52 protein-coding genes and 1 riboswitch (1 of these 53 only partly in view) are annotated in these 57,186 nt (G+C 69.0%); of the genes, 26 read left to right on the plus strand and 26 right to left on the minus strand.

Features of this window, described 5'->3' with window-relative positions; translation table 11 throughout:
- From OG588_RS48315 to OG588_RS48335, 5 genes are all read right to left on the minus strand, one after another.
- Positions 1-333 carry the start of an ABC transporter permease gene (locus OG588_RS48315; RefSeq protein ID WP_405952873.1) on the minus strand. Its footprint begins 684 nt before the window's first position, so only the first 333 of its 1,017 coding nucleotides appear in the window; the start codon lies at positions 331-333; its stop codon lies beyond the left edge, outside the window.
- Positions 334-336: 3 nt separating this feature from the next.
- The gene (locus OG588_RS48320) at positions 337-1,347 is read right to left on the minus strand and encodes a substrate-binding domain-containing protein (protein WP_405952874.1); all 1,011 of its coding nucleotides are present in this window, start codon (positions 1,345-1,347) and stop codon (positions 337-339) included.
- 298 nt (positions 1,348-1,645) lie between these two features.
- A complete protein-coding gene (locus OG588_RS48325) occupies positions 1,646-2,062 on the minus strand; it encodes a hypothetical protein (protein ID WP_405952875.1) in 417 nt (138 codons plus the stop codon).
- A 42-nt stretch (positions 2,063-2,104) separates the two neighbouring features.
- A complete protein-coding gene (locus OG588_RS48330) occupies positions 2,105-3,121 on the minus strand; it encodes a hypothetical protein (protein ID WP_405952876.1) in 1,017 nt (338 codons plus the stop codon).
- 100 nt (positions 3,122-3,221) lie between these two features.
- Positions 3,222-3,935, minus strand: coding sequence for a hypothetical protein (locus OG588_RS48335; RefSeq protein WP_405952877.1), 714 nt, complete (start codon positions 3,933-3,935; stop codon positions 3,222-3,224).
- A 360-nt stretch (positions 3,936-4,295) separates the two neighbouring features.
- Between OG588_RS48335 and OG588_RS48340 the strand changes: the two genes are divergently transcribed.
- On the plus strand, positions 4,296-7,184 hold the full coding sequence (locus OG588_RS48340) for an AAA family ATPase (protein ID WP_405952878.1): 2,889 nt from the start codon (positions 4,296-4,298) through the stop codon (positions 7,182-7,184).
- Positions 7,185-7,281: 97 nt separating this feature from the next.
- Here OG588_RS48340 and OG588_RS48345 read toward each other — a convergent pair whose 3' ends face one another.
- Positions 7,282-8,739, minus strand: a complete 1,458-nt coding sequence (locus OG588_RS48345) for an MDR family MFS transporter (protein WP_405952879.1) — start codon at positions 8,737-8,739, stop codon at positions 7,282-7,284.
- A gap of 69 nt (positions 8,740-8,808) precedes the next feature.
- Here OG588_RS48345 and OG588_RS48350 point away from each other — a divergent pair, with 69 nt between their 5' ends.
- Complete coding sequence (locus OG588_RS48350) at positions 8,809-9,459, plus strand: TetR/AcrR family transcriptional regulator (RefSeq protein WP_405952880.1); 651 nt, start codon at positions 8,809-8,811, stop codon at positions 9,457-9,459.
- A 56-nt stretch (positions 9,460-9,515) separates the two neighbouring features.
- On the opposite strand, the gene OG588_RS48355 is transcribed toward OG588_RS48350, so the two are convergent.
- Positions 9,516-10,106 carry a TetR family transcriptional regulator gene (locus OG588_RS48355; RefSeq protein ID WP_405952881.1) on the minus strand — a complete coding sequence of 197 codons (591 nt, stop codon included), beginning with the start codon at positions 10,104-10,106 and terminating at the stop codon, positions 9,516-9,518.
- A gap of 107 nt (positions 10,107-10,213) precedes the next feature.
- Here OG588_RS48355 and OG588_RS48360 point away from each other — a divergent pair, with 107 nt between their 5' ends.
- Positions 10,214-11,701 carry an aldehyde dehydrogenase gene (locus tag OG588_RS48360; protein ID WP_405952882.1) on the plus strand — a complete coding sequence of 496 codons (1,488 nt, stop codon included), beginning with the start codon at positions 10,214-10,216 and terminating at the stop codon, positions 11,699-11,701.
- 227 nt (positions 11,702-11,928) lie between these two features.
- Here OG588_RS48360 and OG588_RS48365 read toward each other — a convergent pair whose 3' ends face one another.
- The 7 genes from OG588_RS48365 to OG588_RS48395 all read right to left on the minus strand — a co-directional run bounded on the left by OG588_RS48365 (position 11,929) and on the right by OG588_RS48395 (position 18,928).
- Positions 11,929-12,753, minus strand: coding sequence for a CoA-transferase subunit beta (locus OG588_RS48365; protein WP_405952883.1), 825 nt, complete (start codon positions 12,751-12,753; stop codon positions 11,929-11,931).
- Positions 12,750-13,721, minus strand: coding sequence for a CoA transferase subunit A (locus OG588_RS48370; RefSeq protein ID WP_405952884.1), 972 nt, complete (start codon positions 13,719-13,721; stop codon positions 12,750-12,752). Before OG588_RS48370 ends, OG588_RS48365 begins: the two co-directional genes overlap by 4 nt.
- 26 nt (positions 13,722-13,747) lie before the next feature.
- Positions 13,748-14,839, minus strand: a complete 1,092-nt coding sequence (locus OG588_RS48375) for an amidohydrolase family protein (RefSeq protein WP_405952885.1) — start codon at positions 14,837-14,839, stop codon at positions 13,748-13,750.
- 105 nt (positions 14,840-14,944) lie between these two features.
- On the minus strand, positions 14,945-16,024 hold the full coding sequence (locus OG588_RS48380; protein WP_405952886.1) for a maleylacetate reductase: 1,080 nt from the start codon (positions 16,022-16,024) through the stop codon (positions 14,945-14,947).
- Positions 16,021-16,920: an intradiol ring-cleavage dioxygenase gene (locus tag OG588_RS48385; RefSeq protein ID WP_405952887.1), complete on the minus strand. Its 900-nt coding sequence runs from the start codon at positions 16,918-16,920 to the stop codon at positions 16,021-16,023. Before OG588_RS48385 ends, OG588_RS48380 begins: the two co-directional genes overlap by 4 nt.
- A 25-nt stretch (positions 16,921-16,945) precedes the next feature.
- Positions 16,946-17,716, minus strand: a complete 771-nt coding sequence (locus OG588_RS48390) for an alpha/beta fold hydrolase (RefSeq protein ID WP_405952888.1) — start codon at positions 17,714-17,716, stop codon at positions 16,946-16,948.
- Between the two features lie 141 nt (positions 17,717-17,857).
- Complete coding sequence (locus OG588_RS48395) at positions 17,858-18,928, minus strand: LLM class flavin-dependent oxidoreductase (protein WP_405952889.1); 1,071 nt, start codon at positions 18,926-18,928, stop codon at positions 17,858-17,860.
- 206 nt (positions 18,929-19,134) lie between these two features.
- Between OG588_RS48395 and OG588_RS48400 the strand changes: the two genes are divergently transcribed.
- Positions 19,135-20,124 (plus strand): PaaX family transcriptional regulator C-terminal domain-containing protein, encoded by a 990-nt coding sequence (locus OG588_RS48400; protein WP_405952890.1) that lies wholly within the window; start codon positions 19,135-19,137, stop codon positions 20,122-20,124.
- 189 nt (positions 20,125-20,313) lie between these two features.
- On the opposite strand, the gene OG588_RS48405 is transcribed toward OG588_RS48400, so the two are convergent.
- Positions 20,314-21,078 carry an SDR family NAD(P)-dependent oxidoreductase gene (locus OG588_RS48405; protein ID WP_405952891.1) on the minus strand — a complete coding sequence of 255 codons (765 nt, stop codon included), beginning with the start codon at positions 21,076-21,078 and terminating at the stop codon, positions 20,314-20,316.
- Positions 21,075-22,685 carry an FAD-binding oxidoreductase gene (locus tag OG588_RS48410; RefSeq protein WP_405952892.1) on the minus strand — a complete coding sequence of 537 codons (1,611 nt, stop codon included), beginning with the start codon at positions 22,683-22,685 and terminating at the stop codon, positions 21,075-21,077. Before OG588_RS48410 ends, OG588_RS48405 begins: the two co-directional genes overlap by 4 nt.
- Positions 22,686-22,878: 193 nt before the next feature.
- On the opposite strand from OG588_RS48410, the gene OG588_RS48415 reads away from it, so the two are divergent.
- From OG588_RS48415 to OG588_RS48445, 7 genes are all read left to right on the plus strand, one after another.
- Positions 22,879-23,355 carry a MaoC family dehydratase gene (locus OG588_RS48415; protein ID WP_405952893.1) on the plus strand — a complete coding sequence of 159 codons (477 nt, stop codon included), beginning with the start codon at positions 22,879-22,881 and terminating at the stop codon, positions 23,353-23,355.
- 2 nt (positions 23,356-23,357) lie between these two features.
- Positions 23,358-24,221, plus strand: coding sequence for an amidohydrolase family protein (locus OG588_RS48420; protein WP_405953403.1), 864 nt, complete (start codon positions 23,358-23,360; stop codon positions 24,219-24,221).
- Between the two features lie 111 nt (positions 24,222-24,332).
- Positions 24,333-24,836 (plus strand): flavin reductase family protein, encoded by a 504-nt coding sequence (locus OG588_RS48425; RefSeq protein ID WP_405952894.1) that lies wholly within the window; start codon positions 24,333-24,335, stop codon positions 24,834-24,836.
- A gap of 69 nt (positions 24,837-24,905) precedes the next feature.
- A complete protein-coding gene (locus OG588_RS48430) occupies positions 24,906-26,123 on the plus strand; it encodes an acetyl-CoA C-acetyltransferase (protein ID WP_405952895.1) in 1,218 nt (405 codons plus the stop codon).
- 65 nt (positions 26,124-26,188) lie between these two features.
- Positions 26,189-26,953, plus strand: a complete 765-nt coding sequence (fabG, locus tag OG588_RS48435) for a 3-oxoacyl-ACP reductase FabG (protein ID WP_405952896.1) — start codon at positions 26,189-26,191, stop codon at positions 26,951-26,953.
- 164 nt (positions 26,954-27,117) lie between these two features.
- Positions 27,118-27,438 (plus strand): hypothetical protein, encoded by a 321-nt coding sequence (locus tag OG588_RS48440; protein ID WP_405952897.1) that lies wholly within the window; start codon positions 27,118-27,120, stop codon positions 27,436-27,438.
- A 100-nt stretch (positions 27,439-27,538) separates the two neighbouring features.
- Complete coding sequence (locus OG588_RS48445) at positions 27,539-29,446, plus strand: acyl-CoA synthetase (protein WP_405952898.1); 1,908 nt, start codon at positions 27,539-27,541, stop codon at positions 29,444-29,446.
- Between the two features lie 206 nt (positions 29,447-29,652).
- Here the strand turns inward: OG588_RS48445 and OG588_RS48450 are convergent, their stop codons facing one another.
- Entirely contained in the window at positions 29,653-30,798 is a 1,146-nt protein-coding gene (locus OG588_RS48450; protein ID WP_405952899.1) for an acyl-CoA dehydrogenase family protein, read from the minus strand.
- Between the two features lie 7 nt (positions 30,799-30,805).
- Positions 30,806-31,978 (minus strand): acyl-CoA dehydrogenase family protein, encoded by a 1,173-nt coding sequence (locus OG588_RS48455; protein WP_405952900.1) that lies wholly within the window; start codon positions 31,976-31,978, stop codon positions 30,806-30,808.
- A gap of 706 nt (positions 31,979-32,684) precedes the next feature.
- On the opposite strand from OG588_RS48455, the gene OG588_RS48460 reads away from it, so the two are divergent.
- From OG588_RS48460 to OG588_RS48475, 4 genes are all read left to right on the plus strand, one after another.
- The gene (locus OG588_RS48460; RefSeq protein WP_405952901.1) at positions 32,685-33,692 is read left to right on the plus strand and encodes an MBL fold metallo-hydrolase; all 1,008 of its coding nucleotides are present in this window, start codon (positions 32,685-32,687) and stop codon (positions 33,690-33,692) included.
- Between the two features lie 969 nt (positions 33,693-34,661).
- Positions 34,662-35,840 (plus strand): ABC transporter substrate-binding protein, encoded by a 1,179-nt coding sequence (locus OG588_RS48465; RefSeq protein ID WP_405952902.1) that lies wholly within the window; start codon positions 34,662-34,664, stop codon positions 35,838-35,840.
- Between the two features lie 38 nt (positions 35,841-35,878).
- On the plus strand, positions 35,879-38,584 hold the full coding sequence (locus OG588_RS48470) for an ABC transporter permease subunit (RefSeq protein WP_405952903.1): 2,706 nt from the start codon (positions 35,879-35,881) through the stop codon (positions 38,582-38,584).
- A gap of 14 nt (positions 38,585-38,598) precedes the next feature.
- Entirely contained in the window at positions 38,599-39,282 is a 684-nt protein-coding gene (locus OG588_RS48475; protein ID WP_405952904.1) for an ABC transporter ATP-binding protein, read from the plus strand.
- 15 nt (positions 39,283-39,297) lie between these two features.
- Here the strand turns inward: OG588_RS48475 and OG588_RS48480 are convergent, their stop codons facing one another.
- Positions 39,298-40,203 (minus strand): M20/M25/M40 family metallo-hydrolase, encoded by a 906-nt coding sequence (locus tag OG588_RS48480; protein ID WP_405952905.1) that lies wholly within the window; start codon positions 40,201-40,203, stop codon positions 39,298-39,300.
- A 120-nt stretch (positions 40,204-40,323) separates the two neighbouring features.
- Positions 40,324-40,537, plus strand: a riboswitch (cobalamin riboswitch).
- Positions 40,538-40,590: 53 nt separating this feature from the next.
- On the opposite strand from OG588_RS48480, the gene OG588_RS48485 reads away from it, so the two are divergent.
- From OG588_RS48485 to OG588_RS48495, 3 genes are read left to right on the plus strand one after another with little or no spacing between them, the layout of a single operon-like run.
- Positions 40,591-41,652, plus strand: a complete 1,062-nt coding sequence (locus tag OG588_RS48485; RefSeq protein WP_405952906.1) for an ABC transporter substrate-binding protein — start codon at positions 40,591-40,593, stop codon at positions 41,650-41,652.
- Entirely contained in the window at positions 41,649-42,662 is a 1,014-nt protein-coding gene (locus OG588_RS48490) for a FecCD family ABC transporter permease (protein WP_405952907.1), read from the plus strand. Before OG588_RS48485 ends, OG588_RS48490 begins: the two co-directional genes overlap by 4 nt.
- Complete coding sequence (locus tag OG588_RS48495) at positions 42,659-43,477, plus strand: ABC transporter ATP-binding protein (RefSeq protein WP_405952908.1); 819 nt, start codon at positions 42,659-42,661, stop codon at positions 43,475-43,477. Before OG588_RS48490 ends, OG588_RS48495 begins: the two co-directional genes overlap by 4 nt.
- Before the next feature lie 39 nt (positions 43,478-43,516).
- Here OG588_RS48495 and OG588_RS48500 read toward each other — a convergent pair whose 3' ends face one another.
- Complete coding sequence (locus OG588_RS48500) at positions 43,517-44,296, minus strand: SDR family NAD(P)-dependent oxidoreductase (protein WP_405952909.1); 780 nt, start codon at positions 44,294-44,296, stop codon at positions 43,517-43,519.
- A 225-nt stretch (positions 44,297-44,521) separates the two neighbouring features.
- On the opposite strand from OG588_RS48500, the gene OG588_RS48505 reads away from it, so the two are divergent.
- The 7 genes from OG588_RS48505 (at position 44,522) to gap (ending at position 51,039) form a co-directional block, all read left to right on the plus strand.
- Complete coding sequence (locus OG588_RS48505; protein ID WP_405952910.1) at positions 44,522-45,451, plus strand: LysR family transcriptional regulator; 930 nt, start codon at positions 44,522-44,524, stop codon at positions 45,449-45,451.
- 156 nt (positions 45,452-45,607) lie between these two features.
- Positions 45,608-46,903: a nucleotide disphospho-sugar-binding domain-containing protein gene (locus tag OG588_RS48510; protein WP_405952911.1), complete on the plus strand. Its 1,296-nt coding sequence runs from the start codon at positions 45,608-45,610 to the stop codon at positions 46,901-46,903.
- A gap of 155 nt (positions 46,904-47,058) precedes the next feature.
- A complete protein-coding gene (locus OG588_RS48515) occupies positions 47,059-48,129 on the plus strand; it encodes an alkene reductase (protein ID WP_405952912.1) in 1,071 nt (356 codons plus the stop codon).
- Between the two features lie 150 nt (positions 48,130-48,279).
- Entirely contained in the window at positions 48,280-48,516 is a 237-nt protein-coding gene (locus tag OG588_RS48520) for a hypothetical protein (protein WP_393048559.1), read from the plus strand.
- The gene (locus OG588_RS48525) at positions 48,516-48,893 is read left to right on the plus strand and encodes a hypothetical protein (protein WP_019056308.1); all 378 of its coding nucleotides are present in this window, start codon (positions 48,516-48,518) and stop codon (positions 48,891-48,893) included. The genes OG588_RS48520 and OG588_RS48525 overlap by 1 nt, the downstream gene beginning before the upstream one ends.
- 61 nt (positions 48,894-48,954) lie before the next feature.
- Complete coding sequence (locus tag OG588_RS48530) at positions 48,955-49,911, plus strand: GlxA family transcriptional regulator (protein WP_405952913.1); 957 nt, start codon at positions 48,955-48,957, stop codon at positions 49,909-49,911.
- Positions 49,912-50,040: 129 nt separating this feature from the next.
- Positions 50,041-51,039: a type I glyceraldehyde-3-phosphate dehydrogenase gene (gene gap, locus OG588_RS48535; RefSeq protein WP_405952914.1), complete on the plus strand. Its 999-nt coding sequence runs from the start codon at positions 50,041-50,043 to the stop codon at positions 51,037-51,039.
- 72 nt (positions 51,040-51,111) lie between these two features.
- Here gap and OG588_RS48540 read toward each other — a convergent pair whose 3' ends face one another.
- The 4 genes from OG588_RS48540 to OG588_RS48555 all read right to left on the minus strand — a co-directional run bounded on the left by OG588_RS48540 (position 51,112) and on the right by OG588_RS48555 (position 54,229).
- Positions 51,112-51,606: a GNAT family N-acetyltransferase gene (locus OG588_RS48540; protein ID WP_405952915.1), complete on the minus strand. Its 495-nt coding sequence runs from the start codon at positions 51,604-51,606 to the stop codon at positions 51,112-51,114.
- 25 nt (positions 51,607-51,631) lie between these two features.
- A complete protein-coding gene (locus OG588_RS48545; RefSeq protein WP_405952916.1) occupies positions 51,632-51,895 on the minus strand; it encodes a hypothetical protein in 264 nt (87 codons plus the stop codon).
- 115 nt (positions 51,896-52,010) lie between these two features.
- Positions 52,011-53,633 (minus strand): CocE/NonD family hydrolase, encoded by a 1,623-nt coding sequence (locus tag OG588_RS48550; RefSeq protein WP_405952917.1) that lies wholly within the window; start codon positions 53,631-53,633, stop codon positions 52,011-52,013.
- Positions 53,630-54,229 (minus strand): TetR/AcrR family transcriptional regulator, encoded by a 600-nt coding sequence (locus tag OG588_RS48555; protein WP_405952918.1) that lies wholly within the window; start codon positions 54,227-54,229, stop codon positions 53,630-53,632. Before OG588_RS48555 ends, OG588_RS48550 begins: the two co-directional genes overlap by 4 nt.
- Positions 54,230-54,319: 90 nt before the next feature.
- Between OG588_RS48555 and OG588_RS48560 the strand changes: the two genes are divergently transcribed.
- Entirely contained in the window at positions 54,320-54,589 is a 270-nt protein-coding gene (locus OG588_RS48560) for an ester cyclase (protein WP_405952919.1), read from the plus strand.
- A 15-nt stretch (positions 54,590-54,604) separates the two neighbouring features.
- Here the strand turns inward: OG588_RS48560 and OG588_RS48565 are convergent, their stop codons facing one another.
- Together OG588_RS48565 and OG588_RS48570 are read right to left on the minus strand one after the other, a co-directional pair.
- Entirely contained in the window at positions 54,605-55,261 is a 657-nt protein-coding gene (locus OG588_RS48565; RefSeq protein WP_019056316.1) for a response regulator transcription factor, read from the minus strand.
- A 129-nt stretch (positions 55,262-55,390) separates the two neighbouring features.
- Entirely contained in the window at positions 55,391-57,136 is a 1,746-nt protein-coding gene (locus OG588_RS48570) for a sensor histidine kinase (protein WP_405953404.1), read from the minus strand.
- Positions 57,137-57,186: the final 50 nt, after the last annotated feature.

Below are 57,186 nucleotides of genomic sequence, written 5' to 3' on the forward strand. Positions count from 1 at the left end.
GCCACCGGGGAGGGCGTGCTCGCCGAGCCTGGCGATGACGAGGGTGCCCAGAACCATGATGGCCGCGTTGGCCAGGTCGATGCCCGCGGTCAGGATGATCAGGGTCTGGCCGAGGGCGAGCGTGCCGACGACCAGGAACTGCTCCACGATCAGCGACGCGTTGTCGAGGTTGAAGAACGTGTCGGTGCTCAGCGCGAACACGATCACGGCGATGACCAGCGCGGCCAGCGGGCCCGCCGCCGTGTTGCCGAGGAGCCGCGCGAGAAGGGACTTGGCCGAGGGCCGGACGGGACCGGCCTCGGGCGTCGTGGGGGAGGTGTGCGTGGTGGTCACGGATCAGCCCCAGCAGTTCTTCAGACCCCAGGCGGTGTCCTTGGAGTCCAGTCCGGCCACGGGCTTGTCGGTGATCAGCTGGGATCCGGTGTCGATGAACCCGGTGGGCTTCTTGTTGGTCTTGGCGTAGTCCACGACGGCGTCGACGCCGTCCTGCGCCATCTTCTTCGGGAACTGCATGACGGTCGCGGCGAACTTGCCGCTCTTGACGTTGGCCACGCCCGTGCACGAGCCGTCGATCGAACCGATGACGACACCCGTCTTGCCGCTCAGCGCCTGCGCCGCACCGGCGGCGGCGGGCTCGTTGATCGTGTAGACGGCGTTGATCCCGTGATCGCGCTGGTACAGGTTCTCCATCGCGGTCTGCGCCTTGGTCTGGTCGCCGTTGGTGACGGCGGTGCCCTTGATCTCCGAAGAGCTGCCGGTGATCCCGAAGCCCTCCAGGAAGCCCTTGTGGCGCAGGTCGTCCACGCTGGATCCGGGCGTGCCGTCGAGCAGCACGACGGCGGGTGTCTTGCTCCCGAGCGCGCCCTTGACGTACTTGCCCTGCTTGACGCCCGCGGCCTCGTTGTCCGTGGCGAACGTGGCGTCCACGGCACTGGCCGGATCGGTCGCGGTGTCCAGCGCGATGACGAGGACGCCCTTGGCCCGGGCGGCCTTGATGGCGTTGAGTACGCCGGTCGAGCTGCTCGGCGTGATGAGGATGCCCTTGACGCCCTGGGTGACCAGGTTGTTGATCGCGTCGACCTGGCCCTGGTTGTCACCGTCGAACTTGCCCGCCAGGGCGATGAGCTTGGCCCCCTTCGCGTCCGCCTCGGCCTGCGCCGATTCGCGCAGCTTGACGAAGTAGGGGTTGCTGTTGGTCTTGGTCACCAGCCCGATGGAGACCTTGCCACCGGAAGAGGCGCTGGCGTCCGACCCACCGCTCTTGGTCGACGAGCAGCCGGCGACCAGCAGGGCCGCTCCCGTCACGGCGATGACAGGCACTGTGGAGGGGAAACGCAGATGTCCCATGATCTGCTCCTTTCGGCCGTGCAGGTCGCCGTCGACCTGCGGGCTGTCGCACAACCTAGCTGGCCGAAACGCGCCTGCATAGTCATTGCGCAAAGCTTTGCGGAGACGCTTTTTGGGTCTTTTGTGAATCTTGTCGTGATTCTACGGCCATCAGTCGGTGGGAGCAGGAGTTGTTCAGCCGGTGGGGCAGGAGTTGTCCGCGCGGCCGTCGGCGTGGGCGCCGGACCGAGGGGCAACGCGCGCGGGCCGTGAGCCTTTTCGCTCACGGCCCGCGCGGGCAAAGCAAGTTGACGGTCCGTCAGGAAACGTCGATCCAGACGTTGGTCAGGTCGCCCTCGGGTACGATCGCGGTCGTCTGCTTGATGTAACCCGTGTTGCAGTCGCCGCCGTTCCATTCCGTGACGGTGACGGTCTGGCCGATGCCCGCGTTCACGTTGGCGGTGTGCCAGCCGGGCGCGTAGCCGGTGTAGTAGCACTTCCAGTAGATGATCGGGTTGCCGATGCTTACGCCGAACGACTGGGCCGACGGTCCGACCTTCACCATCACGTTCTTGAACGGCTGGGCGGCGTTCGCCGTCCCGGTGCTGAGCGGGACGAAGGCCAGGGCGACCAGGGCGACCAGGGCGACCCCGATGGTGGTCAGCCGGGCACCGGACCGGCGCCGCGGAGACGGGTCGGCCTGTCGAGGGGAGAGGGCGGTGGAGACGGAGTCCACGGGGTGTCCTTTCGGGCGGCGTTCTGGTGGGGCGATCGGTCGTCAGGACCGGGTCGGGTAGGTGAGGGAGAGCAGGAGCCGGTCCAGGAACGCCCAGTCCCGCGGTGCCGGAGGAGTACCGGTGCGGGTCAGGCCGGAGCTGGCCGCGGTGATCGCGGTGCCGTCGGGCAGCACCGTGAACGCGACGCGTTCGGTACCCCCGACCGATGTCTTGTCTGCGGGGTCGGGCTTGGTCGTGCGTTCGGCGTGTACGACCGTCGTGCCGTTCACGCGGGTCAGGGAGCAGCGCAGGGTGGTGCCCGCAGGTGCGGGTGACGGCAGTGGCTGTGCGGTGGCGGTGGGGGCGAGCCCCTCCATGCCGAGGCTGTCGCCGGTGCCCGGCCAGGTGCCGCACCTGTCGTAGTCGGCGCCGAGGGCCGACACTCCGCCCCTGGTGGCCCGGGCGATGACGAACGAGCCGTGGACCACGGCCCCTCCGTCGAACTTCGCCGATCCGTCGATGACGGTCGCACCGTATGCGGCGACCTTGCCGTTACGGCCTTCCTCAAGGGCGACGTATTGCGGGATCGGTTCCGAGCCGGGAACCAGGCGGCGTAGAGCGGCGGCGAAGTCCTGGCCGCCCGGCGTGGTGTCCATCGACTCCGCCTGCGGATCGACCCAGGATCCGCCCGAGGCGGGGGCCGGCCAGGTGGCCACCGTGCCGTCGGGGTAGGTGACCCGCGTCCGGCCAGGTGCCGCCGCTTTCGGGTAGGTGCCCTCCGAGGGTTTCGCGTCGGACGGTGTGGTGTTGGCCGGGGCGGCGCTCAGCAGGGTCGGCAGTACGACGCTGGGGGTCGCGACCACCGCGCCGACCGGTCCGGTGGACCTGGCGGGAGACGGGGAGGACGGTGTTGTGGAGGTGTCCGTCGAACCGGGCACGGCGAACAGACCCGCGACGACCGCGGCGGAACCGGTGACCGCCAGAGCCGCGAGGACCGAACGACGGCGCCACCACGGCTTCCCTGCCGGGGCGTCCGCCGCCAGCTCGGGGGCGTGGGGTCTGGTACTGAGTATGGGCATGAGTGATTCCCCAACCGGGTGCGGTTGTGCCGAGGCAGTGGCGAGGCGGGGTGGGCCCGGCGTCCGTGGGGAGACTCCGGGCCCACCGCGCGTCACGTGCTCAGTACCAGAGGTAGTAGGAGTTGAACTCGTACTGGCGGACGTCGGCGTGCCAGTCGGCGGAGTACTTGTTCGGGTCCCAGTAGGCCGTGTAGCCGTAGTAGGCGATGAGGTCGCCGCCGATGCACTGCGTGCCGTTCTTCCCCGCGGAGACCCATGACCCCATCAGGTGGCCGGCCTCGGGCGTGTAGTGGGTGGCCTGGTACGGCTGCGCGTACTGGCCCGCGTACATGTGCACCGTGTACGTGAAGGTCGTGGTGTAGGAGGTGGTCCGGCCGTAGCTGGGAGTCAGGGCCAGCAGCCCGCCGTAGCCCTTCTGGGCGCCGTACGATCCCTGGATCCAGGCGCTGATGTTCCAGGAGCTCGTCGACGTCTTGCTCTGGCCCCAGGCGTAGTCACACCCGTTGCTTCCGACCGGGCAGCGGTAGACGGTGCCCTTCCAGAGTTCCTTGTCGTACGAAGTGCCGTACCAGGTGGGGCTGGTGGCGTAGGTGTCCCTGCCGTCCTGGCGGATGTCGGCGCCGTTGCTGGCCCAGTCGCTCCAGTAGCCGCGCTCGTCGGCCCAGCTCGTACCGACGACCCAGACGCACTGGTAGGTGACCGCCGAGGCCGGGGTCGCGAACATGAGGACGGACGCCACGAGGGTTCCGAGGACCGCCAGCAGACGGTTGTGCCATCTCTGGTGCCACCGCTGTGGGGGTGGGGTGAGCGGCATGGGGGTGCTCCTTCGGGTTTCCGGGGTGGGAGGCGCGCCTCGGTCGTGTTCGCCGCCAAGGGAGTTGACGGTCCGCCGACGGGCCGGGCGGCCGTTGGTGATGAGTGTGGGACCGCGATCAGGTCCATGAAAGATGAGAAAACAATCAAGATCTGATGAGGGGGAGACCGGGCCGCTCGCGCGAGTTGATGGCTTTCCCTCACCTCGGCATGGTCTTTTCGCGGGGCTTGATCGTGGCTATATTGCGTGCGAACACTGGTAGATCCACTTGGGTGCCTGGTGTGCAACGATTCTGTGAACGTTCACAGTTCAACTGTTCTGAATTCCCAGGACTCTTTGCCCAAGGAGGGCAGCGGTACCGTGAGCGCTCACAGAGCCGACGAGGACCAGAATCCCGGCGGCGAGCAGTTGGTCGGAGAGCCCTGGCACGGCGACGCGGTGGGCTCCCTCGTCGGCAGGTCGTGGGAGCTCCTGCTCGTGGACCACGCCCTGTCCGAACTCGCGGGCGGCCGGGGCGGGTTGCTTCTGATCACCGGACTGCCGGGGATGGGGAAGACTCGTCTGACAGCCGAGTTGGCCAACCGGGCGCGGGTGGTGGCCAGTTGCGTGAGTGTCGCGGCCGATGCGAGTGATGCAGGGGGCACGGCTCGTTCAGGCGGGCTGTGGCGGCGCGTGCTGGGCGAGCTGATGTCTGGACATCCGGATCCCGGCGGGCACGAGTCGTCCGAAGTCGAGGGTGACGTCGATCCGTTGACCTTTTGGCAAGGCGCGTTCTCCGCGACGGGGCGCGTCGGCCGGCCGCTGGTCGTCGTCGTGGAGGATGTCCACACGGTAGAACCAGGGCAACTGGCCTTGGTGGACGGGTTGTTGCCCGACCTTGCCGCCGTGCCTCTGCTCCTGGTCCTCACCGCCGCCGGGCAGGGTGACCCCGGGCGGCAACCATGGTTGCGCTGGTGCGAGCACGGCGGTACCACCCATGTGGATCTGCCGCCGTTGCCGGTGCCGAGCATGGTGGACCTGGTCGAGGCGTGGCTGCCGGGCGTGCTCCGGGAGACCGCCGTGTCGATCGGAACCGCATGTGGCGGAAACCCGGGCGTCGCACGGGAGTTCTGTCACTGGACCGGGAATCCCGTGGACGAGGTGAAGTCGTCGGCTCTGCCCTGGCTCAGCGCGGCCGTCGCGACCGGCGAAGCTGTGCTGGCAGCGCTGGACACTGTGGGGGAGCCGACCACCACCTGTCTTATCAGCGAGTCGCTGGGCATGCCCCGCGCGGCCGTCGTGGAGGCGCTCGACTCGTTCTGCGGTGAGGGCCTCGTCGTACGCGATCACGAGTTGGATCCCCGATACCGCCTTGCTCACCCTCTCGTCGGCCATGTCGCGAGGGCGCTCGCGGGGGCGGAACGGATCAACCGGATCAACCGACGCCTCGCAGCCACCTTGGCGGCCCGGCAGATCACCGCGCCGTCGGCGACGAGTGTCAGAATCGCCCGACACCTCCTGGCCGCATGTGCGGACGGAGCGGAGACCGTGCGGCACTGCCTCGACGCTGCGGAATGGCTCAGCGCGGAGGAGGAGTTCGAGGCCGCGGTCGTCTTCGCGACTCGGGGCCTGGCCGCGGAGCCGGACCCCGAGCGGGAATGCCGCCTTCTGCTGGTCGCCGGCCGGTGCGCGATCGAGTCCGGCGCTCACTCGGTCGGATTGACGCACCTGGAGAAAGCGCTGGTGCGCGTCCGGGACCTGGGGGACGGGGGGTTGTTCGCCCGCGTCGTTGCCGAACTCCTGGAAGCCGACCCGCCGCAACAGCGGCCCCACGAGCGTCGCGCCGCGCTGCTGGCCCAGGCGCTTCGGATCTGCCCGACGAGCGCGCTCGCGCTGCGGGCCCGTCTGGAGGCGCAACGGGCGGGCATGACCTGCCTCGACGATGCCCCCGCCTATCGGGCGGCTGCGGGACTCGCCCTGGAACTCGCCCGGCAGAGTGGAGATCCCGTCGCGATGAGTTCCGCACTCGGGGTGCGCATCGCGAACCCGATACCTCATGAGATCGAGTCGTACGCGCGTATCGGCGCCGAGGCGGGCCGACTGTCCGGCATGACATCGGTCGGTGCGTTGTCGGCGATGGTGTACGCGGCGACGGCGACCGGGCGGCGAGAAGCACTGGACGCCGCGGCGGACAGGCTCGCCGCGCTGCGGGACACAGCTGCCAACGGCCGTGACCGCGCCCGGCTCGCCGAACTCACCGTAGGACGGGCGATCCTGGACACCGATGCGCTGGAACTTGTCGAGGCGCTACGGCTCATATCCGTCGAGTCACCGTCGCGGGCTGCTTTCGTCGTTCCGGCCGCCGCCACGATCTGGCGGGCCCACACCGGCTCGGAGCTGCCGCACAATCTGCACCTGCCCGCCCTCCCACCCGAGACTCCACCCCATATCGTCTGCCTGGTGCCGGCGGCGGAGTGCGTGATCTCGGCCGAGTACGGCGATCCGGTCATGCACCGGCGGGTGAGCATTCTCGTCGGACGGCTGCCCGACGCGGCCCGTATGCCCCAGGACTTCACCTGGTCGACCTGGCACGCGATCACCGCCCGGGCCGGCGCTCTGATCAGCGACGCGGGGCGATGCCGGTCGGCCGTCGAGCAACTGGCCCCGTTCTGCGACCAGTTCGTCGTACTGGGGTCGTGTCTGCCCGTGGGGCCGGTGGGATGGTTCCTGGCCGAGCCGATGTGGCTGCTCGGACGTATCGAGGAGGCTCTCGACGCCAACACCCGTGCCGAGCACATCAGTCGGGCCCTCGGCAGCCAGGGCTGGATCGTGCACTGCCTGATCCAGCGGGGACGCCTGCTGCGCCGCGCCGACCCGGCCGCCGCGACGGCCGCGCTGACCGAGGCGCATGACGTCGCGGAGCGGATCGGCGCGACCGGACAGATGGAGCAGATTGTGGCCCTGTCGCGCTGGATCGACGCGCACACCGCCGATCCGGTCGGTGAACAGCGTTACGGGGGGCAGGAATTGACTTTCAGTCAGATCGGTGCGGATGCTGCCGCGCAGGACTTCCAGAGCGCCGGGCTCACGCCCGAAGAGATCGACATCATTCGGCACGCGGCAGCCGGGCGGACCAACGCGGAGATAGCGAAGATCATGCACCTGAGCGTGCCCACCACCGAACGACGGCTGACCAACGTGTACCGGCGCCTCGGCGTACGCAACCGTGCGCAGGCGGTGAGTCTGTTCACCCACGGGCTGCGAGGGTGAGCGAGATGCTCTGTCATGTCTCGTACCGCCGCTCCGGTAAGAATGATCGTGGCCCGTACGCCGTTGGACCTGGACGAGCTGGTCGAGCACCGGCTGCTCAGGGAGCGGGGCGGGCCTGACGCACGGTGGGCTCCACGGGCTCGGTGCGCTTCTCCGCCGGAACGAAGAAGGCGAGGAGAAGCGGGATGGCGCTGAGGCCGCAGATCCACCAGAACGTTCCGGAGAACGCCGAGAGTCCGTCCGTCGGCGTGGGCGCACCCGCAAGCCGCTTCTGAAGGATCATGGCGATGACCGCAACGCCGAAGGGCGCACCGACGCGCTGCACGACGCTGAACGCCGCACTGCCTCGGGGAGTCTCGTCGTGGCTCAGGTTCGAAAGGGCGAGTGTCATCACCGGGAAGGTGGTGGCGGCGAAGCCGGCTCCCTGGGCGAACTGGGCGGCCAGCAACAGGCTCGTGCCGCCGTGCGTGTCCGCGAGGGCGAACGGCACGGTGCCGAGCATGGTCAGTACCACACCGGCGGCGATGACGAAGCGGCTGTCGACGCGTGCCGCGAAGGGGCGCACGGCCACGACGAAGAACATCGTGCCGAGTCCTTGAGTGATGAGCAGTAGGCCCGTGTGGAGCACCGTCTCGCCGCGAACCTGCTGGTAGAAGAGGGGGATCAGGAAGGACAGGGCGTAGGTCGAGAACCCGCCCGCGAACGTGATGGCGCTGCCCAGACCGAAGCTGCGCCGCGTGAACATGCGCACGTCGATGAGAGCGGGACGACGGGCGCGCAGCGAGTGGACCGTGAACGCGGCGAGCAGCACGGCACCGATGACGAGTGGGAGCCAGGCGCCGACGGCGGCGAAGCCGTCCTTTCCGGATATCTCACCGATGCCGTAGGCGACGGCGACGACACCGGGCGTGAGCAGGAGGAAGCCGCGAATGTCGAGTCGGTGGCCGCGCTGTCCGGCGGTCGAGGGCAGCAGGGTCCGGCCGAGCGCGAGCGCGGCGACGCAGACCGGCACGTTGATGAAGAACAGCCAGTGCCAGCTCAGGGACTGCAGGATGGCGCCGCCGAGCACTGATCCGAGGATCGGACCGAGGAGACCGGGAAGCGCGACGGCGGCTGTGGCCTTGTGGATGCGTTCCGGTCCGGCTGCCCGCGTGATGATGGAGAGCGTGATCGGCATCACCATGCCGCCGCCGATTCCCTGGACCACCCGGAAGGCGACGAGTGCGGGCAGGGAACCCGCGAGGCCGCACAGGACTGAGCCGACGAGGAAGGTGCCCATGGCGAGCATCCACGCGTTGCGCGCGCCGAACCGTTCGGAGAGCCACCCGCTCACCGGGATCACCGATACGAACGCCAGCAGGTAGCCCGTGGCGACCCATTGGGTCTGAGCGACCGAGGCGTGGAACACCGTCTGCAGGTGGTTCAGGGCGATGTTGACGATCGTCGTGTCCAGGAGCGTCGTGAACACTCCGAGCGCCAGGACGAGGCTGATGAGGTTCAGCCGGCGATCACTCACCGGCGTTGCGGCCTGCGTGGCCGTCACTGTCGAAGTCATGGCGGGCACACTACACCGTGCAGTGTAGTAGCTGCACCGGCCGGTGTAGGGTGCCCTCTGGAGGTACGGATGAGCACGGTTGGCACGGCGAAGTCGGTGCGCGAAGGGTCCCTGGAGAAGCGGAAGGCGATCCTCGCCGCAGCTCAGGATCTGTTCGTACGCCAAGGAGTGGACCGCGTCAGCATGGACGCCGTCGCGGCCCGGGCCGAGGTGTCAAAGCGCACCGTGTACGACTACTTCGGCGACAAGCGGCGCCTTTTCCTGGCCATCCTCTCGGACGCCTCCCAGTCGCTGGTGGCCACTGCGCGCCGGGCGCTCGACGAGCACCTCCCGAAGGGCGCTCGGATCGCGACGGTGCCGCAGCTGGAACAGGCCCTCACCGCGTTGGCGATCGACCTCGGCACCTCGATCGTCGGCTCCGCCGACTACGCCGCCGGGTTCGCCCTCGTCGCCCAGGAGCGCCTGCGGACGCCGACGACTCGGGACGACATCGCGACAGGGGCAGTGGAGGAAGTGTTCGCGGAACGCATCGCCCACTTCGCCGACGCCGGCCTGCTGGACACGGACGATGCGCGCCTGGCCGCCGACCACTTCTTCGCCCTGACCGTCCTGTTGGCCTACAACCATCAACCGGTCCCCGCCAACCCCGACCCTGAAAAGGTCCGCCAGACCATGATCGACGGGGTCCACGCGTTCATCCGCGCGTACGCCACGCGTTAGGAGCGGCGTCGCGGCACATGGAGTAGCTGGGGTCACCCACTGAGGCGGCCGTGTCTCTACGTCGGGCCGACTGCTGCTGTCGGGTCGGGTGCGCAGAGGCGGCGGGCGGCTTCGACGACGACGGCGCGGTGTTCGGCGAGCCGTTGTGGCCGGTAGGGGTCGGTGCCGTCGGCGGCTGTGAGGAGGTCTCGTGGTGCGAGGACCCAGCTCTGGGTGAGTCCGGTGATGAGGACGAGCAGGTCGGTCGACGGAAGTTGCCCGGCGGTCGAGTCCGCGGTCATGCGGGCCATCTTGTCGCTGTACACGTCCGCTGCGTCGGGGCCCAGCTCGGGCCGTTCCAGCTGGCGCCACAGGTGCATGCGCAGTGCGGCGGGGTGCCGGGTCAGGTAGTCGAACATGCGGCCCGCGTATCCCGGCAGGTCGTCCTCGGTGAGCGGCACCGCGTCGTTCAGTTCGCTGATGACCTTGTGCAGGGCGGCGGCGAACAGGAGTTCCTTGTTCGTGTAGTACACGTAGATGGACCGCTTGTTGGCGCCCGAGACCTCGGCGATGCGGTCGATGCGGGCACCGGCGAAACCGGAGGCGCTGAACTCCTCGATCGCCGCCCGGAGGATCTTCGCGCGGGTTGCCGCGGAGTCGTAGGCCATGGGGTCAGCTTAAGGTAACCAACCAGTTACTGACAAACCTTGGACCCTGCGTGCTAGATGGTAACTATCCAGTTATTTTCATTACTGGCCGTAGCGAAGGGTCTGTCATGAGTACTTCCTCACCCACCTCGCCCGTGTTCGAGCGGGACCTGTTCATCAACAACACCTGGCGTCCCGGCTCCACCGGCGAGCGCATCCCGGTCGTCGACCCCGCGACCGAGAAGCAGATCGGCTCGGCTGCCGCGGCGGCCTTCGAGGACGTCGACGCGGCGGTCGACGCGGCCCGTGCCGCGTTCGACTCCGGCCCCTGGCCGCGACTGACCCTGCGCGAGCGGGCCGAGATTCTCACGAGGTTCGCCGAGGAACTGGAGAAGGACGCCGACCCGGTCACCGAAGTGCTCGTCGCCGAGACGGGCCTGACGGTCGGGCAGAGCCGCGGCGGTGCGCTGACCATGCCCGGCCTGCTGCGCTACTACGTCTCCCTGGCGGACACGACGGAACTCACCGAACTGCGCACCGGTCTGTCCGGGGTCAGCGCACGCATCGAGAAGCGGCCGGTGGGCGTCGTAGCGGCCATCGTCCCGTGGAACGCCCCGCTCGCACTCGCCGCGTTCAAGCTGCCGCAGGCCCTGCTGGCCGGCTGCACCGTCATCATGAAGCCATCCGAGGACACGCCCCTGAGCGCGGGCTACTTCGCCGACGCCGCGCTGCGGGCCGGGCTGCCCGCCGGTGTGCTGAACATCGTCAACGCCCTGCCCGCGGGCGGCGATCACCTGGTGCGCCACCCGGGCGTCGACAAGATCACCTTCACCGGCAGCACCGTGGTCGGCCGTCGCATCGCCGCCGCGGCCGCCGACACCCTCAAGCAGCTCACTCTCGAACTCGGCGGCAAGTCACCGGCCCTCGTGCTCGACGACGCCGACCTCGACCGCATTGTCGAGACCCTGGTGCCGGGCGTCACCGGGAACAACGGCGAGAGCTGCACCAACCCCAGCAGGCTCATCGTGCCCGAGCACCGGCACGACGAGATCGTCTCCGCCCTCGCCGAGGCGTTCGCCGCACTGACCGTCGGTGATCCCCGCGACCCGGCCACCGACGTCGGCGCGATGGTCACCCGCAAGCACTACGAGCGGGTCCTGGACTACCTCGCCTCCGCACAGAAGGAGGGCGGCATCTTCGCCGTCGGCGGCGGCCGGGCCCCCGGCCACGACGTCGGCTACTACGTCGCCCCCACGATCATCACCGGCGTGTCACCGGACGCCAAGGTCGCACAGGAGGAGATCTTCGGGCCGGTCCTGACCGTCCTGACCTACCGGGACGAGGAAGAGGCCGTCCGCATCGCCAACGGCACCGAGTTCGGCCTGTCCGGCGCCGTCTACAGCACCGACACCGAGCACGCCCTGCGCGTGGCCCAGCGGATCAACTCCGGCACGGTGAACCTGAACAACGGCATCACCGTCGACATCGGCGTGCCGTTCGGCGGCGTCAAGCAGTCCGGCTACGGCCGCGAACTCGGCCCCGAGGGACTGGACGCCTTCTTCAACACCCACGTCATCTTCATCGACGGCGAACCCCTCCGCGTGATCAACGGATAGCAGCGGCGCAGTCCGGTCCGGTCCGTCGCGGCGGACCGGACCAGGCCGTCCGCCTCTCTGCCTCGCCGTTCTTCTCGCTGTCGGGAAGGACGACGTCGGTGACACCGGTGGATAGGTGGACCGCAGTGAATTCGTCCAGCTCCACGATGCGGGTACGAACTGCGGTGGTATCAGCAGGGGCATCGCTGAACTCCGGCACGATGCGCTCGCCGACAGACAGGACCTGGTCAGATGGTTGGGGCCTTCTCCACCGGGCCGCGGTCCCGCTGCCGGATCGGCCGCAGGACTATGCCGTTCGGGTCGACGTCGTTGCGCAGGACCCGCAGCTCCTCCTCGGTCGGCGCTGCTGTGGTCGGGTAGGACCGGGCTGGGTCGACGACTGCCCAGGCGGTTTCCTCCGAGATTCGGGCGAGTGGAACACCGGCATGCGCCGAGGCCAACTGCATGACTCCGGCAGGGAACGCGTAGGTCGCCAGGTCGGTGATGACGTTGGCCGGGCCCGTGCCCGGCCGGAGACCGGCGGCGTCCCGCGCCGGCCGGCCGCCGTCGAGGTACCCCGGAGCGCTCAAGAACTCGACCCGTGCGGGGAAGCGCTGCCTCTTCTGGTTGACGGCCACGATGAAACGGCCGCACAGGCTTGCTATCTCGCACGCACCGCCCGCTCCCGGCCAGCGGAGCGTCGGCGCGTCGTACGGTCCCACCACGGTGCTGTTGACGTTGCCGAAGCGGTCGACCTGACCGGCCCCGATGATGCCGAGGTCGATGCGCCCGCGCTGCGCCAGCGCGTTGACATAACCAGCGCTGCTGAGCACATCGGCACCGGCCTGGGTGGTCAGGGTGTCCAGGAGAGCGGGGAGGGGGAACGCCGCCGTCCGGACGATCCCCGTCTCCAGCACGATGGTGCAGTCGGGGGCGTGCGTCCGCTTGGCGAGCAGCGCGGAGATCACCGGCATGCCCACACCCACGTAGACGACTTCGCCGTCCCGGATGAGACGGCTGGTCGCGCACACCATCTGTTCGGTCATGCTGTACGACGGCACGGCGGACGTCACGATGCTCCCCTTCCGGAGCTGTGCGGCGGCTCGGCCACGACAGGTTCGGGGTCGCGGTCGGCCTCCGCGCGAAGGCGGTTCAGGTGGTCGGCGCCGTGTCGACGGGCGACCAGCTCCATGAGCTCCCGCCGGTCGGTGACACCCCTCACGTCCTCGCGCAGATAGCGTTCGTAGGACTCGGGGTCCGCGACCTGGCGGAGGAACGTCGGGACGTCGTTGCCGTAACAGCCGGCGAGGTGCTGGGGGTAGGCCCCCCACGGCTCGTGGACGACGGCGTCGACGACGAGGCCGGGGATCACCGTGGCGTCGGGGGTGGCGCGGATCCGGTCGGAAGAGACCACCTCTTCCGTCACCACGATCACGCGCCGCGCGGCGTGGGCGCCGTTGATGTCCATTCCCAGACTGCCGGACTTCTGGGCGTTGCCCAGTGCGTCGGCGCGCTGTACGTGGACGATCGCCAGGTCGGGAACGATCGCGGAGACGAATTGGAGGGGTACTCCGGTGAACGGGCACGACCCCGTCGTGATGTTGTCCGGGTTCACTCGGGCGTAGTCGGTGCCGAGGCCGCTGAGTGAGGGCAGGCAGGGCAGCCCCTGCGCGCCGGCGGCCAGGGCGAGGTCGAGCAGTCCGTGGGAGTACTCCTCGACGCGCAGCGCCTTGTCGCGCGCGGCCACCAGCGCCGCGAGGTGACCGCGTCTGGGGTACAGCGCGCTGGTGTACGCGTGCTTGAGCACCGACACCCGGCCTTCGGTCAGGAGCAGTTGGGCCACCTCGGGGAGCTGGGCCACCAGCGTGAGGTCTCGTTGTTCTTGGCGGAGGATCTCGTGAACGGCCGCTGCGGGTTCTCCGTGTTGCATGCCCGACAGGAACAGGGTGTCGCCATCGCCCAGCAGTTCTGCGATGGCCTCGCGCATCGACTTGACCTTGCCGCGGTGGGGGAGAGCGCCGGTCACGTGTTCGCCGGGCATGGCAGTGCTCGCTGTTGTGTTCACCGTCAGTCCAGGTATGTGGGGCGGAAGAGGCGGGAGAAGGGGGTCGGCAGCTTGTACAGGCGTACCGCGTTGCCGCCGAGGATGAGGTTCATGTCGTCCTGTGCCATACGGACGTTGGTGAGCTCGCGCAGCCCCCATCCCCAGTAGTCCACCTGGTGGCGCACCGGTCCCGATCGCCGGTCCTGCACGGGGTAGCTGGCGGGACGGCGGCCCGGCTGGGAGTGACAGCCGATGCTGGCGCCCCAGTCCGTGCCGAAGATCAGCTTCTCGGGGCCGATGTTCGGGTCGGCCAGTGCCTTGTCGTACAGCTCGGACCACCACAGGCCGGTCTCCAGGTACACGTTGTCGTGCGCCGCGGCCACCTGGAGGCATTGGTCGTAGAAGATCTCCGACCAATGCCCTTGGACACCACCGTGGTTGATCACGATCGGGACCTCGGGATAGGCGGTCGCCAGATCGTGCACCAGGAGGATGTTGTAGTTGGCCGGTCCCAACTCCCCGAAGTGATAACCGACTTCGTAGCCCATGGGGCAGCCGGAGTGCGTGCGGAAGATGACGTCGTGTCTCTTGGCGATCTCGCACATGTCCATCATGTTGCGCACCGCCTGGTCGACGCTCACCATCGCCTCGCGCGGGTCCGTACCCGGGGGAACGACCGGCATATAGGGAGCGACCTCTCCGATGCCGCGGTAGCGGCCGGTGCTCAGCAGTTCGTCGAGGGCGTCGCACGCCCCGTTGATGGACCACTGGATCTCGCCGTCGATGCAGGCACGTGTGTAGGCGGTGGCGGCGCACTCGGCCACGAACCGGTCCGGGTGCCGCTCGACGAGCTGGGTGTTGATCTCGTCGGTCATGCCGAGCGCGGGCAACAGCACACACATGTCGATGTCGTAGTTCTCCATGTCCCACAGCAGACGTGGAGAGTTGTCGTAGGGGGTCAGGGTCCACATCGACTTGTTGAGCTGACGCCACGGATTGACCTTGACGCCGGAGTTGCCCTCGTTGGCCGCGGCCAGCGAATCGCGGACGGCCTTACCGGCCGCATGCCGCTGTGCGTGAACATGCGTGTCGACGATGAACCGGCCGGCTTTCATTCGGGTCTCCCTGGTGCGCCTGGGGCGAACGGGCCGGGTCGCACCGCCCATTCGCATAACACTATACGTGACGATCGTGGAATGTATTGAGTGTTTTCTGTTTGGTCAGCCTCCGAGTGGCGACGGAGGTGGTTCGCCCGCCCATGCCGCGCGGAGCAGCGCCTCAACGGCCACCGCGGTTACCGGCCGAGGATTGGCGTACGCATTGGTGATCGCCAGTTCGACGATGCGCGGGATGTCCTCCCGAGCCATGCCCAGTGCGCGCAACGACCGCGGCGCCCCCAGTCGGCCGGCGAGTTCCCACAAGGCCCTCGACGGATCGGGTGAGGCGTCGAGGGCGCGGAACAGGGCGGCGATCGCCCGAGGAGCGGATCCGGCGTTGTAGGCCAGTGAATGAGGAAGGATCACGGTGTGCGTCTGTGCGTGTGGCAGGTCCAGAGTCCCGCCGAGGGTGTGGCACAGCTTGTGGTGCAGCGACATGGTCGTGGCGCCGAGTACGGCACCGCACAGCCAGGCGCCGTACTGGGCCTCGGCGCGGGCATCGATGTGGCCGCCGTCGGCGGCGATCCGGGGGAGGGCGGCGGCGAGCGCGCGTACACCCTCCTCGGCCATCAGGGACACGACAGGCGTTGCGTCGGGAGCGTAGAGCCCTTCGACGGCGTGTGCCATGGCGTTCATCCCGCTGGTCGCCGACAACTCGGCCGGGAGGGTGAGCGTCAGTTCGGGGTCGTAGACGACGGTGCGGGGCAGTACCCGCTCATCGCGGCCGGTGCGTTTGACGCCGTTCTCGGTGAGTCCCCACACCGGGGTCATCTCCGAGCCGGCGTATGTCGTCGGGACTGCGACGAGCGGCAGTCCGTGTTTGAGCGCGATCGCCTTGCCGAGGCCGACCGCTGATCCACCGCCCACGGCCACGCAGCCGTCGGCCCGCAGCTCCGCGGCGAGGTCGCGAGCGCGGTCGGCCACCTCGACCGGCACGTGCATCCGGGCCTCGGCCAGTACCCCGGCCGTCTGGTCACCGAGTACGTCGGCGACCAGACGGCCGGTGTCCCGCTGCTCCGGGGAAGAGAGCACCAGGACGCGACGGAGGCCGAGCCGGTCGATCTCGGCGGGCAGTTTCGCCAGCACACCGGCGCCGAAGACCACCCGCATCGGAAGGGCCTGGTAGGTGAAGGCAGGCCTCATGGTGCGGACCGGGGTTCCCGCTGGAGCGTGACGTCGAAGTGGACCGTGTGAAAGGGGTTGGCCAGCCCTGCCCGGGCGGCCCGCTCGGGGTCGTCGACCAGCGGGAACTCCCGGATCAGGCTCTCCTTGACGCCGAACACGGCGTCGGAGTCGATGTACGGACTGCCCTCGACGAACAGGTGTGTGGTCACCGGCGCGTAGCCGGCCGCGGTGACGATGAAGTGCACATGGGCCGGGCGGTTGGGATGCCGGCCGGTGGCGGCCAGCAGTTCTCCGACCGGGCCGTCGTCCGGGATGGGGTAGTACCGGGGAACGATCGAGCGGAACCAGAACCGCCCGTCGTCGTCGGCCGTGAACAGGCCTCGCAGGTTGGTCTCGGGCTGGACACCGGGCTGCTGCACGTCGTAGAAGCCCTCCTCGTTGGCCTGCCAGACGTCGACCAGCGCGGCCGGGACCGGTTCGCCGTCCGGGCCGGTCACCCGGCCGGTGACCAGGCATGGCGGCCCCTTGGAGGCGAGGGCGATGTCGGCCCCCGGTGCCCGGGGCGGCGACTCGACCATGTGGAAGGGCCCCAGCACCGTCGACTCCGTCGAGACGCCGCCGGTACGGTGGTTGATCGTCTCCACCAGCATCGAGACCCCGAGGACGTCGGAGAGCAGGATGAATTCCTGGCGGACGTCGTCGCACATCTGCCCGGTCCGGGTCAGGAAGGCGACGGCCGTCTCCCATTCCTCCTCGGTGAGCTCCACGTCCTTGACGAACGCGTGCAGGTGGTGCGCCAGCGAGGTGAGAACCTGCTTCAACCGCGGGTCGGGGGTGTTCTCGAAGCTGGCGGCCACGACCTCGCCCGAGCGCTCCTCGCTGAACATCGGCCCGGCCGTCGTTGTGCCGCTCATACCCTCTGCTCCTCGGGGCGGCCGGTCACGCCCTGCTCGCTCGGACGAAATCCGTGATCGCGGCGATGGCCTCGGACCGCTCGTGGAAGAGCAGGTGACCCGTCGCGGGAAAGGTCTTCACCGACGAGTGCGGGAGGGCCTTGTGCCAGGCGTCGGCATGGCCGGCGGGGATCGTCTTGTCGTCCTCGCCCCAGAGCAGCAGCGTCGGCGCGCTGACCGACGACAGCAGGCCCGGCAGGTCCGGGTCGTGCGGGCCCGGATGGAAGCGCATGATCGACTGTCCCTCGCGCCCGCGGGCGGCCTCGAACTCCGGGTCCGGCCCGGTCGGCAGGCGTCCCTCCCAGATGCTCGGGTCGTTGGTCAACGCGGCGAGGCGTTCGGCCGGGCTCATCGCCATCATGTCGGGAAGCGGATGCTCCGGGACGTCCATCCCGAACGGCGCGGCCAGGACGAGCTCGGTCACACGCTCCGGGAACCGGGCCGCGAAGGCCGCCGCACGCCATCCGCCCAGCGAATGACCGACGAGCACCGTCTGCCGGATGCCGAGTTCGTCGAGTACGTCGCGGATGTTCTCGACCACCTGCTCGCGGCCGACGAGCGGAGGGTCGAGCTCCGTCGCGCCGTAGCCCGGCATGAGTGGAGCGGTCACCGTGAAACGCTCGGCCAGCGGCGCGAAGGGGTCGAACCCCTCGACGATGCCTCCGCCATGCAGGAATACCAGCGGCTCCTGCTGCCCGGCGGTCAGTGCTTCCGTCGACCGCCCCTTCACCTGGATCATGCGGCTCGACAAGGTCACAGGTCTCTCCTCCGGTCGATCCTCCTGGTCGGCGCTCCGCCGGGAGGTCTTCTGTGTCCCGCCTCCAGTGGAGACGACTGCTACCGGAACGCTGTCCCACGAACGTCTCCGGCATCGCGCAGGTAGTGCTTTGCCTCGGGCTCAGGCAGACGAGGCGGCGGCCTCGACCTCGCGAACCGCCGGGATCACCTCAGTGATGAACGCCTCCAGCGTGTACGTGGCCTCTTCGTGCGTCATGTCGCCGAACGGGATCATGAGCATGAAGTAGTTGGCAACCCCTCGACGGGCCTGCTCGACGTAGTAGTCGCGCACCCGCTCGGCGGTCCCGGTGACAACCAGTTGGTCGTCGATGGGATCGAGCGCCATCATCTTCTGGGCGAGCGGGTTGTCCAGCGCGGGCGTCCCCTGCTGCAGGTGGGGCGGGACGGTCCCGTGCGCCCCGGCCATCACCTCGCCGTACGCGCCCCAGGCCCGGCGGCCGATGGCCTCCGCCTTTGCGTCGGTCTCCGCGATGACGAGCGCCTGGCTTTGCGCGATCCAGGGATCCTTCACGTGCGGGTTCTGGTGCCCGGGTTCTGCCCGGCTCGCCGCGCGCAGTTCGTCGTAGCGGGCCCGTAGCTCGGCGGGGATCGGGACGGGGAAGATGAAGTTGTGTCCTCCGCGACCGGCCGTCTCCGCGTTCCCGGCCGTCCACAGCGGAGGGTACGGGTGCTGCACGGGCCTGAACGGGAGTCTCATCTCCGCGAAGTCGTAGAAGGACGAACCCTCGCTGGAGATGATGCCGGTCTCCCACGCCTTGAGCAGCATGCCGAGGATCTCCTTGGTGCGCGCCGCACCTTCCTCCGGGGGATGTCCGAACATCAAGTGCTCGAACGGCGTGATGCCCTTGCCGACACCGAGTTCGAGTCGGCCGTGCGACAGCACGTCCAGCATCGCCAGTTCCTCGAAGAGCCGGACCGGGTGGTGCAGTGGGAGGCAGACCACCGTCGGGATCAGTTTGAGGCGTGTGGTCTCGCGCGCGAGAGCACTCAGGAATACCGTCGCCGTGGGAGAGGCGGACAGCTCGTGTCCATGGTGCTCGGCGAGGTGGAACGCGTAGAAGCCGCCCTCTTCGGCGCGCTTCAGGAGCGCGATGCGCTCTTCGTAGACCTGCTCCGCCGATGCGTTCCGGTGGAGCTCGATGTGATCGAAGATACCGAACTGGATTGCCATGCCGGGAACCTAACAGCACATACCGCGCAATGCCAGACTGGCGTAAATAAATCTGCAGCCTTTTCCGCCCGTCTGGCGACGAGGCGATAGAGTGCATCCGTGACCTTTAGTGGAACGATCTCAACGATCCATACGACCGGCAAGCGGCCGAGCGGGCGCGATATGCGTCCGCGCGAGCGTCGGGCCGCGTTCGCACGGAGCGCCTCATGACGCGAGCGACGGGCATAGGTACCGCCGATTCCGGTGCCGCCGACCTGGTCGCGCAGCGCCAGGCGGGCGTGGTATCCAAGGGCGCCGATCCGCTGGAAGACCACCGGCTGCCGCGCTCCCAGGTGGGGACGACGCCTCAGCACCTTCTGATGACGCTGCTCAGTGACTACTGGTTCACTCGCACCGAGCACCTGCCGTCGGCCGCGCTCGTCGAGCTGCTCGCCGAGTTCGACATCAGTGAGCCGAGTGCGAGAGCGGCGCTGAACCGGCTCACCAAGCGCGGCTTGCTGGTGTCGTCGAAGCGCGGCAGGAACACTTACTACGGTCTGCATTCCCGTGCCATTCCGCTGCTGGAGGACGGACGGAAGCAGGTCGTCGCCTTCGGCGCGCAGGAGGCAGGGCCATGGGACGGCATGTGGACGGTCGTCGCCTTCTCGGTACCCGAGGCGGAGCGTCAGTTGCGTCACGGGATCCGGACGAACCTGCGGTGGCTCGGGTTCGCGGCGCTGTACGACGGGCTCTGGTGTTCTCCCTGGGACAAGCGGGACTCCGCGCTGGAGGTTCTGGCCGAACTCGGGGTGCGCTCGGCCACCATCATGCGAGCCGAGATCGACGCGCGGAGCACTGTCCAGGCGATGTCGGCCTGGGACCTCAAGGAGCTGGAGCAGGAGTACGTCGAGTTCGAGGCGGAGTTCTCCCCCGTGCTCGACAACGCGCGACGCGGTGCGCTGACCGCGTCTCAGGCTCTCGTGGCACGGACGAACGTGCTGGACAGCTGGCGGAACTTCCTGGGCGCCGAGCCGGACCTGCCGACGGAGCTGTTGCCGGCGGACTGGCCCCGCTCGCGGATGCGCCGGCTCTTCTTCGAACTGCATGACAGCCTGGCTCCAGTGGCCAAGGCGCGGTGTCAGCAGATCATCGCCCGGCACGCTCCGGAGCTCGCGGAACTCGTCACACAGCATGGCCCGGTCGAGTCGGCCGTCTGATCCGGCACAGCGCGTCCGCGAACACGGTTCCCGAGTGGTGACATGTGACGCGGGGTGCTCGCCGTGGACTGGCGGAGCGACAGGCGCCGTCGTACCAGTAGACCAGCGGGTCACCCCCTCCGCTGGTCTACTGGTACGACGGCGCCGTGCGCGTTTCGGTGGCGGTCGTGCTGGGGTGGGGTGTCGGGGTCAGAGTGCGGTGAGGCCGCCATCCATGAGGACGTCGACGCCGGTCATGAAGGAGGCTTCGTCGGAGGCGACGAAAGCGGCGAGTGCGGCGATGTCCTCGGGCAGGCCGACCCGGTTGGTGAGGAGTTGGCCGATGACGGCCTCCTCGGCGCCTGGGATGTGGAAGAACTCCTTGATGGAGCCCGGGGTCTTGATGGCGCCGGGGCTGATGCTGACAGCGCGGATGCCGTGGGCTCCGCCGTCCGCGGCGAAGACGCGGGTCAGCGCGAGGACGCCGCCCTTGGCGGCGCAGTGGGCCGCCATACCAACCCCGGCTGTGGCGACGTGCGCGGAGGTGGAGGCGGTGTTGATGATGACGCCGCCGCGCTGGGCCAGATAGGGCCAGGCGAACTTGGTGACGTAGAAGACCAGGTCGAGTTCGTTGTGGATGGTGTACTGCCAGTCCTCGACCGAGAGGTCGGGCATGGGGACGAACTTGGGCGAGGACGCGTTGTTGTAGAGCACGTCGATCCGCCCGTGGACGGCTGCGGCCTCCTCGACCCAGGCCTGCGCGACCTGAGGGTCGCTGAGGTTGACGGGCGCCATCCCGGTCATGACGCCGCCGGCTTCCTTCACCGCCTCGACCGTCTCCTGATTGCCCTCCTCGAACAGATCGCAGCCGACGACCAGCGCACCTTCCTGCGCGAACCGGATGGCGGCCGCCCTGCCCTGCCCACCCCCGGTGCCCGTGATCAGCGCGACCTTCCCGTCCAGACGCCTGCTCATCCTGTTGCCTCCTCTGTTTCGTTCTTCGTGGTCCTGTAGGACTGGGGCCAGATCGACTGCTTGCCGGGGGAGAGGATCCCCTGCGGATCCACCGCGTCCTTGAGCTTCTCCAGGAACCGCCGGTAGGCGTGATCGCCGAAGCTGTACGTGTCGCCTGCCAGATCCATGTAGTCCAGGTGGGCGCGGTACTCGCCGAAGCCGGCCTTCGCTGCCTCCGCCACGATGGCCTTGCAGCCGGCGTAGGCCCGCCGCGTGTCCTCTTCGCTGGAGATGTCCCAGATCGCACCGCAGGCGTGGATGAGGCTGCGGGCATTGATCACCATCGGTGAGGCGAAGTAGTCCAGCTCCATCTCCCGCTCGACGACGCCGCGGATCAGGGTGTGCAGCCGGAACGCCTCCTGGCCGTCGAGGGGTGCGACCAGCCCGTTCCCGAGGTGAGCGCCGGCGTCGGACCCGTACCAGCGCAGGATGTTGTTCCACTCCTGGGCCGGTGCGCCGCCGAGCACCCGGTCGCTGTGGTTCTCCAGCTGCGGGATCTCCTCGGGCGCGTACTTGTTGAAGCGGACCTTCACACCGGGGATCTGCTCGTACGCCGCGGTGATCTTTTCGATCTTGTAGTCGGCGATCACGTTGTCGTCCCACAGGGCCATGCTCATGGTCCATCGACCGAAGCCGAGATCACCCGCGACCTGGTCGATGATGTGGTCCGGGGTCGGACCGTCGCCGTTGTACCAGCGTGAGCGCTGGTCCATGAGCGAGGCGAAGACGAGGGTGTTGTACAGGCGCGGAACGCCCTCCAGTGTCCGGTCGAGACGCAGCCGGCGGGTCGTGTCGATGATCGGGATGAGATCCGTTTCCTTGGAGGCGTTCAGCCAGATGGGCACGAAGGTCTCCGGCCACGGCATGAGCCAGACGCCCATCTTCACCACGACCCCGAAGTTGGACTGCATGAACAGCGGGTCCAGCGTCGGTCCGAGGCCCCGCCGGTAGAGGTGCCAGGTCTTGCTGCCGGGCAGGGCGCCCATGCCGGTGCGGAGCAGTTCTCCGTCGGCGAGTACGACCTCCATTCCGCAGGGGGCCATGAAGTCGGCGCCGTACGGCATGTAGGTGATCCCGTGTTCGAGCGCGTTCCCGATGACGCTGCCCCACCCGAGGTCGGGGATGGTGAGCATCAGCCGGTGCCCGCCGGCCTGGATGGCGTCGTTGAGATCCGTCCACCGGACGCCGGGCTCCACGACCGCGTAGCCGAGCTCCGCGTTGATTTCGAGGATCCGGTTCATCCGGCGCAGGTTCATCACCACCGAACCCCGGACGCGGGGCGAACTTCCCCCGTAGCCGTTGTTGCGGCCCTGGGAGGTCGTCCAGATCGGCACGCCGTGCTCGCCCGCGAGCCGCACGATCGCCTGCACCTCCTCGGCCGAGGAGGGCTGGACGACGGCCGACGCGTCGTACTGCGCCCACTCGCTGTGCCAGAAGGGATCGCGGAATTCGAGCGTCTCGTCACCGGTGAGCACATGGTCCGCACCGACCACCCCGCGCATAGCCTCCAGCGCACGATCGAGCTGGGCCTCCGACAGGCCTTCGGGTACCGCTCTTGCTGTTGTCACGTTCTCTCCTCCCGAGGAGTTGCCCGCCGATGGGGGCAAGGGACGCGCCGACTCTGTAGTGACCAGGCTCACGGAGGCTGGGCGGAGGAAACATAACAGACATGTGGCTGTCCTGGCGACGATCGCAACATGCTGTGTTGCCTATTCCTTGTCGGTGTGGCAGCCTCGATTCACCCAACCGAGGGAGACATCCATGAGCGCGACCGAATCCGCACCAGCGGGACTGACCCTGGACCTGGAGGGACTCGCCGCGCACGTGGGTGAACACTTCGGCTACACGCAATGGCGGACTCTCACCCAGGAACAGGTCGGTCAGTTCGCCGATCTGACCGAGGACCACAACCCGATCCACGTCGACCCCGACCATGCCAGGACCACGCCGTTCGGTACGACGATCGTCCATGGTTACTTCACCGTCGCGATGCTGGCCCCGTTCCTTCAGGAGCTGGTGCCGGTGCGGGGAGCCGCGCTCTCGGTCAACTACGGGATCGACAAACTGCGGTTCCCCGCTCCGGTTCCGGTCGGAGCGCGCTTCCGGTGCGGCGCCGAACTCGCCGAGGTCACCGAGGTCAAGGGGGGCGTCCAGATGAAGGTCGTCGCGACCGTCGAGGTCGAGAACGCCCCGAAGCCCGCACTCGTCGCCGAGTGCCTGTTCCGGCACTACTCATGAGCATCGATCTCGCCGCGATCGAAGCGATCGACGTGCACACGCACGCCCAGGCTCCCTGTGACGGCCATATCGATCCCATCACCGCGATGAACCTCGACGCCGCGGCGAAGCATTTCCGTACGGACTTCCCGCGGCCCACCGTCGAGGACGTGGCCGCCTACTACCGTGAACGCAGGATGGCGGCCGTCGTCTTCAACGTCGACAGTGAGGTCAACACCGGCGAGGTCCCGATCTCCGGCGACGAGATCGTCGAGATCGCGCAGGCCAACAGCGATGTGCTCATCCCGTTCGTGTCCATCGACCCGCGCCGGGGCAAGCGTGCCGTGAGCGAGGCCAGGCGGCTCATCGAGAAGGGCGCCAGGGGCTTCAAGTTCCACCCCAACCTGCAGGCCTTCTTCCCCAACGATCGGATGGCCTACGAGCTCTACGCGGTGATCGAGGAGGCCGGGCTGCCGGCGCTCTTCCATACCGGGCACTCGGGTATCGGCTCCACCCTGCCGGGCGGTGGGGGTATCCGGCTCAAGTACTCCAACCCGATGTACGTCGACGATGTCGCCGCCGACTTCCCCGGCATGCCGATCATCCTCGCCCACCCGTCCTTCCCCTGGCAGGAGGAGGCGATCTCGGTGGCGATGCACAAGCAGCAGGTGTACATCGACCTGTCCGGGTGGTCGCCGAGACTCTTCCCGCCCGTGCTCGTGCAGTACGTGAACACGGTGCTCCGGGACAAGGTCCTGTTCGGATCGGACTTCCCCGTGATCACGCCGGAGCGGTGGCTGCGGGACCTGGAGAAGACCGAGATCAAACCGGAGCTCTATCCCCGGATCCTCAAGGACAACGCGGCGCGCCTGCTCGGTCTGGTCTGAGCGAGGCCGCTGGACTCATCCAGCTGCACATGTATCAATCGACGATAGAAGAAGTGTTGTGTAACTATGGGTCCGTTGCATACGCTGCGGGTGACCGCAAAGGGGCATGGAATGGCAGAACTCGAGGATGAGCTGCTGACGACCAGCTTCCGCAACGTCATGGCGGGTGTCGTGTCACCGGTAACGGTGATCACCACGTTCTGGGACGGACTGCCGCATGGCACCACGGTCAGCGCCTTCGTGTCGCTGTCGATGGACCCGCCGATGGTTCTCGTCTCGCTCGACAAGGGCTCGGAACTGCTGGGGCTGGTGCGGTCCTCACGCCGATTCGGTGTCAACGTGCTCGGCAGCGACCAAGCTGCGCTCGCGCTGGCCTTCGCGCGCAAGGGCGGTGCCGACAAGTTCGCCGGCGTGTCCTGGGACGCCGCCTCCGGCGTACCGCGACTGGCGGGAGCGACGGGCTGGCTGACCTGTGAGGTGGCCGATCTGGTCACGGGCGGAGACCACGTCATCGTCCTGGGCGATGTCGTGGCCGCCGAGAGGGCGGGCGGAGAGCCGCTCACTTACCACGCCCGTACGTTCGGCACCCACTCGATGCTGGTGGAGACGCCGTGAGCGCCACATCGGTCCCGGCCATGGCGGGATCTTCCCGGAAACGAGCGTCCAGACCTCGTGGGAGTCTCCATGCCTGAAGCCGTAATCGTCGCCACCGCCCGCTCGCCGATCGGCCGAGCCTTCAAAGGGTCTCTGCGGGGGATGCGCCCCGACGACCTGACTGTGCGGATGGTGCGGGCGGCGCTCGCGCAGGTGCCGCAGCTGGATACACGCGACATCAACGATCTGATGCTGGGATGCGGTCAGCAGTCCGGGGTCTCGGGGTTCAATCTGGCTCGGATCGTCGCGGTGCTGGCGGGTCTGGACAACGTTCCCGGCACCACGGTGAACCGTTTCTGCTCGTCGAGTCTGCAGACCACCAGGATGGCGCTGCACGCGATCAGGTCCGGGGAGGGTGACGTCTTCGTCTCCGCCGGGGTGGAGACGGTGAGTCAGTACGTCAGGGAGCACGACGATGTCCGGCCCGACACGGTGAATCCGGCCTTCGCCGCAGCTCAGGAGCGAACCGATGCGTTCGCTCAGGGCGGCCTGGTCTGGGCCGATCCGCGCGCGGCGGGTGTGCTGCCGGACATCTACATCACGATGGGGCAGACCGCCGAGAACGTTGCCCAACTCCACAGGATCGGTCGCGAGGAGCAGGACGCGTTCGCCGTCCGCAGCCAGAATCTGGCCGAGAAGGCGATCGCCGACGGCTTCTGGGCCGGGGACATCACCCCGGTCACCCTTCCCGACGGCACGGTGGTGACCCAGGACGACGGCCCCCGGGCCGGAGTCACCACGGAGGCGGTCGCCGCCCTGAAACCGGTCTTCCGGCCGGACGGCACGGTGACCGCGGGGAACTGCTGTTCCCTCAACGACGGCGCCGCCGCGCTGGTGATCATGTCCGACGTGAAGGCCCGGCAGTTGGGCATCACCCCGCTGGCCCGCATCGTCAGCACCGGACTGACCGGGCTGTCCCCCGAGATCATGGGGCTCGGCCCGGTCGAGGCCTCGCGCCAGGCGTTGGCCAACGCCGGGATGACCATGGACGACATCGACCTGCTGGAGATCAACGAGGCCTTCGCCGCCCAGGTCATCCCCTCCGCCCGCGAACTGGGCATCGACGAGGACCGGCTCAACGTCAACGGCGGCGCCATCGCGGTCGGCCACCCCTTCGGTATGACCGGTGCCCGGATCACCAGCACGCTGATCAACTCGCTGCGGCACCACGACAAGCAGGTGGGCCTGGAGACGATGTGCGTCGGCGGCGGCCAGGGGATGGCGATGATCATCGAGCGGCTCGGCTGACGGTCGGCGCCGGCCGACCGGGCCTGTATCGAACCCGTTTTTTCGACCTGATGAGGAGATCCCTGATGACCAGCAGTACTCACACGCGGACCGCCGTCGTGACCGGCGCGGCCCGTGGCATCGGCGCCGGCGTGGCCCGTCGGCTGGCGGACGACGGCTTCGCCGTCGCCGTGCTGGACCTGGACGAGGACGCCGGCAAACCGCTCGTCGCCGAGATCGAGCAGGCCGGCGGCCGGGCCCTCGCGGTCGGGGTCGACGTCTCCGACGAGCAGGCGGTACAGGCCGGTGTCCAACGGGTGGCCGAGCAGTTGGGCGCACCGACCGTGCTGGTGAACAACGCCGGCGTCACGCGGGACAACCTGCTGTTCAAGATGGGCGCCGACGACTGGGACGCGGTGCTCAACGTGCACCTGCGCGGAGCGTTCCTGATGAGCCGCGCGACCCAGCGGTACATGACGGAGGCGGGTTGGGGACGGATCGTCAACATCTCCAGTACCGCTGCGCTGGGCAACCGCGGCCAGGCGAACTACTCCACCGCCAAGGCCGGACTGCAGGGCTTCACCAAGACCCTCGCCATCGAACTCGGCAAGTTCGGCGTCACCGCCAATGCCATCGCGCCGGGTTTCATCCAGACCGACATGACCAGGGCGACCGCCGAACGCATGGGCATCACCTTCGAGGACTTCGTCAAGGGCGCGTCCAAGCAGATTCCGGTGGCCAGGGTCGGCCAGCCCGAGGACATCGCGCACCTGGTCTCGTTCCTCACCAGCGAGGGCGCGGGCTTCGTATCCGGCCAGGTCATCTACGCCGCCGGTGGCCCCGTCGACTGAACCGGGACCGGACACAGGAGCGGGGTCGGGCCTTCAACCGGTCGCCGGCCCGCTCATCCGTCCGGCACCGACCGGATCCGCCGGTGCCTGCCGGACTCCTTGGAGGCGAGCACGGATGCCGAAGCCGAGGTCGAGAGGAATCCGAGTGAAAGGGGCGCCGGCCCATGCTGATCCATGTCATTCCCGCGCGGCAGCACGTCGAGGTGCGGCAGGTCGACGACCTCAAGCGTTTCAGTGTCACGGTCGTCGGTGAGGCGTCCGAGGAGGAACTCGAACGCGCCCTGACACCGCTGGCACGGCTGGAGTCGCGGACCCACGCATGGGTGTACATCGACCGGCTGCGTGCCGCCTGTGGGCGCGGCGACGACGCGGCGTGGTCCCAGACGTTCGAAGCGATGGTCGGCTTCGCCGCCTCGAAGGGCTGGGTCGACGAGAGCGGAACGGCCCTGCGCGCACACCTCGTGTACGAATCTGCCGCCGACTGAGCGACACGCTCCGCGGAGCATGTCGCGTTTCGCGAACCGTTGTTCCGGGCGGTTCGGTAACCGTGACCCGCACACAGCCGACGTGACGAAGGAGTCAACCATGGGGCTGCCTGTGACATACACGCCGTCCGACGAGACGCTGCTGTGGCCCGAGTGTGTGAAGCCTCGCGATACCCAGGACATCGAGTCCCTGCCGCTTGAGCGGCGCGGACTGCCGACCAGCACATACGCGGCGGTGCGGCGGGCGGCGGCCAAGTGGCCCCACCGCCGGGCGATCACCGTGCTCCACGACGCCAGGGATCTCGCCGCTGCTCCGTCCTGGACGTTCGCCGAGATCTTCGAGCGCACGAACGGCATCGCCTCCGCGCTGGTGACGGCCGGTGTCGACCGCGGGTCTGCCGTAGGACTGCTGTCGCCCAACGTGGCCGAGCTGATCACGGCGATCCTGGCGGCCGAGGCGGTCGGCATCGCCGCGCCGGCCAACCCCGCACTGTCGGAAGCCCACCTCATCGACCTGTTCAGGCGGTCGGGTGTCCGCGTGCTCATCGCCGCGGGTCCGGAGATCGACCCGACGGTGTGGTCGACGGCACGATCACTCGCCGTCGGACTCGGTCTGTCCGCGTTGTACGCCCTACGTCCGACTGTCCCCGGCGGCGCGGCTCCTGATCTCGGTGTCGTGGACGGAGTCGACGTCCGCTATCTGGCCGATGCTGCCGCTGCCCACGCAGGCGGGGCGGTCGCGGTTCCAGAGCCCGAGGCGACCGATCTGGCCGCGATGTTCCACACCGGTGGAACGACGGGCACGCCGAAGCTGGCGGCGCACACACACGCCAACGAGGTGGCCAACGCCTGGATGGCAGCCGTCAACGGACCGCTCGACGAGGAGTCCGTACTGTTCGCCGCTCTGCCGCTGTTTCACGTCAACGCACTCGTCGTCACCTTGCTCGGCCCGCTGCTGCGGGGGCAGAGCGTCGTCTGGGCAGGACCCCTCGGGTACCGGGACCCGGTCATGCTCTGCCGCATATGGAAGATCATCGAGCGCTACCGGATCGCGACCCTGTCCGGGGTGCCGACGGTGTACTCCGTGCTGTCCGGGATCCCGGTCGACGCCGATATCAGCAGCCTCCGGTTCGGTGTCGTCGGGGCGTCGCCGCTGCCGCCCGCGATCGAGGCGGCCTTCACCGCGCACACTGGTGTGCCGTTGCTGGAGGGCTACGGGCTGAGCGAGGCGACGTGCGCGTCGGCTCGCAACTTCCTCGGATTCCCGCGGCCCGGAGCCGTCGGGCAGCGAGTGCCCTACCAACAGATCAAGACGGTCGAGATCGACGGGACGACAGGCGAGTGGCACGACCTGCCTCCTGGACGGCCGGGCGTGGTGGCCATGAACGGGCCGGCGGTCTTCGCGGGCTATGTCGTGGGGCGCGATCATCGCGGGCCGGTCCTCGACTACCTCGGCAAGGTCAAGGACGGGTGGCTCGACACCGGCGACCTCGGCCACGTGGACGAGGAGGGATACCTCTACCTGACCGGCAGGGCCAAGGACCTGATCATTCGTGGCGGGCACAACATCGACCCCGCCGTCATCGAGAACGCGCTGCTCGGCCATCCGGACGTCACCGGCGCCAACGCGGTCGGGCGACCGGACGCGCATGCCGGCGAGGTGCCCGCCGTCTATGTCACGGTGCGCGACGGGGCGAGCGTCTCGGCAGCGGATCTGCGCGCGTTCGCCGCCGAGGCGGTACCCGAGGCGGCGTCCGCACCGAAGTACGTGATGGTTCTTGACGCGCTGCCGGTGACCGCGGTCGGAAAGCCGTACAAGGTCGCGCTGCGGATGGACGCCATGGAGGACGCCGCTCGCGAGGCGCTGCGAGAGGCGGGCATCGCCGCCTCCGTCTGGTGCGAGGAGGCGGACGGACGACTGACCGTCTCTGTGGCCACCGCACATTCCGCCGCAGAGGTCGAAGCGGTGCTGAACCGGTTCACCTTCCCGTGGGTCATATCGCCCTGACACTTCGGCCGGGCTTCTGTGTCCCGTCGACTCAATGGGCGCGCGCGGGCCTGGCGGGGGCTGTCCCGCACTCCTGTTGTCGCCTCGGTTGATCAGCGGATGGAGCGGGCTTCGATAGCGGTGGCTGTCGGGCACGGATGCCCCCCGGCGCACGCGAGGTCCGTGCGGTCGGGCCGTGGCTCGCCATCGGCGACGGACCAGTCCCCTCACGCCGACGGAGCACCGAGCGGGTCGACGGTCTGGTAGGTGTCGACGCCGGTGGCGAGCCGGGCCAGTGCCCAGTCGCCGTCGCCGAGAATGTGTTCGATCGCGGTGAGCCGACTCGTGTAGTGGCCGAGCTTGTACTCGGCGGTCATGCCGATCCCGCCGTGCAGTTGGATGGCCTCCGTGCCGATGTGCCGACCGGCGCGGCTGGTCTGCAACAGGGCCCGGTCGGCCGCCTGGACGACGTCCCCGCCGGAGTCCTGGACCAGCACGGCCCACAGCGCGGTGCTGCGGGCCAGCTCCAGAGCCACGTACATGTCGGCCGCACGGAAGGTCAGCGACTGGAAGGTGCTCAGTGTGACCCCGAACTGCGTGCGGGTCTTGAGGTACTCGGTGGTCATCCGCAGTGCGGTGTCCATCGCGCCCACGGCCTCATGCGCGTACGCGATACGGGCCGCGGCCTGCGCCCGCTCGATGTCTCCGGCCCGGTCGGTGTTCCCATCACCGAGCAACTGCGCCGGGGCGTGGTCGAAGCCCACCTTTGCCGCGCGGCTGCCGTCATGGGTGCGATAGCCGGTGCGGCTGAGCCCCTCCGCGTCGCCGTCGACGAGGAACAGCCGGGTCGTCCCGTCGGCCACCGCGCTGACCACCAGACGATCGGCCCTGGCGCCGTGCGGGACGGGCTCCTTGACCCCGGTCAGCCGCCATGACGCGCCGTTCCGCACAGCCCGCACGGCCGAGGCCGCGGTGCTCCACCGGGAGCCGGGTTCGGCGTGCGCGAAGGCGAGCACACAACGGCCCTCGGACACGGCCGAGAGGATCTCGGCCCGTTGCCCGGCGGTGCCGACCGCGGCCACCAGGCCACCGGCCAGGACGACGGTCTCGACGAACGGTTCGGGCGCGAGGACCCGCCCCAGCTCCTCGGCGGCGATCGCTACCTCGACCGGGCCGGCGCCTGCGCCACCGTCCTCCTCGGGGAAGGGCAGACCCAGGATGCCCATTTCGCCGAGCCGCGCCCAGGTCCTCTCGTCGAAGGCGGGGTCGGCGGCGACCACGGTCCGGCGCTGGTCCGCACCGTAGGCTCGGGCCAGTAGGGCGTTCAACGCCTTGCGGAGTGCCTGCTGTTCACTGTCGTAGCTGAAGTCCACGGTCTTCTCACAGCCCCAGGATCGTGTCGGCGATGATGGCGCGCTGTACCTCGTTGGAACCTCCGTAGATCGAGGCCTTGCGGAAGTTCAGGTAGGACGGTGTGGCGACCCGAGCCCACTCGGGGACCTCGGAGTCCGTGTCGGCGAACGAGGCGAGCGAGAGCGGGCCGGCGATGTCGACCAGAAGCTCGGTGGCTGCCTGCTGCAACTCCGTGCCGCGGAGCTTGAGCACGGACGGCGCCGGGTGCGGCTTGCCACCCTCCGAGTGCGCCACCACGCGCAGCGCGGTCAGCTCCAGGGCCAGCAACTCGTTCTCCAACTCGGCGATCCGCGCGGCCAGATACGGGTCCTCGGTCAGCGGCCGGCCGCCGACGGAGATCTCCCGGGCGTGAGTCTTGGCGTCGGCGAGCAGTCGCTTGATCATGCCTACCGGCGCCACCCCTGACCGCTCGTTGCCGAGCAGGAACTTGGCGTACGTCCAGCCCTTGTTCTCTTCTCCCACGAGGTTCTCCGCAGGCACCCGTACGTCCTCGAAGAAGACTTCGTTGACCTCGTACCCGCCGTCGATCAGCTCGACCGGCCGCAGGGTCACCCCGGGGGAGTCCATGGGGAAGACCAGCATCGAGATGCCGCGCTGCTTCTTCGCGGACGGATCCGTGCGGGCCAGGCAGAAGATCCAGTCGGCGTGCTGGCCGAGGGTCGTCCACGCCTTCTGGCCGTTGACGATGTACTCGTTGCCCTCACGGACGGCGGTGGTGCGCAACGAGGCCAGGTCGGAGCCGGCGTCGGGCTCGGAGAAGCCCTGGCACCACCAGATGTCCAGATTCGCCGTGGGCGGCAGGAACCGCTCCTTCAGTTCGCGGGATCCGAACTCGGCGAGTACTGGACCGATCATGAACACGTTGAAGGCCAACGGCGGCTGCACGCAGGCCAGTTCCATCTCCGCGTGCCAGATGTGCCGCTGTAGGGGCGTCCATGCTCTGCCGCCCCACTCGACCGGCCAGTGCGGCACCGCCAGGCCCGCAGCGTTGAGGATGCGCTGGCTCTCGACGTACTGGTCGCGGGTCAGGTCGCGACGGGCCGCCACCGTGTCGCGGATCTCCTGCGGGATCTGGGTGGTGAAGAAGGCCCGCAACTCCTCCCGGAACCACTGAAGTTCCGAGGTCAGCTGCAACCGCATCGAACCTCCATTTGTGACCGTTTCTCTGTCGATCGTCTTGTCTATTGAGATTGCCGGATCGAGGTGTGGCGCGACTGTCATCCCCGGGGTCGCGGTACCAGTCGCGGATACGGCTCTCTGGTCGAGGTCTCTCGGTCATCGGCGCCACTCTCCCTTCGGGTGCCCCGGGCCCGGCGTTGTTCCGCTCGCGCCGACTCCCAGGTCCTTCGAATTTAGCGAGCATACTGCATGGCGACCGTAAGTTGTTATGGTTTGTATTGAATGAGGTTGAGTGATCGATCAAGGTCGCTCGCTACTGACTTTGCTGCGGCCGGCCGCGCGTGGTGTGTGACGGGTGTTGCCCCGAGTTGCATCGTGGCATGCTGCCGTCCCGCCCGATGTGCAACACAATCAGTCGCGACAGTGATGTGTATAGCCGTTTACGGTGCTACGCTCGCCGCGTTCGAACGAGCCGCAGGGAAGGTATGAGAGCAGCAGCTCTGAGCGCGTGATCGTCTGACGGTCACCGGGGCCCGCACTTGCGTGACGAGCCGTGTCGTGATGGGACGGGACCGTGAAGCCGGAGGGATCGGCTGCCTCGTCGTGCTCCTTGCGAACGAGGAGGGTCCGCTCGTTCGAGGCGCGCGAGGCCGGCGGTTGGACTGCCGGGGTACGCCGGAAACGCGTACAGAGCAGTCAGCCGAAGCGGGAGAAGAGGAAACCCACTATGCAGCAGGACGCTCAATCGACGATCCAGTCCAACCAGCCACCCTCTCCAGTGAGCGCCGCGTACGTCGAAGTTTCTGCAACAGATGCGCTTGCCCCTGGCGCGAAGATCGGTGACCTGTTCACCCTCAACGCGACGACTCCGTACTTCCTTCAGAGGCTGACCGAGCGCACCTACTTCTTCGGAGGAGGCTTCTACACCACCACGTTCTATGTGGGCGACGAAGGCGTGCTGGTGCTCGATCCGCCGGAGGGCCAGGGGGCGAACCTTCTGGCGGCCATCGCCGAGGTCACGGACAAGCTCGTGACAGCGATCGCCTACTCGCACAACCACGCCGACCACATCATCGAGGCCCCGGTGCTCATCGCGGCCACGAACGCCGCGGGCGGGGAAGACGTGCGTGTCATCGCGTCCACGGAGACGGATGCGAAGATGCGGCTCCTGAAGAGCAGCCTCCCGGCCCCCACCGAGACGGTGACGTGGCCGAACGGCGCTTTCGATTTCGAAGGTCTCACGGTTCGGCTCAACGGCTTCACGCGGGCGGCGCACTCCGACGACGCGGGGGCGTGGTTGCTGGTGCAGGAGAAGGTCGTACACCTGCCTGACCTCGTCAACGGCGACCAGCCGCCGTTCCGCAACTTCGGCAGTGCCGAGAACTACGTCTACTACCGCTCCAACGTGAACGAGCTCGGTGAGCTGGACTGGGTTCATCTGGTCGGCGGCCACGGCAACGTCGGCTCCAAGGACGACATTCGGTTCCACAACGTGTTCCTCGACGACCTGGAGGCAGCCGTCGGAGGGGCGATGGCTTCGACGCAGTTCGGAACCGTCGTGGACGACCTGACGAAGTTCAACAACCACGCCGCGCTCATGGACCTTTGGCTCAAGGCCGTCACCGCGAAGGCGACGGACCAGCTACGACCGAAGTACGGCAAGTACTACGGATTCGAGATCACGACCCCGGCGAACGCGGAGATGGTCACCCTGTCGATGGTCTCGTATCGCTGAGACGGGAGGGCGGGCAGCGCATCGGCCGCGATGCCCTGCCCGCACGTACGGCCCTGCGCGCTCGATGCGGGGGTGGACCGCCGGCGCTGGTGCTGCCGCGAAACGGAGCATCTCCACGCACCCGGTGGCGAAGCGTTCATCACGTGGTCCGACGGCTGGGCGACCTCTACCAGGCCGACTTTCACACCTAGGTGGACGCACAGAAGAGCGGCAGTCCGCCCTTCGCCCCCTTCGACCTGTCCTCCGGCCAGAACAACGAGTTCGGCACGGAGCCGCGCAGGCCCGGCAGTTGGTGCGGTATCCCCAGTAGCCCCGACCTCCGCCACCGGATCGGCCACTGTCACGCCTGCCATGCCTCAACCTTGCGGAATCCTCGCGAGCGAGGGTTGGCGGGCCTTCGTCGGTCAGGCGCGTGGACGGTGTCTACGGCTGCCACGGTCGCGTGTTCAGCGGTGACGCCCGGGTGTTCCGGCTGGGCGTCACCGCCTTCCAGTACGGATCCCATCCTGTCTGTCGTCGGCGGCCCATGTGGGCGACAACGGCCGCAGTCGCGCATCGATTCGCGGTCGAGTCGATATCATTTTATTGATCGATCGTTCTTCGTGGTGTTTCTTATGATGGTCGGCGTTCGCCGGTTCAATATCGCGTGACTCAGGCTCGGAGAAGTGGCTCGCCCATGCGTGAATCCGGGTACGGGTGCGGACGGAGCAGGGTGCTTGTCATTCGCATCGCGCAGGTGAATGTGTCGATGAGCTGCTGTGATGAGTGCCCTGTAGGAGGTTGGCGGCATCCCTGGTTCGGGTCGGATTTGCACACCTCTTGACGCTGGATTGCGCCGGGAGCTACCTTCCCTTCACCTGACGACCGTTAATGATAAGTGCGGCCTATTTTTTCCTGGAGTGCCCGCGCGAGGTCGATCTTCCACCGTGTTTCTCCAAAGGAGGAGGGGCTTTGAGGAATCGATTTGTCGTGCTCGCTGTCACCATCGCCGGCACCGTCGGTGTCGCCGGCTGCGGGAACAGCGGTAACGCTTCGTCGAGTACCAGCACCGCACCGATCAAGCTCATGACGATCGGGCCGGTGAGTACGCCGCAGTTCTCGCTCCCCAGCATCCCGGTCGGCGCCCAGGTCGCGGTCGACGAGATCAACGCCGCCGGCGGGATAGACGGCCGCAAGCTGAAGCTGATCACCTGCAACGACCAGAACAACCCGAACACCGCGGCGCAATGCGCCCGCCAGGCGATCGAAGAGAAGGTCGCGGGGTTGGTCGGCGGTCTGGAGACCTACGACCTGCAGATCATGCCGCTGCTGGAAAAGGCCGGCATCCCCTGGGTCGGCCTCACCACCCCCGACGACTACACCAGCAGCAACCTCTTCCTGCTCGGCGGCGAAGGAGCCCCGACCTACACCGGGATCGGCCTGGCGCTGGCGCAGCAGGGCTGCAAGAAGATCGCGGTCGTCGTCACCACCGCCGGAGGAGCCGAGAAGATCGGCGCCGCGCAGATCTCGGCCGGGGTCCGCGCGGGAGGCGCCCAGGTGGCGGGAACCTTCACCGTCCCGGCGTCCGCCGTGGACCTCGCTTCCACGGTCGCCGCCGCGCGGTCAGCCGGCGCGGACTGCATCGGCGCGGGGACCGGCCCGGCCCAGAGCGGACCGCTGATCACGGCGGTGAACGCGGGGGCGAAGCTGAAGCTCGCGTTCGCCTCGGGCGGACTGCCGAACGTGGTCCTCCAGCAGCTCGGAAAGGCCGCCGACGGCGTTCTCGCCCCCGCCGGCTACCTGCCGTTCACGTCCACGGACGGAGTCGTGCCGCAGCTGAAGCAGAAGATCCAGGCCAAGTACCCGAAGGTGCCGCTCGACCAGTTCGCCGAGACGGGCTACGCCTCGGTCAAGGCCGTCGCGCAGGCCGCGAAGGGTCTCAAGGACGTCACAGGGTCCTCCCTGAAAGGCGCTCTGACGAAGCTGACGGCATTCGACACCGGCCTCGGGCCCGTGGCGGACTTCTCCAAGGAGGGCTCGGTCCCCGGGTTCCCGCGGTTGTTCAACCCCAAGATCATCCTCTGGGTGGCCAAGGACGGCGACTACAACCTGGCGCAGCCGCAGCCCATTGACACGACCCCCGCTCTCAAGCTGTTGAGCGCGAAGTAGAGGGCCGGGACCGGCTATGAGAGGTTCGGCGGTGTCCTGTGGCTGAGTACGTCACGCTGCTGTTGCTGGGGCTGGGTGCGGGATCGATGACCGCGTTGTCGGCGCTCGGTCTGGTGCTCATGTACCGCAGCAGCGGCGTAGTGAATTTCGCGACGGGCGGCATCGGGATGGCCTGCTCGTACGTGTTCTGGGATCTGACCCGCAACGCGGGCTGGTCGGCGCTGCCCGCCGGCACGGCCGCCGTACTGGTGGGTGCGGCGCTGGGTGTGCTGACCTACGTACTGGTCATGGTGCTGCCGCGGGCCGGCTCCAACCTCACCCGCCTGATCGCGACGCTCGCCGTCCTGATCATCCTGGAGTCCGCCGCCCAACTGCGTTACGGGCCTAACCCGTTGTCGGTCCACCAGTTCCTGCCCAGCGGCTCGGTCGGCCTCGGCGGCGGCATCACGATCCCGGTGAGCCGTCCGATCCTGCTGGGTACCGCGGTGGTGCTGGCGCTCTCGCTCGCGGTGGTCTACGCCCGCACCACGTTCGGGATCGCGACGACCGCGTTGTCGGAGCGCCCGCGCAAGCTCGCGGCGCTCGGCTGGCGCATCGGCTGGATCGGGGCGATGAACTGGGGCGTGGGGGGTGCGCTGGCCGGGCTGGCCGGCGTCCTGCTGGCTCCGATCATCGGCGTGACGATCGGGAACGCGGCCGTGCTGATGGTGACGGTGCTGGCCGCCGCGCTGATCGGCGGGCTGCGTTCGTTCTCGCTGACGCTGGTCGGCGGGATGGTGATCGGCATGCTGCAGTCCCTGTTCGGCATCCACGACCTAGGGATCCAGGGTCTCGCCGACGCCGTTCCGTTCGTGGCGATCATCGCCGTGATCGTCCTGCGGGGCCGTCGGCTTCCGCTGCGGAGCTTCGTCGGCGAGCGGCTGCCTCGCGTCGGCTCCGGGGAGATCCGCCCCGGCCGGGTCGTGGCCGGCGTCGCGGTGCTCGTCCTTCTGGTCGGCTGGGTCCTGAACGACAACGGCATCTCGGCGCTGACAGCATCGCTTCTCGCCGTGATTCCGCTGCTGTCGCTCACCGTGCTGCTCGGCTACGCGGGCCAGATGTCACTGGCCCAGATCACCCTCTCGGGGGTGGGCGGACTGGTCGCCGCGCGGCTGGCGGCAGATGTCGGCCTGCCGTTCCCGGTCGTACTGGTGCTGGGCATGCTCGCCACGGTTCCGGTCGGCCTCATCGTGGGGCTGCCGTCCGCCCGGACCCGCGGAGTCAGCCTCGCGGTGGCGACCCTGGGCCTCGCGGTGGCGATCCAGGCACTGATCTTCAGCAACAGCTCGATCTCCGGCGGGGAAACCGGGATCGCGCTCCCCGACAGCGCGTCGTTCCGGATCTTCGGAGTGGACATCGACAGCTTCCTGTACCCCGATCGGTTCGCCTACCTGGTGCTGGGCTTCGTACTGGTGCTGACTCTGCTCGTGGCAAATCTGCGGCGCAGCGCCTCGGGACGGCGCATGATCGCGGTCCGGGGCAACGAGCGAGCCGCGACCGCCCTGGGCATCAACGTGGTGACGACCAAGCTGTGGGCATTCGGGATCGCCTCCGCGATCTCGGGGCTGGGCGGAGTCCTGCTCGTCTACAGCGCGCCGACGGCGCTCTTCTCGAACTTCTCGGTGCTGGACAACATCAGCGCCCTGGCGTACAGCGTCGTCGGCGGAGTGGGCAGCGTTCTGGGCCCGCTGTTCGGCAGCACACTGCAACCCTCGGGGATCGGGCAGTCGGTGCTCAACGCGATCTTCGGCGTGGAGCCGGTGACGATGACACTCATAGGAGGCGTCCTCCTGCTCATCACCATCGTCGCCTCACCCGACGGGATGGCTGCGGCGACCGCCGAGGCGATCGACTCCGTACGCCGTCGCCTGCCGGCGAGGCGCCCGCGCGCCGGGCGTCAGGCGCAGGCGTACCTCGGGCGCGGCAGCCAGGCGCCCCGGCGCGTGCGGCCCGCGCCGCTGACGGTCGGCTCGATCGAGGTGGCGTTCGGCGCCGTACGCGCGGTCGACGGCGTCGACCTGCACGTCGAACCGGGTGAGGTCGTCGGCGTCGTGGGCGCCAACGGCGCCGGGAAGACCACCTTGATCGACGCCATCACCGGGTTCGTACCCAGCAGGGGCACGGTCGCCCTCGGTGGGCAGGAGCTGGCCACCGTGTCGGCGCACGGGAGGGCGCGGGCCGGCCTCGCCCGTTCCTGGCAGAGCCTGGAGCTGATCGAGGACCTGTCGGTCCTGGACAACTTGCGTACCGCGTCCGACTCGGGCAGTTGGTGGTCCGGCCTGCTCGACCTCGTACGGCCCAGCAGGGACAAGCCGACCGCGGCCATGCTCCGCGCGATCCAGGCGCTCCGACTCGACGACGTGCTCGGCGCGAAGCCCGGGGAACTGAGCACCGGCCGCCGCAAACTCGTCGCGCTCGCTCGTGCGATCGCGGGCGAGCCGTCGGTCCTCCTCCTCGACGAACCATGCTCGGGCCTGGACCAGCACGAACGGGAAGAGGTGGGCGAGGTGGTCAGGATGCTGGCCGAGAACTGGGGGATGGGAGTGCTGTTGATAGAGCACGACGTCCATTTGGTGCGGCGCGTGTCCGACCGCATCGTGGCACTCGACTTCGGGAAAGTGATCGCCCAAGGCCGACCCGATGACGTGCTGTCGGACCCGAGCGTCATGGCGGCGTATCTCGGTGACGTCACCGAGACGGCGTGAAGGGCGGTGTCGACATGAGCCTTGTGCTGGAGACCCGGAACATCCATGCCGGCTACGGCGACGTGACAGTCGTTCGTGACCTCAATCTCAGCGTCGCCTCGGGCGAGATCGTCGCGCTGCTGGGCCGCAACGGCGCGGGCAAGACCACGGCCCTGCTGACCCTGGCCGGCGCGTTGCGCCCGCTCTCCGGGGACCTCGACTTCCTCGGTGCGCCGGACAGATCCTCGCTCGCGGCCCGCGCCCGGCGGGGCTTGGGCCTGATGACCGATGACCGTTCGATCTTCTTCGGCCTCACCGTCCGCGAGAACTTGCGGCTGGCACGCGGGAGCGACGACGTGATGTCACTGTTCCCCGAGCTGGAACGGCTGCTCGACCGGCCTGCGGGACTCCTGTCGGGCGGTGAGCAGCAGATGCTCGGCCTCGCCTCCGTGCTGGCGCGAGAACCGAAGCTGCTGCTCATCGACGAATTGTCGTTCGGGCTGGCCCCCCGGATCGTCCAGCGTCTCATGACGGCCGTACGCCAAGCGGCCGACCGGGGCACGGCGGTGATCCTGGTCGAGCAGTTCGCCCGGCTCGCACTCGACGTCGCCGACCGCGCCTATGTGCTGGTCAACGGTCGCGTGAGTGACGAAGGCACCACGGACGAACTGCGCGCGAACATCGCCGAGTTGGAGGGCAAGTACCTGGGTGTGGACTGATGAACCCGATACCGTTCAGAGGGCGCCGGACATGAGCCGGTGGACCACCTCGGTCAGTAGATCGGTGCCCGCGCTGATGTCGTGGTCGTCCGTCAACTCGCCCTCGTTGTGGGAGATTCCCTCGATGCTGGGCACGAACAGCATGATCGACGGCGCGATGTCCTTCATGTTGACCGAGTCGTGGCCGGCGATGGTCATCATGGTCTGGTGGCTGAGCCCCAGCTCGTCGGCGACGCGGGCGGCGAGTTCGACACCGGCCGCGGGGAACGGCGCCACGCCCCAACCGTGCGTCTGTACCTGCTCGATGGAGACCGACGCGCGCTCCTCGATGCCCGGGATCGACTCGGCCAGCTTCTTGGCCGCCGCGTCGAGCAGGGCTTCGTCGGGCGAGCGCAGGTCGACGTGCATACGCACCTCGCGGGCCACCACGACAGGGGAGTTGGGCTCGACGGTCATCTCGCTCACCGAGGTGTGCAGCGGCAAGTCCGTGCTCTGCTCGGCCAGTTCACGTACCGCCACGACGAGGAGCGAGGCACCGAACAGGGCGTCGCGCCGGTCCGCCATGATCGTGGATCCGGTGTGCGACTGCTCGCCGCGCACCACCACCTGGTACTTGCGTGCCGCCCAAGTGGCGTCCACCAGGCCGATGGTGAGCCCCTTGTTCTCCAGGTCGCGACCCTGCTCGATGTGGATCTCGGCGTATGCCGCCACGTCCGGTCCGGGGTAGTCGCCGATCGTGCCGATCTCGCGGAGGGCGGCCTCGACAGTGGTGCCCGCGGGATCGGTCGTCGCGAGGGCGGTGTCGGCCGGCAGCTTTCCGGTGAACACGGCGCTGCCCATCATGCTCGGCTTGAAGCGGGAGCCTTCCAACTCTGCGCCGCCGGTGTCTATGTCGCCCGCGCTGAATCCTGCGTCCGTCACTTCGGTTCACCCGTTGCCCAACGGCCTTTGTCGCGAGGTGAGTTCAGGCCCACGAGTGTAGCGGGCACAACAGCGCAGGCACCTCCGTGCCGCCCCGCAGCGGGAGCCGACCGTCGATCTTGATAGGTTGTGCGGGCCAGTCGTGCCACAACCGAGGCCAGGGAATCCGGTGGAAATCCGGAACTGACGCGCAGCGGTGAGGGGGACGGGCGGGGCAGCAGACGCCACTGGGGCGACACGGGCCGGCCGAAGGAGCCGGTGTGTGACGCGCCGGGAAGGCGCCCCGTCCGGACGAACCCGAGTCCGAAGACCTGCTGGCGCCTTCTCGCCCTCGGCGAGGGGGAGTTCGTAGGCCAGGCTCCGCGTTCGAGCCCCGACAGGCAAGGCATGCCCGTGCTCCGTACCGCCCCCGTCCCGCTGCGCCGCCGTACCGCGGCCCTCCTCATCGCGCCCGCCCTGCTGCTCACCGCGTGCGGCGGATCCGACGGCGACAGTGCCGACGGCGAGACGGAGAAGTCCGCCGCGGGCTTCCCGCTCACCCTCACCGACTGCGGGCAGAAGGTCACGCTGAAGTCGGCCCCGAAGCGGGTCGTCTCCCTCAACCAGGGCACCACCGAGATCCTGCTCTCCCTCGGCCTCGCCGACCGCATCGCCGGTACGGCGACCTGGACCGACCCCGTGCTCAAGGGGCTGGAGAAGGCGAACGCGACCGTGCCGCGCCTCGCCGACAACAACCCCTCCTTCGAGAAGGTCCTCGACGCCGAACCCGACTTCGTCACCGCCTCCTTCGTCTCGACGCTCGGCAAGGGCGGTGTCGCGACCCGCGAACAGTTCGAGAAGCTGGGCGTCCCGACATACGTCTCGCCGTCCGACTGCGCGGGCAAGGACAACGACAGCGGCGGCGACGGCTCGCGCAGCACACCGCTCACGCTCGACACCGTCTACGGCGAGATACGCGACCTGTCCCGGGCGATGGGCGTCAAGGAGCGCGGCGACAGGCTCGTGGCCCGGCTGAAGGCCCGGGTGACCAAGGCCACCACCGGGCTCGACGCCTCCGACACCTCCCTCATGTACTGGTTCGCCAACGCCCAATCGCCCTACCTGGCCGGCTGCTGCGGCGCCCCCGGCGCCATCACCCGTGCCGTCGGCGCGAAGAACGCCTTCTCCGACACCCACGACGAGTGGCCCCAGATCAACTGGGAGACCGTCGCCGACCGCGACCCCGACGTCATCGTCCTCGGCGACCTGACCCGCAAGTCGCAGACCGCCGAGACCGCCAAGGCGAAAATCCGCTTCCTGGAGACCAACGCGGCCACCCGCAACCTCACCGCCGTCAAGAAGAAGCGGTACATCCTGCTCAGCGGCCAGGCGATGAACCCCTCCATCCGCATCGTCGAAGGGATCGAGCAGGTCGCCGCCGGCCTGCGCGACTTCGGACTCGCCAAGTGACCGTCCGCACCCTGCTGTTGACGGGCGGCGGACTGGTCGCGTTGCTGGTTTCCGTGGCCGTCGCGGTGACCATCGGACCCGCCGACATCTCCACGGCCGACGTATGGGCGTCGGTCGCGTCCCACCTCGGCGGCGGGGACAGCACGCTCGCCCCGCTGCGGGACGGCATCGTCTGGGACCTGCGCATGCCCCGCACGCTGCTCGCCGCCGTCTGCGGCGCCGGGCTCGCGCTGTGCGGCGCGGTCATGCAGTCGCTGCTGCGCAATCCGCTGGCGGATCCGTTCGTGCTCGGCGTCTCCTCCGGGGCGTCCACGGGCGCGGTGGCGGTCGTGGTCCTCGGCGTGGGAGGCGGGGCCGTGTCGCTGTCGGCGGGTGCCTTCGTCGGCGCCCTGCTCTCCTTCGGGCTGGTGATGCTGCTCAGCCACAGCCTCGGCGCGAGCATGGACCGGGTGGTGCTGTCCGGAGTGGCCGCCATGCAACTCTTCTCCGCACTCACCTCGTTCACCGTGCTGACCTCGGCGGACGCCGAGACCACCAAGGGCGTGCTGTTCTGGCTGCTCGGCTCGCTCTCCGGCGCGGACTGGGGCCAAGTGCTGCTGTGCGCGGGCGCGTTGGCCCTCGTCCTGGTCGTCTGCCTCGGCCAAGCCACCACCCTGGACGCGTTCGCCTTCGGCGAGGAGGCGGCGGCCGGGCTCGGCGTGAACGTGGCCCGCGCCCGGCTGATCCTGCTGTGCGCCACGGCCCTGCTCACCGCCGTCCTGGTCAGCTGCGCCGGGGCGATCGGCTTCGTCGGCCTGGTACTGCCGCATGTCACCCGCGCGCTCACCGGTTCCGGGCATGTACGACTGCTGCCGATCACCGCGCTGACCGGAGCCGTCTTCCTGGTGTGGGTGGACACCCTCGCCCGTACCGTCGTCGATCCCCAGGAGGTACCGGTGGGGGTCGTGACGTCACTGATCGGCGTACCCGCGTTCGTGATCGTGCTGCACCGGGGCCGGAGGAAGACATGAGCACCCCCGCGGCCGAAGACATGAGCGATCCCGCACCGGACACCGGCCTGCACGCGGACCGGGTGGCCCGCCGCACCGACGGCCGACTCATCGTCGACGGCGTCACCCTCGTCCTGCGCCCCGGCGAGACCGTCGGCCTCCTCGGCCCCAACGGGTCCGGAAAATCAACCCTGTTGCGCCTGCTGGCCGGTGTCCTCCCCGCCTCCACCGGCGTGGTGACGCTGGACGGGCGGCCGTTGCCGGAAGTCGGGCGGCGCGCGACCGCCCGCCGTATCGCCACCGTCGAGCAACACACCCACACCCAGACCGAGTTGACCGTCCGCGAGGTCGTCGCCCTCGGGCGTATCCCGCACCGCCGTGCCTGGTCACCGGCGTCGGCCGCCGACGCCCGCGCCGTCACCGACGCTCTGGAACGCGCCGGACTGACCGACCGGGCCGCGCAGTCCTGGCACACCCTCTCCGGCGGTGAACGCCAACGCGCCCAGATCGCCCGGGCGTTGGCCCAGGAACCCCGCGAACTCCTCCTCGACGAGCCGACCAACCACCTCGACATCCAGCACCAGTTGGACCTGCTCGACCTGATCGCCGACCTGCCGGTCACCACCGTGATCGCCCTGCACGACCTCAACCTCGCCGCGATGTACTGCGACCGCCTGCTCGTCCTCGACACCGGCCGCACGGTCGCCGAGGGCACCCCGGCCGACGTCCTCACCCCGGCCCTCATCAAAGAGGTCTACGGCGTCGACGCCGAGGTCCACCATGACCCTGGGCATCCCGTGATCCGCTTTCTGCGGCGGGGGAGCGGGACGCCGTAGCGGCGGGCTCCAACGTGCCCAGGTGTAGCCGGTGTTGGGCTAGTGCACGGAGAAGCCGCCGTCCACGAACACCGACTGCCCGGTGACATAGGCCGCGCCGCGACTCGCCAGAAACACCACCGCTCCCGCGAAGTCCTCGGCAAGTCCATTGCGCCCGACCATCGTTCGCGCGGCCAGTGCCGCCACCTTCTCCGGGTCGGACGACAGTCGCTCGTTGAGCGGCGTCATCACGAAACCCGGCACCAGGGTGTTGCAGGTGACCCCGTACGGGGACCAGGCCTCGGCCTGCGAGCGGGCCAGGGACTCCAGCGCGCCCTTGGACACACCGTAGGCACCGCTCTGCACGAAAGCGCGGTGTGCCTGCTGGGAGGTGATGTGGATGATCCGGCCGTAGCCCCGCTCGGCCATGCCGGGGCCGAAGCGTCGGCCCAGGAGGTAGGGCGCCTCCAGGTTCAGGGCCATCGTGGTGTCCCACACCTCCTCGCTCAACTCATCCATCGGCGGGCGCAGGTTGATGCCGGCGCTGTTCACCAGGATGTCCGGCTCCCCGAACACCTCGGCCGCCGCTTCCGCCGCCGCCCGGACCCCGTCCCGGGTGCCCAGATCGCCGCTCACCCAGGCCGCCCGGCAGCCGTCCGCCGTCAACTCGTCGACTGTGGCGGCCAGTTCCTGCTCCTTGCGCGCCACTACGACCACTTCGGCTCCCGCCCGTGCGAGCGCCCCGGCGGCGGCCCGGCCGATGCCGGAGCTGCCGCCCGTCACGACGGCGACTCGGCCGTCCAGCGAGAACAGTTCGGAGAGGTAGTCGCGAGAGATCATCCCCGCAGCTTAGGCGCCGGGCGCGGGCTGACGAGCCGGGGCTCCGGGGCCGTCTCCGCCCATTGCAGGCCGTGGCCGGTGGCGGTACTGGACATGCGGACCGACGTATCGTTCTGGGACTTGCTGTGTTCGACGGGATCGACGCAATGGACGCCGAGTCGGTGACCGCCGCCTTTTGCACGGTGGGGAGCCACCGCGACATTCGGGTGGGGAGACGGTGACGGAGTGGCAGACGTTGATCTCAGGCTCTTGCGGTACTTCATCGCGGTCTGCGAGGAGGGCGGCTTCAGCCGGGCCGCGCGGCGTCTGGGGATGACGCAGCCGGCGCTGTCCCGGGCGGTGCGGACGCTGGAGGCGGCGGTCGGCGTCGAACTGGTCGTGCGCACGGCGCAGACCGTGGAAATCACCGAGGCCGGCATGTTGCTGCTCGAGGAGGCTCGCGAGCTCGACGAGCGCGCGCTCGCCGCTGTCGAGCGGGTGCGCACCGCCAGCCGGGCCGAGCCCTCGCTCCGGGTGACGGCACAGAGCTACGACGCCCCGCTCGCCGCCGAGTTGCTCGCCGCGCCCGGATCTTCGGGCCGTGCCGCTCCCGAGGTCCCGATCACCGTCGTGGCGCAGTGTCCCGGCCTGCAGATCGGCGCTCTGCGCGAAGGGCGCGTCGACGTGGCCTTCCTGCGGGGCCCCTACGCTCCGCGGTCGCTCGACCGGGAACTGCTCTGGAGGGAGCCGAGGGTCGCCCTGCTGAGCGCGGCGCACCCGCTCGCCGGGCGGGCACGCGTGCACGTGGACGAACTCGGCCGCGACCCGGTCGCGGTGTGGCCGCAGATGACGCCGCAGGAGCAGGAGCACTGGGCCGGGGCGGACCACGACGGGCACGCGTGGCTGCGGGGCCCGGAAGTCACCAGTGCCTCCGACGTTGTCGCTGTCGTCCAACTCGGGCAGGCCATCGCGTTCGTTCCCGTCTCCTCCCTCCCGCTCGCCGCGGGCCTGCCGGGCATCGAGATCCGCCCCGTCGACGGCATCTCGCCCAGTGAGCTCCACCTCGCCTGGCGGGCGGACAGCACCTCGATGCGGGTTGCCGCATTCGTCGGGCATGTCACCGACGCCGCGACCACGTGGGTGGCGGCGGACGGTTCCCGGGCAGCGGTTTCATAGGCGCGGTGCCTCCCGGGCATGGCTGCGATGCCGACGCGGCAGTCCACCGACGGGGGTGTCCGTGGTGTCGTGGGCTCCGTCCTCGGACCGCAGCGAAAACGGAGGCGGCGATGTCTGTCCTCCACTGCGGCGAATCGCCATCCCGGAGTTGCCCACATGACCAGAGTTGTTGTTGCCGCGTCGGCCGTGTACGGCCACTTCGCGCCCATGAGATCCATCGCCGCGGATCTGGTCGGGCGCGGCCATCAGGTCACCGTACTGACCGGATCGGTGTACCGGGACGAGGTTCGGGGGACCGGCGCGACGTTCGCGGCGGTGGACGGTGCCGCCGACTTCGTCTTCGAGGAGAAGGCCGCCGATCCGGAGCGGCTGGCCCTGCCGGTCGGGCCGGCCCAGCTCGACTGGGACGTGCGCAATATCTTCCTCCAGTCGGTGCCCGGCCAGCACAGCGCCTTGCAGCGGGTGCTCGCCGACGCCGCTGAGGAGCCTGTGGTGCTGCTGTCCGAGACCGGCTTCGCGGGCGCTCTGCCGGTCATGCTCGGCGCACCCGGACGCCGACCGGACGCCGTCGTGGGGATCGGAGTGTTGCCGCTGACGATCAGCAGCGTCGACACGGCACCGTTCGGAATGGGGTTGCCGCCGGACTACTCGAAGGAGGGCAGGGCCCGCAACCGTGAGCTCAACGCGGCGATGCAGACCCAGGTACTGGGCGGCGCACAGCGCTTGTTCGCAGGCATCCTGGCCGATCTCGGCTGCCCGGGCCGGCCGCCGTTCTTCATGGACGCCCCGCTGTCGGAGGCCGACGTGTTCCTCCAACTGTCGGTCGAGGAGCTGAGCTACCGGCGCACCGACCTGCCCGAACACGCGCACTTCATCGGCAGGCTCCCGGAGGACCCGGGTACCGGAGCGCGGCTGCCGCAGTGGTGGGCCGACGTGCTGGACGCGGAGCGGGTCGTGGTGGTCACCCAGGGCACGCTGGCCAACCTGGACCTGGGCCAGTTGATCGAGCCCGCGCTGGAGGCGCTGGCGGACGAGCAGGTCCTGGTGGTGGCGGCGACCGGTACGGACCGTGAGGTGCGCGGCGTGCCGGCGAACGCGCGCGTCGCCCGGTTCATCCCGTTCGAACTGCTGCTGCCGCACACGGATCTGCTGATCACCAATGGTGGGTTCGGTGGTGTGCAGCAAGCGCTGGCGCACGGCGTGCCGATGGTGCTGGCCGGGCAGAGCGAGGACAAGCTGGAGAGCAATGTCCGCGTGGCGGCGACCGGTGCGGCGGTCAACCTCGGCACCGACAACCCTTCCCCCATGGACATCCGCAAGGCGGTCGACTCCGTTCTGAGTGAATCCGGCTATCGGCGGAACGCGGCGCGCCTGCAGGCCGATTACGCGGCATCGGACGCCCTGGACGTCATTGACACGACGATCCGCAGGCTGATGTCGCGCACGGTGTAGTTCGGGAATGCCTGGTCCGGTCGGCCGTGGGAGGTGCGACGCGGGCCGTGTCGCACCGGCCGGGCAGCAACTTTCATGGCCGGCAGCCGAGTTGTGCTTGATACCAGGTTGCCGTCGATACCAGCAGTTGGCACATCCTTGAGATCGGAGCGTTGATGACTGACCTGTGGAAGCCCGTCGAACTGGGCGGGATCCGGCTGCGGCACCGCATCGCGATGGCACCCATGACGCGCAACCGCGCGGCGCCCTCCGGTGCGCCGACGGCGTCGAACGTCGAGTACTACGCGCAGCGCGCGTCGATGGCGCTGATCATCACCGAGGGCGCCCAGCCTTCGCCGGACGGGCAGGGCTACCTCCTGACACCGGGCATCCACACCGACGAGCACATCGCCGGGTGGCGCGCGGTCGTGGACGCCGTCCACGCGAAGGGCGGGCGGATCGTCATCCAACTCATGCACGTCGGCCGCATCGCGCATCCGTCCAACACCCCGCACGGCCGTCAGCCGGTAGCGCCCTCCGCCGTCCGGCCCGCGGGCAGTGTCTTCACCGCGAGCGGCATCCAGCCGATACCCGCACCGCGAGCACTGTCGACCCAGGAGATAGCGGAGACGGTCGCGGACTACCGCCGCGCGGCAGCCGCGGCGGTCGCAGCCGGCGCGGACGGTGTGGAGATCCACGGCGCCAACGGCTACCTGCCGCACCAGTTCCTTTCCAGCAACGCCAACCGGCGCACCGACCGGTACGGCGGCTCTGTCCGCAACCGTGTCCGCTTCCCGCTGGAAGTGGCGACGGCGGTCGCCGAGGAGATCGGGGCCCGGCGGACCGGCTTCCGCATCTCACCGGGAAACCCCTTCAACGACATCGTCGAGCACGACGTGGAAGACCTGTACGGCCACCTCGTCCCGGCTCTGGCGCCGCTGGGTCTGGCCTACCTGCACGTGGCCCACCGTGGCGACGAGGAACTGCTCAAGCGCATCCGCGACGACTGGCCCGGACGCCTGCTCCTCAACCGGGTCGGCGCCGACCTGAACACCCGGATCCGGGACCTGGAGGGCAGCCTCGCGGATGTCGTCACCGTCGGCATGATGGCTCTGGCCAATCCCGACCTGGTGGCCCGGATCAAAGCAGGCGCGCCCCTGAACGAACCCGACCTGACCACGTTCTACGGAGGAGACGAGCACGGATACACCGACTACCCGGCTCTTTCGCGACACCGGGGCGACTGACGGTGGATGTGGGGCGGCGGTGATGCTCGCCCGGCGCACGGGTGCCGATCCGTCGGATCGGACGTGGGCGGACAGCCCCGTACCCCCTGCCGCATCGGCTCTGATGGCACACCCCTCGCACCGGCGGCACCAACTAGGTACCATCGGTGCATGCCATCGTTGAATGTGTCCTTCACCGAAGAGGAACTCGCGGGAGTGCGCGCGGCGGCAGCCGCCGAGGGGAAGAGCCTCAAGCAGTACCTGCACGACCTCGGCGTCCGCGAGATGCAGCGGGGCCGGTTCGTCGCCGGCGCCTCCGCGTGGGCCGAGCGGCTGCGCGGCGAGTTCGACGACGCCTTCCCCGACGAGGTGCCGCCCGCCGAGCGTGACGGGGCCGCGGCCGCCTGATGCACCTGTACATCGACGTCTCCTGGCTGCTCGACGTCCAGGAGGCCGCCCTCGGCCGCGAGGACATGTCGGTCTCCGACTACTCCGCGCTCGTGGCCGCCGTATCCCGGCACAAGACCAAGCTGCCGACCCTCGCCGCGGCCGACCCGGACGCCGCCTGGCGGGCCGCCGCGCTCATGCACACCATCGTGCGGCTGGAGCCGCTGCCGCACCGCAACAGCCTCTACGCCGCGTTCGTCGCCGCCCAGTACATGGGGCAGTCCGGCGAAGGCATCGACCCGCCCTACGGCGCCCTCTCCGACCTCGTCCGCAAGATCCGGGACACGCGGGTCGGGGTCCTCGCCGTCGCCGATCAGTTGCGGACCTGGAAGGTCTGACCTGCGGCGACCTGGTACGGCTCCGTGACCGCGGGGCCGTAGCCCTGCGTAGGCTGTCTCCGTGTCCACCGCCCGTCTGCGTCGCGTCGCCGTCCTCGTCCTCGAAGGCGCCAAGCCGCTCGATGTCGGAATCCCCGCGCAGGTGTTCACGACGCGGGCGAGCATGCCGTACGAGGTGCGGCTGTGCGGTGCGGCGCCCGGGCTGGTGACCGGGGGCGACGGGCTGTCGTACCACGTGGCCGATGGTCTCGACGCGTTGGCCTGGGCCGACATCGTCTTTCTTCCCGGGTATCGGTTCCCGGACCGGGAGGATCCGCCGCAGGGTGTCCTCGACGCGCTGATCACCGCGCACGACCGGGGCGCGCGGCTCGCCGCGATCTCGACCGGTGCCTTCGCGCTCGCCGCCACCGGGCTGCTCGACGGCAAGCGCGCCACGACGCACTGGCACTACACGCGGGCGCTCGCGGCGAAGTACCCGCTCGTCAACGTTGACGAGAACGTCCTGTTCGTCGACGAGGGCAGCGTGCTGACCTCGGCGGGCGCCGCGTCCGGTATCGACCTGTGCCTGCACATCCTGCGCGGCGACCTCGGCGTGGCCGCGTCCAACCACGCCGCCCGGCGCCTGGTCGCGGCCCCCTACCGCAGCGGCGGTCAGGCGCAGTACGTGCCGCGCAGCGTGCCCGAGCCGCTCGGTGAACGGTTCGCCGCGACCCGAGAGTGGGCGCTGCACCGGCTCGGCGAACCCCTCACCCTGGAGACGCTGGCCCGGCAGGCCGCCGTGTCGCCGCGCACGTTCTCGCGGCGCTTCGTCGACGAGACCGGCTACACGCCGATGCAGTGGGTCATGCGTACCCGTATCGACATGGCCCGCGAACTGCTCGAACGCTCCGAGCGCAGCGTCGAGCAGATCGCCGCCGACGTCGGTCTCGGCACCGGCGCGAACCTCCGGCTGCACTTCCACCGACTCCTCGGTACGACGCCGAGCGAGTACCGGCGCACCTTCGCACAGGGGGAGTAGCCCCGCCCTGTCCCGCGGTGTGGCGAGTGTGGCGAGTGTGGCGAGATACTTTCGAACCATGGCGATCGCGCCACTGTCCGCGCCGGAAGCCACGAGCGAGCCTGGAGGCATACCGAAGGGACATCACTCATGACTCGCATTGCCATCAACGGATTCGGCCGCATCGGACGCAACGTGCTGCGCGCCCTGCTCGAACGCGACAGCGAGCTGGAGGTCGTCGCCGTCAACGACCTTACGGAGCCCGCCACTTTGGCGCGGCTGCTCGCCTTCGACACGACGTCCGGCCGGCTCGGTCGTCCCGTGACCGTCGACGGGGACACTCTTGTCGTCGACGGCCGTCGCATCAAGGTCCTCGCCGAGCGCGAACCGGCCGACCTGCCCTGGGCCGAGCTGGAGGTCGACCTCGTCCTTGAGGCCACGGGCCGTTTCACCTCCGCCAAGGCCGCCCGCGCCCACCTCGACGCCGGCGCCCGGAAGGTCCTCGTCAGCGCGCCCTCGGACGGCGCCGACGTCACCCTCGCGTTCGGGGTCAACACCGACGCCTACGACCCGGCCACGCACACGATCGTCTCCAACGCCTCCTGCACGACCAACGCGCTGGCACCCCTCGCCGCGGTGCTCGACGAACTCGCCGGTATCGAGCACGGCTTCATGACCACCGTGCACGCCTACACGCAGGAGCAGAACCTCCAGGACGGCCCGCACCGCGACGCCCGCCGTGCCCGTGCCGCCGCGGTCAATATCGTGCCCACCACGACGGGCGCCGCCAAGGCGATCGGCCACGTACTGCCCAACCTGGAGGGCAAGTTGTCGGGCGACTCGATCCGCGTGCCCGTGCCGGTGGGCTCGATCGTCGAACTCAACACCACCGTCTCCCGGGACGTGACCCGCGAGGACGTGCTGGCCGCGTACCGCACGGCGGCCGAGGGCCCCCTCGCAGGCGTCCTGGAGTACTCCGACGACGCGCTCGTCTCCGCCGACATCGTCGGCAACCCGGCCTCGTCGATCTTCGACTCCGCCCTCACCCGCGTCGACGGCCGGCATGTGAAGGTCGTCGCCTGGTACGACAACGAGTGGGGCTTCTCCAACCGTGTGATCGACACGCTCGAACTGCTCGCCGCCGGCTGATCGATTGCGGGGCGCCCGCCGCTCCGTCCATGTGCCGGCCCGGGTCGGCGCCGGCCACGCCCACGGCGGTGGCTACGACAGGTCGCGCTGGTACCAGGTGCCCTGTTTGCCGCCGAGGGCGGACGGGTCGGCGGGGCCGACCGGGGTGAAGCCGGCCTTGGCCAGCACCTTTTGGGACGCGATGTTCTCGTGGGAGGTGGCTGCTCTGAGCGTGCGCACGCCGTGTCGTGAGGCGGCGAGTCGGCAGAGTTCCTCGACCGTCGCGGTTGCCACGCCCTGGCCGGAGACACGCTGTGCGACCCGGTAGCCGAGTACCGCCGTGTGTTCCTCGGTGATGTCGAAGAGGTTGAACCTGCCGAGGATCGAGCCGTCCTCGGCCACGAGGACGTAGAAGGCGCACTCGCCTGTCTCCTGTTCGGCGAGCAAGTCGTCGTGGCGGGCGGCGAATTCGGCGAAGTAGTCGTCACCGCGGTCGGAGATCGAGGCGGCGAAGTAGGCGCGATTGGCCAACTCGAAGGCCAGGACCGCCGAGGCGTGGTCGGCCTGGAGTGGCTTCAGTTCGGGCATGTTCCTGGCCTGTTCGGGGAGTTGGTCACTTTCTGACGAGGAAGCAGACTCCTTCGGCGTCCCGTGTCTCCGGCACGCCCAGGTAGACGAGGTCCTGGACGAAGCGTTTCCGGGAGACGGGCATGTCGCCGGCCGAGTAGAGATAGCTCGCGTACATGCGCTCGGTGGGTTCCTGGCCCGACCAGGTCAGCTCCTCGGTCAACCAGCGCACCACGCCGGGATCTACCGAGCGGACCTCGCCGGAATCGAAGGTGTGATGACACTGCGGGCATTCGACTTCGCTTGGCATGCGGGCCATTGAAGCCCGCCCGCCCCTTGAGCCACATCGGCCTGAGGTCGTAAGGGATGCCCGGAGTGGTTCTACGGGGATGTCCCCCAGTTCGCCAACGGCCCACCAGATGACGTCAGTTCAGACGCCGGAGCGGCAGGATCACCGCGGAGGGGTGCGCCGGGGTGTGGAGGACTTCCTGGTCGGCGGCGCGGAGCGTGGTCGCGGTCGCCCGGGGTTCGCCGGTGCCGAGGTTGCGGTTGTAGCGGGGGAAGGCGCCGCTGGAGACCTGGACGCGGATGCGGTGACCGCGCTTGAACTGGTATGCCGTGGGCCACAGTTGGACGCTCGCGCACGTTGCTTCGTCGGCGCCGGTGAGGCTGACGAGGCCGTCGCACACGTTGGTCGAGCGACCCGTCCCGTCGACATCGCAGAGGCGCACGAACACGTCGGCGTACGGCAGGCTGGAGCGGAAGAAGATCTCGGCGCTCACCTCGCCGACGACCTCGACGTCCGTGTCCAGCGCGGGAGTTGTGTAGGTGAGGACGTCCGGGCGGGCCTCCAGAGCGGTGTTGTCGACGCGGCCCGACTTGACGCCGACGGCCATGCGGACGCCGCCGACGGCCGGGGTGGGGTCGGCCGGGTCGTAGCGGTAGGTGTCCGGGGCGGACTCGGGCGGCGGGTCGGCGGCCAGGGCGCCGGCGGGGTGGAGGTGGAGGCGCTGCGGGGCGTATCCCGGCGGGGGCCAGGACGGGAAGCCGCGCCAGGTCTCCTCGCCCATCACGAACAGCCGCAGCGGGGCGCGGTCGGACGGCTTCTCGCCGCGGGCGTGGGCCAGACCGAAGTCGAGGGCCTCGGCGGTCGCCGTCTCCCCGACGCCCATGGAGATGTGCGCCCACGGTCCGACGGTGACCCGGGCCTCCCGTCCCGCCCCCTGTAGCGCCTGGTAGTCGCGGAGTTGGCCGGGCAGAAAGATGTCGAACCAGCCGCCGACCGTGCTGACCGGCACGGTGAGATCGGCGACCCGCGAGCTGTGGTCGAGCACGGACCAGAACGGCGAGTCGGCGTCGTGGTCGAGGGTGTGCTGGAAGTAGTCGGAGCGGCGGCCGATGGCGGCGGTGTCGGCCTCGTTCAGCGGCAGCGTGTACCAGGCGCGCCGTTCCTTCCGGATGCGTAGCGCCTGGCGGAGCAGCGCGCCCCGGCGTTCCTGGCCCGCGACCTGGAGGCCCCAGCCGAAGGTCGCCTCCAGCGAGAACGACTCCTTGCGGAGGAACTCCAGCGTGAAGGCGGACTCGGAGACCGAGGGAATCAACGCCTTGACCTGCGGCGGCAGTTGACCGGACACCGCCCACTGGGCGAACCCCGGATAGCTGCCGCCGTACAGCACGACCGCCTCGCCGCACCAGGGCTGCTCGACGAGCCAGTCCAGGGTGTCCAGACCGTCCTCGCGTTCGCGGCGCAGGGGGTCGAAGTCGCCGCCGGAGCCGAAGGTGCCGCGGGTGCTCTGGATCAGCACCTGGAATCCTCGCTCGGCCAGGGGCCTGGCCAACTGCGCGGCGATCAGGCCCGTCCTGCCGTACGGGATGCGGATGAGTGCGGTCGGCAGGCCGGCGGAACCTGAACTCGGGGTCCAGCGGTCGGCCAGCAGGACGGCTCCGTCGCGCATCGGCACCCGTAGATCGCGCTCGACGGTGAGATCTCTGGTCGCGGGCGGGGGCAGGCGCAGGAGGTGCTGGGTGAGGTGGCTGCTGAGCTTCATCGGGCGTCGCCTCCGGCTGACGGGCGGTGGCTGAGGGTGGACGCGAGGCGGAGCAGGCGGTTCGTCAGTTCCTCGGGGTCGAGGGGGTCGGTGCCGTCGATCACCCAGTTGTTGACGAGCGTGGCGGCTCCGCCCGCGATGAACGCCGAGAGGTCGTCCGCCGTCTGCCGGTCCAGGTCGCCGAACAGCTTGCGGACAGCCGGTCTGTTGAGGGAGCCGAAGAGTGTGTTGAGGGTGCCGGTCATGGCGAAGGCGCACGATCCGGTCAGCATCGGGCGGTAGAAGGAGCGGTGCTCCGCGCAGTGTTGTGCCAGCGCCGCCACCCCCTCGGCGGTGTCGCCACCGTCTCCGGCCCGGGGGAGCAGCTCCCGTCTCACCAGGTCGATCGCGGCTTCCGTCAGGAGGGTGTCGCGGTCCCCGAACTGCAGATAGACGAGGCGACGGCTCACGTCCGCCGCCTCGGCGAGATCGGTGACCGGGATGTCCGAGGTACCGCGCTCGGACACGAGCCGCACAGCGGCCGCCATCAGGGCCGCGCGGGAACGCCGGACCCTTCTGTCCTGGGTGCCGGGTTCCTGGATCGGTTCGAGCTGCATGCGGTCAAGTTATACAGATGAGAATAAATGCACAAGTGTGCAGTTTTGAAGCAGTGATCCGGCGCAACACCCAGGAGGTCAAAGGAGGCGGTGACTACGCGCTGTACGACGAGTTGTTCGCCGACGACTTCGTCGACCACACCCCGCAGCCCGGCCGAGGGCAACCTCGTGACCACCTACAAGACCTACCACGGCACGCACGAGGGCGAGTTCTTCGGAATCGCCCCCACCGGCAGGGCGATCCAGTTCGAGACCGGCGACGCGATGCGGGTGGTCGACGGGAGGATCGCCGAGCACTGGGGCGTGGCCAACCTCTTCTCCCTGATGGAGCAGTTGGGAGCCACGCCCGGCGGCCGATGAGTCCGGGGACCTCTGTCAGCCCGGACCCAACCCCGCGTCCCGTGCCAACAGCGCCGCCTGCACCCGGTTCTCGCACCGCAGCTTCGTCAGGATCCGGCTGACGTACGTCTTCACCGTCGCCTCGCTCACATGGATCCGCTCGCCCGCGTCGGCGTTCGACAGGCCTTCGCCGAGCAGCGCGAGCACCTCCAGTTCCCGGGTGCTGAGCGACTCCAGACGCCGACGCGCCTCCTCACCGCGCGCCGCCGACTGTCCCGAGGCGAGCTGGTCGACCACGTGGCGGGTGGCAGCCGGTGACAGATACGCGTCCCCGGCCGCCGCCGCCCGTACCGCCTGGATCAGTTCGGCCGGCGCCGAGTCCTTCAGCAGGAAACCGGCGCCACCCTGACTCAGCGCCCGCAGCACGTTCTCCCGCTCGCCGAACGTCGTCAGGATCAATGGACGTACGGCCGGTGCCGCGCGCCGCAGTTCGGCCAGCGCGGACAGGCCGTCCAGCACGGGCATCTGTATGTCGAGCAGGGCCACGTCGACGGCATGGGCGCGGACCAGGTCGACCGCCTCACGGCCGTTGGCCGCCTCCGCCACCACGTCGATGTCGTCGGCGGAGGTGAGGATCATCCTGATGCCCGCCCGGATGAGCGGTTCGTCATCCGCGACGAGGACTCTGATCACAACGCTCCTGCACGACATGCGACGGGGACGACGACGGACGGCCCAGGACTACGAGGGACGGTGCTCACGACGACGACGGACTGGGCTCATGACTACCACGGACGGCCCACGTCCAGGACGTGGTCATGACTATGACGAGGACATGAAGGACCGCTTCTCGATCAGTTTGCCGCCCTTGAAGCAGAAGCGGAAGGCGGGTATGTCGTCTCCCTTCTCCGGCCAGTCCCCGGTCGAGAGGTAGGACGCGCAGGTCGCCCCGCGCGGTGCGGCGGGCGCGTTGTCGTCCAGGGCCGGGGCCAGGAACGACTTCCCGTGCGGCAGTTTGGCCCGGACGGCCGTCTCGGAGTCCCCGACCTTCACCGACTTGTAGACCGACGGGTCGAGCATGACCCGGTCGGACTCCTTCTCCACCAGGTTGACGATCAACACGACGGCGAGCACTCCGAGAACCAGGAAGGCCACCAGTGCGGCGCCGCATCCGATCACGAGGCCCTTCTTCTTGCGTCCCATGGCGATGTCGAACTCCTTCTGCCTGTCCGGCGCACCGGACCAGTCGATGTCCGCACCACCGTCGCCGGGTATGGCCTCCTCGCTCTGCCCCCGGAAGTCGTTCGCCGCATCGACGAAGGTCGCTCCGTCCGGCCCCGGTTCCGCCGGCCACCCGCCGCTCTCCGACGCGCGCGGCGACCGGGGACCGTACGGCAGCACGCCCGCGATGCGGAATCCGCCGTCCGCCGCGGGCCCCGCGTGCACCATCCCGCCGACCAGCCGGGCCCGCTCCTGGAGCCCCGTCAGCCCCTGCCCACCGCTCACCACGGGCCGTCGTACGGCTGAAGTCAGTGCGGGTACCGGCCCGTTGGCGACCTCGACGACCAACGAGTCCGGCTCGTAGCGCAGTTCGACGGTGATCGAGGCATCCTGCGCGTGCTTCAGGGCGTTGGTCAGCGCCTCCTGCACGATCCGGAACGCCGCGTGGTCGGCGGCGGGAGCCAGCGGACGTGGCTGGCCCGTACGCCGTAGCGCTACGAGCGTCCCCGCGCCCCGTGACGCCTCTACCAGGCCTTCGATCCCTGCCACTCCCCGGGACTGGGGCTCCAACTCGCCCTCACGCGCCCGGACTTGATCGGGTGTGCCGTCGCTCAGGATGCCGACAGCCTCCCGCAGTTCGTGCATCGCGGACACGGAGGCGTCCCGCAGCACGCCCACCACCTCGCGCTGTCCGTCCGTCAGGGCGCGGTCCACCTCCAACGCGCCGGTGTGGACGGCGATCAGCGCCAGTTGGTGGCCGAGGCTGTCGTGCATGTCCTGCGCGATGCGCTGCCGCTCCCGCAGCCGTGCGTGGGACGCGATCATCTCGCGCTCGCGCAGGAGTTGGGCGTTGTGCTCGTGCAACGCGTGCAGCAGAGTGCGGCGTTGGGCGCGGTTGCGACTGGCCAGGCCGGGCACGACCGTCGTGGCGACGAACGCGAGCGTGGTGAACACCAAGGTCTGCACGGTCGACAGCGGCTGCGTCGGGTCGTTGACCGACAGCCCCACGAAGAGGACGTACGTGGTGGCGAACAGCGCGAGTGCCCGGCGCGGCGCCTCGATCCGCGCCCCCGCCGACCAGCTCACCACGATCAGCATGACCCCGAAGCTGCTGAGCACACCGCCGACCGCGCCGGTGGCGACCAGGACGCCCGCCGGGAAGATCCGCCGTAGCGGAGACAACAGCGCCGCCGCCACCGCCGCGGCGGTCATCCGCAGCGCGCCTTCGCCCGTCTGGCCCACCGCCATGCCCAGGGCCAGGACGACGGCCAGTACCGTCTCGCCGGCGATCCGCCGCCGGGACCACATGCGTACCGTGCCCAGTCGGTGCCGGACATCGAGGGCCATCGTCTTGAGATTCACGCGCCAACGGTATGCAGCAATGTCCGCGCGCACAG

It is taken from the genome of Streptomyces prunicolor (assembly GCF_045162825.1).
Lineage (GTDB): Bacteria > Actinomycetota > Actinomycetes > Streptomycetales > Streptomycetaceae > Streptomyces > Streptomyces prunicolor.

Excerpts from the sequence above, each read along its gene's own strand:
- OG588_RS48510 (WP_405952911.1), top strand. The coding sequence starts at position 45,608 with ATGACCAGAGTTGTTGTTGCCGCGTCGGCCGTGTACGGCCACTTCGCG.
- OG588_RS48500 (WP_405952909.1), bottom strand. The coding sequence starts at position 44,296 with ATGATCTCTCGCGACTACCTCTCCGAACTGTTCTCGCTGGACGGCCGA.
- OG588_RS48370 (WP_405952884.1), bottom strand. The coding sequence starts at position 13,721 with ATGCCCGGCGAACACGTGACCGGCGCTCTCCCCCACCGCGGCAAGGTC.
- OG588_RS48360 (WP_405952882.1), top strand. The coding sequence starts at position 10,214 with ATGAGTACTTCCTCACCCACCTCGCCCGTGTTCGAGCGGGACCTGTTC.
- OG588_RS48400 (WP_405952890.1), top strand. The coding sequence starts at position 19,135 with ATGACGCGAGCGACGGGCATAGGTACCGCCGATTCCGGTGCCGCCGAC.
- OG588_RS48515 (WP_405952912.1), top strand. The coding sequence starts at position 47,059 with ATGACTGACCTGTGGAAGCCCGTCGAACTGGGCGGGATCCGGCTGCGG.
- OG588_RS48395 (WP_405952889.1), bottom strand. The coding sequence starts at position 18,928 with ATGGCAATCCAGTTCGGTATCTTCGATCACATCGAGCTCCACCGGAAC.
- OG588_RS48460 (WP_405952901.1), top strand. The coding sequence starts at position 32,685 with ATGCAGCAGGACGCTCAATCGACGATCCAGTCCAACCAGCCACCCTCT.
- OG588_RS48330 (WP_405952876.1), bottom strand. The coding sequence starts at position 3,121 with ATGCCCATACTCAGTACCAGACCCCACGCCCCCGAGCTGGCGGCGGAC.
- OG588_RS48415 (WP_405952893.1), top strand. The coding sequence starts at position 22,879 with ATGAGCGCGACCGAATCCGCACCAGCGGGACTGACCCTGGACCTGGAG.
- OG588_RS48320 (WP_405952874.1), bottom strand. The coding sequence starts at position 1,347 with ATGGGACATCTGCGTTTCCCCTCCACAGTGCCTGTCATCGCCGTGACG.
- OG588_RS48555 (WP_405952918.1), bottom strand. The coding sequence starts at position 54,229 with ATGCAGCTCGAACCGATCCAGGAACCCGGCACCCAGGACAGAAGGGTC.
- OG588_RS48425 (WP_405952894.1), top strand. The coding sequence starts at position 24,333 with ATGGCAGAACTCGAGGATGAGCTGCTGACGACCAGCTTCCGCAACGTC.
- OG588_RS48345 (WP_405952879.1), bottom strand. The coding sequence starts at position 8,739 with ATGACTTCGACAGTGACGGCCACGCAGGCCGCAACGCCGGTGAGTGAT.
- OG588_RS48385 (WP_405952887.1), bottom strand. The coding sequence starts at position 16,920 with ATGAGCGGCACAACGACGGCCGGGCCGATGTTCAGCGAGGAGCGCTCG.
- OG588_RS48495 (WP_405952908.1), top strand. The coding sequence starts at position 42,659 with ATGAGCACCCCCGCGGCCGAAGACATGAGCGATCCCGCACCGGACACC.
- fabG (WP_405952896.1), top strand. The coding sequence starts at position 26,189 with ATGACCAGCAGTACTCACACGCGGACCGCCGTCGTGACCGGCGCGGCC.
- OG588_RS48380 (WP_405952886.1), bottom strand. The coding sequence starts at position 16,024 with ATGAGGCCTGCCTTCACCTACCAGGCCCTTCCGATGCGGGTGGTCTTC.
- OG588_RS48350 (WP_405952880.1), top strand. The coding sequence starts at position 8,809 with ATGAGCACGGTTGGCACGGCGAAGTCGGTGCGCGAAGGGTCCCTGGAG.
- OG588_RS48550 (WP_405952917.1), bottom strand. The coding sequence starts at position 53,633 with ATGAAGCTCAGCAGCCACCTCACCCAGCACCTCCTGCGCCTGCCCCCG.
- OG588_RS48455 (WP_405952900.1), bottom strand. The coding sequence starts at position 31,978 with ATGCGGTTGCAGCTGACCTCGGAACTTCAGTGGTTCCGGGAGGAGTTG.
- OG588_RS48545 (WP_405952916.1), bottom strand. The coding sequence starts at position 51,895 with ATGCCAAGCGAAGTCGAATGCCCGCAGTGTCATCACACCTTCGATTCC.
- OG588_RS48405 (WP_405952891.1), bottom strand. The coding sequence starts at position 21,078 with ATGAGCAGGCGTCTGGACGGGAAGGTCGCGCTGATCACGGGCACCGGG.
- OG588_RS48445 (WP_405952898.1), top strand. The coding sequence starts at position 27,539 with ATGGGGCTGCCTGTGACATACACGCCGTCCGACGAGACGCTGCTGTGG.
- OG588_RS48525 (WP_019056308.1), top strand. The coding sequence starts at position 48,516 with ATGCACCTGTACATCGACGTCTCCTGGCTGCTCGACGTCCAGGAGGCC.
- gap (WP_405952914.1), top strand. The coding sequence starts at position 50,041 with ATGACTCGCATTGCCATCAACGGATTCGGCCGCATCGGACGCAACGTG.
- OG588_RS48355 (WP_405952881.1), bottom strand. The coding sequence starts at position 10,106 with ATGGCCTACGACTCCGCGGCAACCCGCGCGAAGATCCTCCGGGCGGCG.
- OG588_RS48485 (WP_405952906.1), top strand. The coding sequence starts at position 40,591 with ATGCCCGTGCTCCGTACCGCCCCCGTCCCGCTGCGCCGCCGTACCGCG.
- OG588_RS48520 (WP_393048559.1), top strand. The coding sequence starts at position 48,280 with ATGCCATCGTTGAATGTGTCCTTCACCGAAGAGGAACTCGCGGGAGTG.
- OG588_RS48375 (WP_405952885.1), bottom strand. The coding sequence starts at position 14,839 with ATGAAAGCCGGCCGGTTCATCGTCGACACGCATGTTCACGCACAGCGG.
- OG588_RS48540 (WP_405952915.1), bottom strand. The coding sequence starts at position 51,606 with ATGCCCGAACTGAAGCCACTCCAGGCCGACCACGCCTCGGCGGTCCTG.
- OG588_RS48475 (WP_405952904.1), top strand. The coding sequence starts at position 38,599 with ATGAGCCTTGTGCTGGAGACCCGGAACATCCATGCCGGCTACGGCGAC.
- OG588_RS48335 (WP_405952877.1), bottom strand. The coding sequence starts at position 3,935 with ATGCCGCTCACCCCACCCCCACAGCGGTGGCACCAGAGATGGCACAAC.
- OG588_RS48440 (WP_405952897.1), top strand. The coding sequence starts at position 27,118 with ATGCTGATCCATGTCATTCCCGCGCGGCAGCACGTCGAGGTGCGGCAG.
- OG588_RS48570 (WP_405953404.1), bottom strand. The coding sequence starts at position 57,136 with ATGGCCCTCGATGTCCGGCACCGACTGGGCACGGTACGCATGTGGTCC.
- OG588_RS48430 (WP_405952895.1), top strand. The coding sequence starts at position 24,906 with ATGCCTGAAGCCGTAATCGTCGCCACCGCCCGCTCGCCGATCGGCCGA.